Origin of the sequence: Cohnella hashimotonis (assembly GCF_030014955.1) — a bacterium.
Classification (GTDB): Bacteria; Bacillota; Bacilli; order Paenibacillales; family Paenibacillaceae; genus Cohnella; species Cohnella hashimotonis.
On record NZ_JAGRPV010000001.1, the window covers coordinates 6,741,976 to 6,799,646 of the forward strand.

48 protein-coding genes and 1 pseudogene (2 of these 49 only partly in view) are annotated in these 57,671 nt (G+C 60.0%); 12 read left to right on the forward strand and 37 right to left on the reverse strand.

What is annotated here, in order from left to right:
* The 3 genes from KB449_RS26790 to KB449_RS26800 all read left to right on the forward strand — a co-directional run.
* Positions 1-565, forward strand: partial view of an SIS domain-containing protein gene (locus KB449_RS26790; protein WP_282911291.1) — the 3' portion only. It extends 215 nt beyond the left edge of the window; only the last 565 of its 780 coding nucleotides appear in the window; its start codon lies beyond the left edge, outside the window; it ends in the stop codon at positions 563-565.
* A 91-nt stretch (positions 566-656) separates the two neighbouring features.
* Positions 657-2,504, forward strand: coding sequence for a glycoside hydrolase family 20 zincin-like fold domain-containing protein (locus KB449_RS26795; RefSeq protein ID WP_282911292.1), 1,848 nt, complete (start codon positions 657-659; stop codon positions 2,502-2,504).
* A complete protein-coding gene (locus KB449_RS26800) occupies positions 2,497-2,976 on the forward strand; it encodes a GNAT family N-acetyltransferase (protein ID WP_282911293.1) in 480 nt (159 codons plus the stop codon). Before KB449_RS26795 ends, KB449_RS26800 begins: the two co-directional genes overlap by 8 nt.
* Before the next feature lie 144 nt (positions 2,977-3,120).
* Here the strand turns inward: KB449_RS26800 and KB449_RS26805 are convergent, their stop codons facing one another.
* A complete protein-coding gene (locus KB449_RS26805; protein ID WP_282911294.1) occupies positions 3,121-3,309 on the reverse strand; it encodes a hypothetical protein in 189 nt (62 codons plus the stop codon).
* 230 nt (positions 3,310-3,539) lie between these two features.
* Here KB449_RS26805 and KB449_RS36590 point away from each other — a divergent pair.
* Both KB449_RS36590 and KB449_RS26810 read left to right on the forward strand, forming a co-directional pair.
* A pseudogene (locus KB449_RS36590) lies at positions 3,540-3,710 on the forward strand (transposase); the annotation flags it as partial.
* Between the two features lie 57 nt (positions 3,711-3,767).
* Positions 3,768-4,484, forward strand: a complete 717-nt coding sequence (locus tag KB449_RS26810) for a hypothetical protein (RefSeq protein ID WP_282911295.1) — start codon at positions 3,768-3,770, stop codon at positions 4,482-4,484.
* Positions 4,485-4,801: 317 nt separating this feature from the next.
* On the opposite strand, the gene KB449_RS26815 is transcribed toward KB449_RS26810, so the two are convergent.
* The 5 genes from KB449_RS26815 to KB449_RS26835 all read right to left on the reverse strand — a co-directional run bounded on the left by KB449_RS26815 (position 4,802) and on the right by KB449_RS26835 (position 11,797).
* Positions 4,802-6,403: a helix-turn-helix domain-containing protein gene (locus tag KB449_RS26815; protein ID WP_282911296.1), complete on the reverse strand. Its 1,602-nt coding sequence runs from the start codon at positions 6,401-6,403 to the stop codon at positions 4,802-4,804.
* Positions 6,404-6,490: 87 nt separating this feature from the next.
* Positions 6,491-8,347, reverse strand: a complete 1,857-nt coding sequence (locus KB449_RS36595) for a sensor histidine kinase (RefSeq protein ID WP_282911297.1) — start codon at positions 8,345-8,347, stop codon at positions 6,491-6,493.
* A gap of 138 nt (positions 8,348-8,485) precedes the next feature.
* On the reverse strand, positions 8,486-9,856 hold the full coding sequence (locus KB449_RS26825) for an ABC transporter substrate-binding protein (protein ID WP_282911298.1): 1,371 nt from the start codon (positions 9,854-9,856) through the stop codon (positions 8,486-8,488).
* Positions 9,857-10,010: 154 nt separating this feature from the next.
* A complete protein-coding gene (locus KB449_RS26830) occupies positions 10,011-10,862 on the reverse strand; it encodes a carbohydrate ABC transporter permease (RefSeq protein ID WP_282911299.1) in 852 nt (283 codons plus the stop codon).
* Positions 10,859-11,797 carry a carbohydrate ABC transporter permease gene (locus KB449_RS26835; protein ID WP_282911300.1) on the reverse strand — a complete coding sequence of 313 codons (939 nt, stop codon included), beginning with the start codon at positions 11,795-11,797 and terminating at the stop codon, positions 10,859-10,861. Before KB449_RS26835 ends, KB449_RS26830 begins: the two co-directional genes overlap by 4 nt.
* A 253-nt stretch (positions 11,798-12,050) precedes the next feature.
* On the opposite strand from KB449_RS26835, the gene KB449_RS26840 reads away from it, so the two are divergent.
* Complete coding sequence (locus KB449_RS26840; protein WP_282911301.1) at positions 12,051-12,575, forward strand: general stress protein; 525 nt, start codon at positions 12,051-12,053, stop codon at positions 12,573-12,575.
* A 550-nt stretch (positions 12,576-13,125) separates the two neighbouring features.
* Here KB449_RS26840 and KB449_RS26845 read toward each other — a convergent pair.
* The 18 genes from KB449_RS26845 to KB449_RS26930 all read right to left on the reverse strand — a co-directional run bounded on the left by KB449_RS26845 (position 13,126) and on the right by KB449_RS26930 (position 34,373).
* Complete coding sequence (locus KB449_RS26845) at positions 13,126-13,503, reverse strand: GNAT family N-acetyltransferase (RefSeq protein ID WP_282911302.1); 378 nt, start codon at positions 13,501-13,503, stop codon at positions 13,126-13,128.
* Between the two features lie 121 nt (positions 13,504-13,624).
* Positions 13,625-14,344, reverse strand: a complete 720-nt coding sequence (locus tag KB449_RS26850; protein ID WP_282911303.1) for a PIG-L family deacetylase — start codon at positions 14,342-14,344, stop codon at positions 13,625-13,627.
* A gap of 80 nt (positions 14,345-14,424) precedes the next feature.
* Entirely contained in the window at positions 14,425-15,468 is a 1,044-nt protein-coding gene (locus KB449_RS26855; RefSeq protein WP_282911304.1) for an LCP family glycopolymer transferase, read from the reverse strand.
* A complete protein-coding gene (locus KB449_RS26860; protein WP_282911305.1) occupies positions 15,441-16,814 on the reverse strand; it encodes a sugar phosphate nucleotidyltransferase in 1,374 nt (457 codons plus the stop codon). The genes KB449_RS26855 and KB449_RS26860 overlap by 28 nt, the downstream gene beginning before the upstream one ends.
* Positions 16,815-16,944: 130 nt before the next feature.
* Positions 16,945-17,850, reverse strand: coding sequence for a UTP--glucose-1-phosphate uridylyltransferase GalU (gene galU / locus KB449_RS26865; RefSeq protein WP_282911306.1), 906 nt, complete (start codon positions 17,848-17,850; stop codon positions 16,945-16,947).
* A gap of 117 nt (positions 17,851-17,967) precedes the next feature.
* Positions 17,968-19,440: an MOP flippase family protein gene (locus tag KB449_RS26870; RefSeq protein WP_282911307.1), complete on the reverse strand. Its 1,473-nt coding sequence runs from the start codon at positions 19,438-19,440 to the stop codon at positions 17,968-17,970.
* The gene (locus KB449_RS26875; protein ID WP_282911308.1) at positions 19,437-20,609 is read right to left on the reverse strand and encodes a glycosyltransferase; all 1,173 of its coding nucleotides are present in this window, start codon (positions 20,607-20,609) and stop codon (positions 19,437-19,439) included. Before KB449_RS26875 ends, KB449_RS26870 begins: the two co-directional genes overlap by 4 nt.
* Positions 20,606-21,742: a glycosyltransferase family 4 protein gene (locus KB449_RS26880; RefSeq protein WP_282911309.1), complete on the reverse strand. Its 1,137-nt coding sequence runs from the start codon at positions 21,740-21,742 to the stop codon at positions 20,606-20,608. Before KB449_RS26880 ends, KB449_RS26875 begins: the two co-directional genes overlap by 4 nt.
* Positions 21,739-23,037, reverse strand: coding sequence for an O-antigen polymerase (locus KB449_RS26885; protein WP_282911310.1), 1,299 nt, complete (start codon positions 23,035-23,037; stop codon positions 21,739-21,741). Before KB449_RS26885 ends, KB449_RS26880 begins: the two co-directional genes overlap by 4 nt.
* A 43-nt stretch (positions 23,038-23,080) precedes the next feature.
* Positions 23,081-24,430: a UDP-glucose dehydrogenase family protein gene (locus KB449_RS26890; protein WP_282911311.1), complete on the reverse strand. Its 1,350-nt coding sequence runs from the start codon at positions 24,428-24,430 to the stop codon at positions 23,081-23,083.
* A 15-nt stretch (positions 24,431-24,445) separates the two neighbouring features.
* Positions 24,446-25,603: a glycosyltransferase family 4 protein gene (locus tag KB449_RS26895; RefSeq protein ID WP_282911312.1), complete on the reverse strand. Its 1,158-nt coding sequence runs from the start codon at positions 25,601-25,603 to the stop codon at positions 24,446-24,448.
* A 45-nt stretch (positions 25,604-25,648) separates the two neighbouring features.
* The gene (locus KB449_RS26900; RefSeq protein ID WP_282911313.1) at positions 25,649-26,365 is read right to left on the reverse strand and encodes a sugar transferase; all 717 of its coding nucleotides are present in this window, start codon (positions 26,363-26,365) and stop codon (positions 25,649-25,651) included.
* 3 nt (positions 26,366-26,368) lie between these two features.
* Positions 26,369-27,061, reverse strand: coding sequence for a CpsD/CapB family tyrosine-protein kinase (locus KB449_RS26905; RefSeq protein ID WP_282911314.1), 693 nt, complete (start codon positions 27,059-27,061; stop codon positions 26,369-26,371).
* Positions 27,062-27,114: 53 nt separating this feature from the next.
* Positions 27,115-28,305 (reverse strand): glycosyltransferase, encoded by a 1,191-nt coding sequence (locus KB449_RS26910; protein ID WP_282911315.1) that lies wholly within the window; start codon positions 28,303-28,305, stop codon positions 27,115-27,117.
* A 38-nt stretch (positions 28,306-28,343) separates the two neighbouring features.
* Positions 28,344-29,120 carry a YveK family protein gene (locus KB449_RS26915; protein ID WP_282911316.1) on the reverse strand — a complete coding sequence of 259 codons (777 nt, stop codon included), beginning with the start codon at positions 29,118-29,120 and terminating at the stop codon, positions 28,344-28,346.
* Between the two features lie 294 nt (positions 29,121-29,414).
* Complete coding sequence (locus KB449_RS26920) at positions 29,415-30,617, reverse strand: right-handed parallel beta-helix repeat-containing protein (RefSeq protein ID WP_282911317.1); 1,203 nt, start codon at positions 30,615-30,617, stop codon at positions 29,415-29,417.
* Positions 30,618-30,829: 212 nt separating this feature from the next.
* Positions 30,830-32,539: a right-handed parallel beta-helix repeat-containing protein gene (locus KB449_RS26925; protein WP_282911318.1), complete on the reverse strand. Its 1,710-nt coding sequence runs from the start codon at positions 32,537-32,539 to the stop codon at positions 30,830-30,832.
* A gap of 745 nt (positions 32,540-33,284) precedes the next feature.
* Positions 33,285-34,373 carry a hypothetical protein gene (locus tag KB449_RS26930; protein ID WP_282911319.1) on the reverse strand — a complete coding sequence of 363 codons (1,089 nt, stop codon included), beginning with the start codon at positions 34,371-34,373 and terminating at the stop codon, positions 33,285-33,287.
* 379 nt (positions 34,374-34,752) lie between these two features.
* Here KB449_RS26930 and KB449_RS26935 point away from each other — a divergent pair, with 379 nt between their 5' ends.
* Both KB449_RS26935 and KB449_RS26940 read left to right on the forward strand, forming a co-directional pair.
* A complete protein-coding gene (locus KB449_RS26935) occupies positions 34,753-36,366 on the forward strand; it encodes an SWIM zinc finger family protein (RefSeq protein ID WP_282911320.1) in 1,614 nt (537 codons plus the stop codon).
* Positions 36,363-39,425: a DEAD/DEAH box helicase gene (locus KB449_RS26940; RefSeq protein ID WP_282911321.1), complete on the forward strand. Its 3,063-nt coding sequence runs from the start codon at positions 36,363-36,365 to the stop codon at positions 39,423-39,425. Before KB449_RS26935 ends, KB449_RS26940 begins: the two co-directional genes overlap by 4 nt.
* A gap of 110 nt (positions 39,426-39,535) precedes the next feature.
* Here the strand turns inward: KB449_RS26940 and KB449_RS26945 are convergent, their stop codons facing one another.
* A complete protein-coding gene (locus tag KB449_RS26945) occupies positions 39,536-39,709 on the reverse strand; it encodes a hypothetical protein (protein ID WP_282911322.1) in 174 nt (57 codons plus the stop codon).
* Between the two features lie 220 nt (positions 39,710-39,929).
* On the opposite strand from KB449_RS26945, the gene KB449_RS26950 reads away from it, so the two are divergent.
* Both KB449_RS26950 and KB449_RS26955 read left to right on the forward strand, forming a co-directional pair.
* Positions 39,930-40,349, forward strand: coding sequence for a GNAT family N-acetyltransferase (locus tag KB449_RS26950; protein ID WP_350356243.1), 420 nt, complete (start codon positions 39,930-39,932; stop codon positions 40,347-40,349).
* Positions 40,350-40,500: 151 nt separating this feature from the next.
* Positions 40,501-41,484: an SDR family oxidoreductase gene (locus KB449_RS26955; RefSeq protein ID WP_282911323.1), complete on the forward strand. Its 984-nt coding sequence runs from the start codon at positions 40,501-40,503 to the stop codon at positions 41,482-41,484.
* A 24-nt stretch (positions 41,485-41,508) separates the two neighbouring features.
* Here KB449_RS26955 and KB449_RS26960 read toward each other — a convergent pair whose 3' ends face one another.
* The 4 genes from KB449_RS26960 to KB449_RS26980 all read right to left on the reverse strand — a co-directional run bounded on the left by KB449_RS26960 (position 41,509) and on the right by KB449_RS26980 (position 47,641).
* Positions 41,509-41,871, reverse strand: coding sequence for a hypothetical protein (locus KB449_RS26960; protein ID WP_282911324.1), 363 nt, complete (start codon positions 41,869-41,871; stop codon positions 41,509-41,511).
* Positions 41,872-42,503: 632 nt separating this feature from the next.
* Entirely contained in the window at positions 42,504-45,167 is a 2,664-nt protein-coding gene (gene clpB / locus KB449_RS26965) for an ATP-dependent chaperone ClpB (RefSeq protein WP_282911325.1), read from the reverse strand.
* 81 nt (positions 45,168-45,248) lie between these two features.
* Complete coding sequence (locus tag KB449_RS36600; protein ID WP_350356244.1) at positions 45,249-46,310, reverse strand: DnaJ domain-containing protein; 1,062 nt, start codon at positions 46,308-46,310, stop codon at positions 45,249-45,251.
* 398 nt (positions 46,311-46,708) lie between these two features.
* Entirely contained in the window at positions 46,709-47,641 is a 933-nt protein-coding gene (locus KB449_RS26980) for a nucleoside hydrolase (RefSeq protein ID WP_282911326.1), read from the reverse strand.
* 155 nt (positions 47,642-47,796) lie between these two features.
* Here KB449_RS26980 and KB449_RS26985 point away from each other — a divergent pair, with 155 nt between their 5' ends.
* Positions 47,797-48,564, forward strand: coding sequence for an AraC family transcriptional regulator (locus tag KB449_RS26985; protein WP_282911327.1), 768 nt, complete (start codon positions 47,797-47,799; stop codon positions 48,562-48,564).
* Between the two features lie 48 nt (positions 48,565-48,612).
* Here KB449_RS26985 and KB449_RS26990 read toward each other — a convergent pair whose 3' ends face one another.
* The gene (locus tag KB449_RS26990; protein WP_282911328.1) at positions 48,613-49,056 is read right to left on the reverse strand and encodes a GNAT family N-acetyltransferase; all 444 of its coding nucleotides are present in this window, start codon (positions 49,054-49,056) and stop codon (positions 48,613-48,615) included.
* A 245-nt stretch (positions 49,057-49,301) separates the two neighbouring features.
* Between KB449_RS26990 and KB449_RS26995 the strand changes: the two genes are divergently transcribed.
* Positions 49,302-50,450 (forward strand): cation diffusion facilitator family transporter, encoded by a 1,149-nt coding sequence (locus tag KB449_RS26995; RefSeq protein ID WP_282911329.1) that lies wholly within the window; start codon positions 49,302-49,304, stop codon positions 50,448-50,450.
* A 53-nt stretch (positions 50,451-50,503) separates the two neighbouring features.
* Here KB449_RS26995 and KB449_RS27000 read toward each other — a convergent pair whose 3' ends face one another.
* The 7 genes from KB449_RS27000 to KB449_RS27030 form a co-directional block, all read right to left on the reverse strand.
* The gene (locus KB449_RS27000) at positions 50,504-50,806 is read right to left on the reverse strand and encodes a hypothetical protein (RefSeq protein WP_282911330.1); all 303 of its coding nucleotides are present in this window, start codon (positions 50,804-50,806) and stop codon (positions 50,504-50,506) included.
* Positions 50,807-50,974: 168 nt separating this feature from the next.
* On the reverse strand, positions 50,975-51,838 hold the full coding sequence (locus KB449_RS27005; protein WP_282911331.1) for a DUF72 domain-containing protein: 864 nt from the start codon (positions 51,836-51,838) through the stop codon (positions 50,975-50,977).
* A 390-nt stretch (positions 51,839-52,228) separates the two neighbouring features.
* Entirely contained in the window at positions 52,229-52,738 is a 510-nt protein-coding gene (locus KB449_RS27010) for an SRPBCC family protein (protein ID WP_282911332.1), read from the reverse strand.
* Between the two features lie 101 nt (positions 52,739-52,839).
* On the reverse strand, positions 52,840-53,934 hold the full coding sequence (locus tag KB449_RS27015; RefSeq protein ID WP_282911333.1) for a Ger(x)C family spore germination protein: 1,095 nt from the start codon (positions 53,932-53,934) through the stop codon (positions 52,840-52,842).
* A gap of 11 nt (positions 53,935-53,945) precedes the next feature.
* Complete coding sequence (locus KB449_RS27020) at positions 53,946-55,085, reverse strand: GerAB/ArcD/ProY family transporter (protein WP_282911334.1); 1,140 nt, start codon at positions 55,083-55,085, stop codon at positions 53,946-53,948.
* Positions 55,043-56,464: a spore germination protein gene (locus KB449_RS27025; RefSeq protein ID WP_282911335.1), complete on the reverse strand. Its 1,422-nt coding sequence runs from the start codon at positions 56,462-56,464 to the stop codon at positions 55,043-55,045. The genes KB449_RS27020 and KB449_RS27025 overlap by 43 nt, the downstream gene beginning before the upstream one ends.
* A 119-nt stretch (positions 56,465-56,583) precedes the next feature.
* A protein-coding gene (locus tag KB449_RS27030) for a sensor histidine kinase (RefSeq protein WP_282911336.1) crosses the window boundary here: on the reverse strand, positions 56,584-57,671 show its 3' portion. 805 nt of this gene lie beyond the right edge of the window; only the last 1,088 of its 1,893 coding nucleotides appear in the window; the start codon falls outside the window, past its right edge; it ends in the stop codon at positions 56,584-56,586.

Here is a 57,671-nt window from a genome sequence, read left to right on the forward strand (position 1 = left end):
CGGCGGCTTGATGCATATCAGCGCAATCCTCGACGAAGGCACGATGATCTCCAACGGCGCCCTCCGCTCGATGGCCGTCGAACGCACGCCGGGTTACGGCAAGCTCGTCATTGAGGACAATCGACTCGGAGCAGGCGATATTTTGATTCTGGCCAACGCCTACGGCATCAATACCGCTTGTATCGACGCTGCGTTGGAGGCGAAGCGCAGAGGCGTCGTCACCATTGCCGTCACCTCGGTCGGACACGCCGCTGCGACCCCGAAGGACCACCCGGCGAGGCATCCGTCCCGGCTTAATCTGTACGAAGCTTGCGATTACTACCTGGACAGCAAGGTGAAGCCCGGGGACTCTGCCCTGCAGATCCAAGGTCTGGAACCGCAGATGGGATCGACGTCCACGTTCGCCAACGCCTTCCTATTGAATTCTCTCATGATGACGGTAGCAGCTCTTCTTGCGGAAAAAGGGATCGAGGTCCCTGTCTGGCGAAGCGCCAATGCGCCCGGCGGTGACGAATGGAACAACCGCTTCATCGACCGGTTCAAGGGGCGCGTAAGGTGGCTCTAGCCAGCGTGGAGACAGGAATTCCGTTACAAATCATCACCTATTCGGAAAAATGCTTCTTCGCTATCTATCCCTGAGGCCAGGAGGAATCGTCATGAAACTCGACCTGATCCCGCAGCCGCAATACGCGCGATTGTTGCCTGAAGACGGTGACGATGTTTCATCGCCGCTGCCCGCTCATCTGGCAGGCATGCGCGTCAAGCTGCTAATGCCCCGGTCGGACGACAGGCTGCTGCGTTTGGCGCGCGAGCTGTTCGGCGATGCCCATGTCGCCCTGGGAACGTCGCCCGAGGCGTACGCGCTCTTATCCGAGGACCTGCCCGTTCGCCGCCAAGCGGCCGAACGACTCGCCGGGCGCCATGACGGCTACGTGCTGCGCATCGGAGACGGCGGCTTGTCGCTACACGCCCAAGAAGCGTCCGGTCTTTATTACGGTTTGAAGACGCTGCTCCAGCTGATGCGCAGGTACGACCCGCTGCCCGCGGTGGAAATTGCCGATTGGGCCGACCTGCCGCTTCGCAGCGACTATTTGGACCTTCGCACCGTTTATCCTGCGTTCCCCAATCTGTTGTCGTATATCGCCGAGATGTCCGATTACAAGATCAATACGCTCGTCGTCGAATACGAGGACAAGCTGCCGTTTCGTCAGCATGCCTTCCTGCGCCATCCGGACCTGTCCATGACGGAGGCGGAGCATGCCCTGCTGCTCCGGACGTGCAGCGACCACTTCATCGAAGTTATACCGAAGCAGCAGTCGTTTGGTCATCTGGAGTTCATTCTCAAACACCCTGCATATATCCCGCTCCGCGAAACGCCTGACAGCGTCGGCGAGCTGTGCCCGCACCGGCAGGGCGCGTTCGAGATGATGGCGGGCATTCTCGAAGACGTGGCCGCGCTGCATCCCGACAGCCGTTATCTTCATATGGGCTGCGACGAGGTGTGGAGTCTCGGCGAGTGCGCGGATTGCCGCGCCTCCGGCTTGACGCGCGAGGCATCCTTCATCGCATTCGTCAACCGGCTCTCCGCCCGCGTCCGCGAGCTCGGCAAGCGGCCGATGATCTGGCACGACATGCTGATGCACGCTTCGCATGAAGAGTTGTCCGCGCTCGATCCCGAAGTGACCGTCGTCGTCTGGATCTACGGCGGCCACCGTTTGAAGCGGGACGCGCTCGACATGATCGGCAAGCTCAGACGCGCGGGCCTGTCCGTCATAGGCGCTTCCTCCGTGCGGTGCTGGGATGACGAAGGGGACCAGAACTACCCGGTTATCCGCAACCGGGTCGCCAACATTTTGCGCTGGACCGAGCTCGCCGAGTCCGAGCAGCTGCCTGGCGTCATTGCCACCAACTGGTCGGCGCCCTTTGCGCTCGGCAGTCCGTACGGCCTGTTCGAGACATCTCGCTACCCGGCCTTTTTCTCGGCCGACCAAAGCTGGAACCGGCGTGCAGACCCGGAAACCTATCTCGCGCGTTTCCTCTCTCAATATCATGGCATGGACGATGCGTCCGCGGCTGCCGACGGCTACGAGATCGCGGATTATTACCAGCTCGTGCCGGAGCTGCTGCCCGATATCGCCCTCAACCGCCCGGTCGCCGAGTTAATCGCGGCAATGATCCAGTTCGAAATTCCTGCCAAGCGCAGGCTGCCTCTCTATACGTTTCTTTTCAGAGGCGAGCTGTACCCCGGCGAAGAGGTGATGACAAGTCTCAGAGACAAGCATCGTACCGGCTACGCGGCGCTGGAAGCAGCCAAGACCGCCATGCGAGTCGCGATAGAGCCACTGCTGCCGCCTGATATGGCGGAGCTGTTCATCGCTTCGAGGTTTTACCGGTTCGGCCTATACGAGGCCAAGCTGCAGGCGATTGCGTCCGCAGCGGCAGCCAGAGCGGCTGCAGGCGAAAAACGAAGCACCGATGAAGAGGAGGAAGGGCGACATGCCTGATATGCTGGTCAAATTGTACGACCTGCCCGATGGCCGGGCAGAGCTCGCCGCGCTAGAGGAAAAAGGCGTTCGCATCGTACGCGCCATGACCGCGGACAAAGGGCGCCTAGCGGAATTCGTCGGCAAGCATTTCACTGAAAACTGGCGCAGCGAGTGCGAATGCGCCTTCGGGAGACTGCCCTCCTATGCCTTCATCGCCGTGCGGAACAAAGAGATCGTCGGCTTTGCGCTTTATGACGCCATCGTCCGCAACTTCTTCGGTCCTACCGGCGTGGCGCCGGAATGCCGCGGCCTGGGGATTGGCAAAGCGCTGCTGCTCGAAACGCTGCGAGCCATGCACGAAGAAGGCTATGCCTACGCCATAATCGGCTGGGTAGAAGAAGCGCTCGGCTTCTACGCCAAAACGGTCGGCGCAACCGTCATTCCCGACTCGTTCCCGGGCGCTTATCGGAACCTGGTCGCTTTAAACTAATGAAATGAAATCGCCTCTCTACCAAACGAGAGACCCAAGAGGGAGGGACGCTTGGCATAGGCGCACACCTTTTTGGGTCCATTTTTTTCCATCTACGCAGCTGCTTTATACATGTTTTTCCCGTTTTAACGGTATCCCCTTCGTTCAGGACCGGTTCGGTCTGTTCAGGTCCGGTCTGTTCAGGTCCGGTCTGTTCAGGTCCGGTCTGTTCAGGTCCGGTCTGTTCAGGTTCGGTCTGTTCAGGTTCGGTCTGTTCAGGTCCAATCTGTTCAGGTTCGGTCTGCTTATGTCCGGTCTGCTCATGTCCGTCTTGTCCGCTACGCTATAGTACACACAGTATCTGCTATACATCCACAACCGCTATGCTGCTGCCACGAGAGCTCGGCCCCCTCCTCCATGACGCCATCGCGAAGCACCTATATCCCAACTTATCTCCCTCCGCTTCACGCCACTATCCCCTTCATCAAGGCTGTAGCTCCGCCCATTCTTTTTCCATCTGAAGCTTGACATCGTACCCATCATTTACTAAAATGAGAACATACGTTCCGTCCGGAGGGATTAACATGCCAAGCCGCTTCTCGATTCAGGATTATGTCCCGGCCTATAGCGAAGAAGACTGCGCTGGCGCCCTGTTCGCCGCCAAATGGCCAGACGGGTTCCGTTGTCCCCGCTGCGTTCATCCGCATTATTACAGGGTGTCGTCCCGCGGACGGCATTTGTTTGAATGCCAATCCTGTGCTCACCAGACTTCGCTTACGGCAGGTACTGTGCTCGAGGGGACGCGCACGCCCTTGGCGAAGTGGTTTCAGGCGATGTTCTTGATGCAAATCGGTATCAGCGCCAAGCTGTTGGCGGAGCTGATCCACGTGACCTATAAGACTGCCTGGTTGATCAATCACAAGCTGCGCCATGCCATCGGCGAGTGGGATCGCGCCCAACCGCTTGCGGGCGACCTGCAGCTGCTGGGCGAGTATTACGGCTATGAGTATCACCGCTATTTCAGCAGCGTGTTCGTGCAGGGCGAGCTGCGACCGCAGCCTGTCGTGGTCGGCGTCTCTCTCGATGAAGCAGGGGATGTCGCACATGTAAAAATGAAAGCCGTCGACGGTCCCGAAGGCGACCATCCGGCTGTTCGCGGGGGGATGGGCGGCGAGGAGTCAGTGGAACGTTTTGTGCAAAACCATGTCGCCGGCGCCCAAGCCTCCGGACATGCAGAACTTCTCCAACGCGGCCACCATGGGCGATCCGCAGCCCATCATGCGTGGCAGGAGGCCGTGCGTTGGCTAGCCCGCACCTTTGGAGGCATCGGCCCCAAGCACCTGCAGGCCTATCTTAACGAGTTTTGCTTTCGTCGTCTATGCCGCAACGAGGTATTGACCGAGCTGATCGCCAGCTGCGGCCTCACCAAGACAATCACCTATCGGGAACTAGTGGGCGCCCGCTCAGGCGTTCGACCGATAAAGTGGGTTTTCCGGCGTCCTGCACGCAGCCAACGGCATACAGGCTAGCGTAGCGATGCGTGATTAGGGCAATTAATTCATCCGCACAAGTTCCACGCAGCAAAACGTATATCGCACGCTTTGAACATCCTCGTCTTGTCATGTCGTTTTACTGACTCAAGGGGATATTGTTCAAATTAGCAAAAGGCGCGAAGCAATCCTCCCTGACTGAAGGGGATATCGTTTAAATTAGCAAAAGGCGCGAAGCATTCCTCCCTGACTGAAGGGGATATCGTTTAAATTAGCAAAAGGTGCGGAGCATTCTTCCCTGACTGAAGGGGATATCGTTCAAACGGCGCAGACTGGGGTAATGCAGCGCCATGAGCTCAGTCCCCTCTATATTCGCCCGGCGTGCCGCCGATATGCTTTTTGAAGAGTTTGGCGAAGTAGCTTTTGTTCTCGTATCCGAGGCGCGCCGCGACTTCTTCGACGCTCATATTGCTGCGGGCGAGCAGTTCCTTGGCACGTTCCATCTTCGCAGTCGTGACATATTGAATGAAATTGTAACCCGTCTCGCGCTTGAACAACCGGCTGAAGTAGCTGGAGTTGATGTGCAGCATGTCTGCGACTTCTTCCAGCGTGATTTTAGAGCCGATATTATGGCTGACGTATTGTTGAGCGCGTAAAATTTCAGAACGTCGCGACTGCTTGTAGATGAGCCCCAGCAACGGCATTCTTTCTTTGAAAAACTGCAGCATCCAATCTCCTAGTTCCTGAATCGTGGCGAGCTCGCCCAACGTTCGGTGCAGCACTTCCATTGAGAATACGCTCTGATAGTGCTGCAGCGCCAAAAAGCGCGTTTGATTGTCATACAAAATCTTGAGCGTCCATTCTTTGACCAACTCGGGATGGCAGCGTCTCTCCCGCGCTTGGTCCAGCCAGTTGTCGACGGAGGATTCGAGCTGAACCGTGTCTTCTTCGAGAAAGGCGTCGCGGATGCGCTGGAGTGCTTCGGGATAAACGTCGTGCAGATCCCCCTCTCCCAGCAGAGGAAGCTCCGCTAGCGTGAAGATGCCTTCGTCGGGAAGATAGAATCGTCCGCCGCCGGAGGACAGGAGCTGTTCGGCCGCCCGTCCGAGCGCCGCCGGCGCCGCTGCCGACGTGCCGATCAAGAACGTCGCCGCGATGCCGTTCTCCAGGGACAGCCGTTCGCCAAGCGCTCGCAGCGAGGGCCGGACCGATTCGACCTTCATCTCGGTAAGGCTGCGCCGAAACGGAAACAGCAGCACCGCCTCCCGCCGTCCATGCGGCAGCAGCACGGTGCCAGGCAGCTCGCTACTCAGCCCGGCTGCCGCTTGACCGACGGCTAACTGAACGGCCCGCTCGTCCGGCAAGCGCCGCGACAGCTCGGACAACCGGTTCAAGGCGACCAATACGGGTAGCCACACCTTGCCCTCAAAGTCGATGCCTGCTTCCGCTGCGCCGTCCGCCCAGGAGAGATCGCGTCCGCCGTCCGCGGTCATCCTGTCCAGCAGCCCTTGACGCAGAAGGAGCGCATTTTCTTCCTTTTTGGATTGCATGCGTGCTAGCTCTCGGGATTGCTCCTTCTCCGCCGCAAGCTGCGCCGATAACTTGCGCAGCAGCGCCGCGATCTGCTCTGGTCGCATCGTCTCTTTGAGCACGTAATCGTCCACTTGCAGACGTACGGCTTGCTGCGCGTAGGAGAAGTCGCCCATGCACGACAGGATAATGGAGCGAATGTCGGGCTTCAGCCGTTTCAGCTCCCCAATGAGTTCGATACCATCCATTTGGGGCATGCCGATATCGGTGATGACGATGTCAGGCGGATTAGCCCGTGCTTGCTCGAGCGCGATCGCTCCGTTTTTGCAGACCGAATGAATCTCCAGACGCAGCTCCTTCCAAGGGATGGATGCGCTTAAATATTCAAGCACCGGATAATCGTCGTCTACGAGCATGACGGAGTACATACGCTTCCCTCCCGCAATTCGCATCTCGGCGTTTGCCGCAGTTTCCATAACCCACGAATCCTTTAACTTGCAACTAGCGATCCCGCGTTATGCAGATGGCGGCGGTTCCGCCGGAATCTCGATGACGACCGTCGTGCCCTCGCCCTCCTCGCTTTCCAGCGTCAAGGAGCACCGTTCGCCATATATCAGCTGCAGACGCTCGTACACGTTAGCGATACCGATGCCCGACAGTCTTCCGGCCGTGCCATCGGACGACGATACGCCACGCTGCGACCGAAGCTCCGTGCGCAGACGCTCCAGCGTCGTTCGCGACATGCCTGCTCCGTCGTCGCGAACGACGATTCGCATGTCCGCTTCTGCCGCCGCAACCGCGCCTGCGCGAGCTTCACCTATTTCGCGGCGGACGACTTCAACGACGATGGTGCCCGCTTCCTGGCGAAGGCCGTGAATATAGGCATTCTCGATGACGGGCTGAAGCAGGAAGCGCGGCAGCCGAAGCCCCAGCGTATCCGAAGCTGCTTCGATGATCAATACAGCCTTCTCCTGCTGTCGGAAGTTCAGCAGCTCCATATACCGCCGCAGCACCTCCAATTCCTCATGAAGCGAGGTGAATTCTCCGTCCCTCCGAATCGTTTGCCGCAGCAAGCCGGACAGGGAAGCCAGCAGCTCGCCGTTCTCTTCGTCTCCTTTGAGCAATATCCGCAGCCTGATGGAATTCAGGATGTTGAACAGAAAATGAGGATTGATCTGAGCCTGCAGCATGGCCAGCTCCGCCTTGCGCTTCTGCATCTGCTCGGCCCGAATCTCTCCGACCATGTCTTCGATGCGCCCTAGCATCTGGTCAAATTGCTTGCCCAGCCTGCCGATCTCGTCGCTGCCCCGCACGCCCGAGCGAACAGTGAGCTCACCATGTTCGACCGCCCCTGCGGCTTTGCCGAGCGCCACGATCGGCTTGGTAAACTGGCGAAGCATATAAATAAACAGCGCCAGGAACACAAGCGTCGCCGCGATTTGTACGGCAAAGCTGAGACGCGACACGGAATGAAGCTGGCCGACCGCTTCCTTGTACGGTCTCAGACTGACGACACGGTAGCCGCCATAATCGAGGTCGTGCCGGCTAAGCAGAAACTGTTCGCCCTCGTACCGGACGGTCAACGGCACATCCGCCCGGCGCACTTCTTCGGGAAACGGAAACGTCTGTCCGACCCGCTGCCGGTTGCGACTTGCCAGTATGCGTCCGTCCGGATCCAGCAGCATCGTTTCCTGCCGGCCGAGGTCGTGCTTAAAAATTTCCCCGAGCTTGGCCTCGCTAATGCTAATGACAATATAGGCATAGGGATCCGTCGCATAAGCCAATCGCAGATTGCGCGCCATCGTGAGCAGATACGGCTCGGTCCCCTTGCCGTCCATCGTATATTGATTGACGAGACCGATCCAGCCGATCTCATAAACCGGCAGCATCTCTACGGTTTTGATCCAGGGCATCCGCAAAAAGTTGGCCGGCGTAAAGCCGCCGTACAGATCGAATTGGTAGTTGGTAAAATAATGCCCGTCTACAGTCAATACCGTGACATACACGTTGTCCATCGTCGAGGCGATACTGCTTAGAAAGTGCCCGATGTCCTTCGCATCCAAAGCGTCCTGGGCGGGATCGGGTTGACCCAGCTTGTATCGCTGCCAGTTCTCCTTCAACGCCAGATTAATGTTGTTGTCGAACATGATGCCGTTGGAGACCCGGATCATATTGTCGAAGAGGGTCGACAAATATACCTCCGTCAGCTCGAGCGACTTGTTCTCGTTGTCGACGACCTGCGCCCTGACGATCCGCTGCGTAAGATAGTCCCCCGCGATCAACGTGAAGCTCGCCGGCAGCAGGAGACACACCAGCGCGGTCATGATCAGCTTGCCGCGGAGGCTGTGCATGAATCTGCGCCCGATAAACACCTTATCGCCCTCCCGCCGCGAGGCCTTTTCTGCATTCTATCATTGTCCGCGCCATGTCCGCGACGTCCCTCTGCAAGACCAAGAACGCTCCGCAGGGAACGATCCCTGCGAAGCGCCGTTTTTGCCCGGTGAAGGCGATTATTTGTTGGCGTCGACGATCTTCTGAAGCGCCGCGGATGCCTTCGAGACGGTCGTCTCCATGTCCTGCTGGCCGAGCACGTACTTCTCGGCTTCCTTGACGTACGCTTCTTCAAGCTCCGACTGGTAAGCCGGCGGCAAATTGAGCGGCGTCGTCGGGCTGTTTTTCATGACGTAGGTCAGCGAATCGGTATCGATCATGTCGGGGCTCTTGAGCTTCGTTTTCAAGCCGGAGATGAACTGATCGATGTCCTGCTTTTTCCACGCCGAGTAAACATTGCTCCACTGCTCGCCCTTCGTCGTATACCAGCGGATGAAGTCGTAGGCGGCTTGCTGGTTCTCCGACTTCTTCAGCACGCCGATAAAGTTGCCGTTAGCCGGGCTCACGCCGGACGGCTCGCCTTGACTGTTGGACGGCATCGGAGCGAACGCGCTGATGAATGTGGCCGGGAACTCGTCCGAGCCGCCCGCCTCGGTAATCATCCAGTTGCCCGTAACGATCATCGCCGCCTTCTTGGAGAAGTAGACCGAGCGGTAGGCCAGCTTTTGCGAGATGGTGTCGCTGTAAGGGATGGCGCTCTTGTCCACGTTCTCTGTCTGATTGCGGATTTCCAGCGACTTGCGGATCTCGGGCCCGTCCACCTTAAGAACGCCGTTGTTCACCAGGTTGTTGTCCTTGCTCTGGTTCAGCAGCCCCAGCTCCATGTACATCGGCCAGGAGTGGAAATAAGTGCCGTAAATCTTGTTCGCGCCTTCCCCGCTTGTCAGCTTGCGCGAATAGTCATAGAAGTCGTCCCACGTCCAGTTCGTCGGAACCTGAAGCCCCGCTTTGTCCAGCATCTCCTTGTTCAGCAGCACGAAGTAGTTCTCATAGGTGTCGGGCAGCGCGTACACCTTGCCGTTGAGCGAAGGATCGACCGTATACTCGTCCGTCACCTTGATGCCTTCGGCGCCCAGCAGGTCGTCCAGCGGAGCCAGCAGGTCGAGCCCGACGCGCTTGGAGTACTCGGCGGCACTCGGGAACATAACGACGTCCAGATCGGAGCCGGACGCGATCAGCAGATCCAGCTTCTTGAGACCTTCGACCGAATCGTTGTTCTCGACCAGCTCTTCGTATTCGACGGTTACGTTCGGCTTCTCTTTTTTATATTCTGCGAGCATGCCGTCCATCTGCGTCTTCGGAATCCAGGAAGCAAGCTTGATCGTAGCAGGTGCGTCCGACGACGACGCGGGCGAGCTCGAGGCGGACCCTGAAGCGGACGGTGCGGCGGACGAAGCGGCGTTGTCGTTGTTGTTGCTGCCGCAGCCGGCGAGCAGCGAGATCGAGAGCGCGGATGCCATGGCAGCGGACAGCACCTTTTTGTTTAACATAATGAACCTCCCCGGAAAATGGTCGCACCGCTTGATGACGAACGGTTCGTAACACAATCGTAACATTGGGCTTTTCCCGTCGATAAGATACCAAAATTGACTAAAACGGAAAATAATTGACCGTTTTCCGTTTAATCAGGAGGCCTTTGCTCCCTCATCCTTTAACGCCGCCGAGGCTGATGCCCTCGATGACCTGCTTCTGTCCGACGATAAAAACGACGAGCAGCGGCACGATCGCCGAGACGGAAGCGGCCATGACGAGCGAGTAAAACTGGCCGTTGCGGTCCGCGAACGCGTTCATGCCAAGCTGAATCGTGTACAGCGCCTTGTCGCTCAGGAAAATGAACGGCGACTGGTAGTCGTTCCACGTCCAGATAAAGCGCAATATCGCGTAGGTGGCGATCGCCGGCTTCACGAGCGGCAGCAGGATGCGGCCGAATATGGAAAAGTGACCCGCTCCGTCGATCTGCGCCGACTCGATATATTCATCGGAAATGCCGGCGAAAAACTGGCGGAGCAAAAAGGTGCCGAGCACGCTGAAGCCGCCGAGCAGCACAAGCCCCGTATGCGTATCGTAGAGACCGATGGAGCGGTAAATGACGAACAGCGGAACGAGCGTCGCCTCTACCGGAATCATATAAGTCGCCAGCACGACCAGAAAGAGCGCGTTGCGGCCCGGAAACCGCACCTTGGTGAAGCCGTAGGCGGCCATCGCCGACACGACGACGGACAGCAGCGTCGTCAGTACGGATACTTTGATCGAGTTCCAATAATACAAAGGGAAATTGGCTTTGCCGTTCCATACCTTTTTATAATTCTCGATGACCTGCCAGTGCTTCGGAATCCACTCGACCGGATAGTTGAACACGTCGACCTCCGGCTTGAGCGAGGCGGACAGCATCCAGACGAAAGGGAGCAGGAATACGATGCCGAACAGCACCAGCGCCAGTGTGGCGAGGAGGCGTGAAAAAGGGAGCGCCCGTCGACCGGCGGCTTGCGTCTTCATCCTTGATGCACCCACTTTCTTTGGCCGGCCCACTGCAAAATCGTGATCGCCAGGATGATGACGAACAGCACGACCGACATGGCCGACGCGTAGCCCGTTTTCAAGTTCACGAAGCCCTGCTGATAAATGTCGTACACGATGACCGACGTGGAATGCGCGGGTCCGCCGTCCGTAAGTACCTTGATGATGGCGAACGACTTAAAATTGGCGATCAGGCCGGTAATCAGCAGAAAAAAGCTCGTTGGCGTCAACAGCGGAAAAGTGATCCGGAAAAACTTCACGCGCGCGGACGCCCCGTCGATGTCGGCGGCCTCGTAAAGGTCGCGCGGAATGTTTTTCATGCCCGCGATATAAATGATCAGCGACACGCCAAGGTCGATCCAGATCATCAGCAGCATGACCGACGGCAGCGCATATTGCGGATCGGCCAGCCACTTGGGCGGCTCGTGAACGCCGACGGCGGAGAGGAAACCGTTAACCGGACCGTACGACGGGTGAAACAGCACCTGCCAGACAAACGCGACAGCGGCGATGCTGGAGATCTGCGGCATGAAAAAGATGACTTTGAAAAAGGAGGACCCGTACGCCCGCTCGGAGATCAGCACCGCGAGCAGCAGCGCGGCCGCCATGCCGATCGGCACCGCCAGCAGCATGATCAGATTATGGAGCAGCGACTCGCCGAACTCCGGGTCCCGCAGCAGCCGTGCAAAGTTGCCGAAGCCCGATAGATGCAGCTTGTCGTACCCCGTCAGGAAAGACCAATCGGTCAGACTGAAGACGAACAACATGATCAACGGAACGAGCGTAAATACGATAACGCCAAGCAGCATCGGCCCGATAAAAACATAGCCTGCCGCGATCTCGCGCAAACGTCGGGATTTGCGGGTCGCCTGCGGGTTCGGCGTCCGGGCCTGTCCGGTCTGTGGAGTAGCCATCTGGATCCAAGCCTCCTTGCATAGGCGGTTTTCTACAGTATAGAAAACGCTTTAAGCAGCCATAAGGCCTTAAAATGACTCATTTCAAATTTTTTTGACCGTATCGCGCAAATGCGGTAAAATGCCTGGTCCTTGCATGAGAGCGGCATGTTTGGGGGATAAAGTTTGGGGTATTAGATAGTGAACGAACACGTTAAGTAAGGATCTGCTATAACGAAAGAAGCCACCAATCATCCATTAGGAGGGATTCGACATGGCACAGGAACGCGGCACCCAAGAACGTAGAATCGTCGGCGTATTCGATACCGAGCAAGGCGCGGTAAGAGCAATCGAGGATTTGAAACGTCAGGGCTATACCTCGGACGACATCTCGGTCATCAGCAAAAACCGGGACGATCTGGATTACGTCACCGACGAGACGGGCACCAAAGCGCCCGAAGGCGCGGCGGCCGGCGCGGCGACGGGCGGCGTGGTCGGCGGCTTGACCGGCTTGCTCGCCGGACTCGGCCTGCTGGTCGTACCCGGCATCGGGCCGATCCTTGCGGCAGGGCCGATCGCGGCGACGTTGACCGGCCTCGCAGTCGGCGCCGGCACGGGCGGCATCGTTGGCGGCCTCATCGGCCTCGGCATTCCGGAGGACGAAGCCCACCGCTACGACGAGGATCTGAGCGCAGGCCGCATCCTGGTGCTCGTCGACACGGATCCCGACCGCCGGGCGCCCGTTTACGACACGTTCCGGACGAACAATACGCTGAACTCGGATACGTATATCGTCTAAAGCGGCTGCGGAGATAGCGAATAAAGGGATACAGTAAGTACGGCGAGTCCTCTTCCCCCTGCGGGAGGAGGGCTCGCTCGGTTTTTCCGGCTATCTCAGCCTCACCAACTCGCACGTCGCTCCGTTAGCCGGTTTTTCCGGCTATCTCTGCCTCAAACATTTGGCATGTCTCTTCGTTAGCCGTTTTTTCCGGCTATCTTGGTTTAATCGTCGGGCTTTTGACCAGCCAAGAACGCAATGGTAGCGGCGTTAGCGCCTTTGGGCGCTTATCGGCTCAGTCTTGAGCGCTTCGAGGGCGGCGTTAGCGCCTTTGGGCGCTTATCGGCTCAGCCTTGAGCGCTTCGGGGCGGCGTTAGCGCCTTTTGGCGCTTATCGGCTCAGCCTTGAGCGCTTCGGGGGCGGCGTTAGCGCCTTTTGGCGCTTATCGGCTCAGCCTTGGGCGCTCCAACTATCTTGACGGCTACGGCACCATGAAACAGCAAATACCCCCGCGCAGTCCAGAAGGACCGAACGGGGGTGCGGGGATTGGTCAAAACACAATAAGTCCGAATCAGCGCGATTCGACGCCGTTGCTGCTGTAGGAGTCGGAGTAGCGGCTGGCGTCTCCTTCGGCCCATACGTCGGAGAGCGACGGGTCGGCCTGGAATTGCTGGAGCGCGTAGGAGCAGGAGGGGATGATCTTGCGCCCCTTCTCTCTCGCGTCCTCGACGACGAAGTTCAACAGCTGGCGCGCCAGGCCGCGTCCGCGGTATTCGCCGTCCACCGAGGTGTGATCGATGATCCAGGTGTCCGCGTCCGCCATCGTATAGGAGATCTGGCCGATCCTGCCCTTAACGCCGCGCAGGATGTAGCCGTTGCCTTCCCGTTCCGCGACGATCTCTTCTTCCGGCCGTACCTCGGGCGTTCCGTTATTGTACAATGCGCTCATGTCCATGCACCTCCATCGTCATTCTCGTTTCTCGTGTTCTCTATCCCTTACCCCGATCGGCGACTTTCGATCGCTCCCCCGCCGAACCGGCTAAACAATCAAGCCCGCCATGCTTCCCCATCTAGGGCTTATGATAATAGGAAACCGGCTTCGCGATCGCCTGGTCGAAGCAGCGCTTCACGGAGTGATAGCCGATCGCGAGCTGCCCGCGCGCCGGGTCCCAGCGCTTGTACTCCTGCAGGGATGCGACGACCTTGTGCGAGTGGTCGCGCGACCGCTCGACGAGCAGCTCCAGTCGCCTGACCTCCCGCTTCGCGTTGCGAAGATTGTACGGCTCGACGTACAGGCGCAGGTCCGCGATCTCGCCTGTACGCGCCAGCCGGCGCGCGGCCCGGCCCATGTTGGCGTGATCGGCATGATTGCCCCCGAGATCCGTGAAGGCTTTGACCCGGGCTTCCGGGTACCTGCGCAAGTATTCCCGAAGCACGTCCTCGCAGCCTTCCGCCGTCGTCGAGCCGTCCCGCATCTGTCCGTCCGCAAAGTGGATATGCGTCTCGGGAACCCCGAGCGCCAGGCAGGAACGGCGGAATTCGTCGTTGCGCAGCCGGACCATATCCTCTTCCTCGAGACGACCGTAGCCCTCGGCCGCCGGATCGTAATAACGCCTCGCGAGCGCGCTCCTGGTCTCGCCGTTCAGCTGCCTTCGCACGCCAGACGAGCGCCCGTCCGTATATAAGATGACGTGGCATTCGTCGCCTACGTCGAGATGGTTGCGGATGCCCGCGCCGAAGGTAAGCGCCTCGTCGTCCTGATGAGGCACGAAAAACAAATTGATCGCCATGACGCGTACGCCCTCCCGAATGTAAATTAAAAAGCCCGCCCCGCGCCGGCACGACGGCCATGCGCTTAGCGAGCTTCCAGTCAGATTCCGTCGTTCGCAAGCTGCGAAGCGAGCTTGTCGTGCATGCGCGTCCGCTCCTGCTCGCTGACCATATAATAGTAGATGCCGCCGATGCGCTCGCCGCCGCCGTTCACCTGGTCCTTGCTGACCGTGTTGATTTCTTTGCGGTAATTGTTGAACAGCGCCTTCATATCGTCCAGCGTCAGATTCGTCTTGGCGTTCGCCCGAATCTCGTCGAGAATCTCCGGCACCTTGGTTACGGTCTTAATCCGCTTCGCCTTATTGATCAGCTCGCCCATTACCGTCTGCTGCCGCTCGATGCGTCCGATATCTCCCTTGGGATCGTCGTAGCGCATGCGGGAATAGAGCAGCGCATTCTCGCCGTCGAGATCAAGCTGTCCCTGCGGATAATTGACGCCGTCGATCGTGAAGCCGAACGGATTGTTCACCGTTACTCCGCCGAGAATGTCGATGATCCGCTCGAAGCCTTCCATATTGACTTTGACATAGTAATCGATAGGAACGTTCATGAAGCGTTCGACCGTACGGATCGACATGTCGACGCCGCCAAAGGCGTATGCGTGGTTGATCTTGTCCGTCGTGCCTTTGCCGACGATCTCGGTGCGGGTGTCGCGAGGGATGTTGTAAAGCAACACGGAATGCTTGGCCGGATTGACCCCGACGACCATGATCGTATCGGACCGGCCGACATCGCCGGACCGCTCGTCGACGCCAAGCAGCAGCACCGTGAACGGGTCCTTGGCATTCAGATCGACGATACGGCGTGCCGTATCGGATGGATTGGCATCGCCGGTTGCCGCCAGCTGCACGGCGCCCGTCGCCGTGCCCTCCGAACTCGTGCCGCCCGCTCCGCCGGCAACGGCCTGCGTGCCGTCCCCCGCAGGGGGGACGGTACCGATGGGCTGGTAAATGTCGCTGATCGTATCCGTGGCGTCATGGTACAGGTACCAGGCGTACCCGCCCGCGCCCAGGACGAGCAGCAGCACTGCCGCGGACGCGATGATGAGTACTCTTTTTACGAGGGGATTCCTCTTGACAGACAATGGAACTCCATCTCCTCCCAAGTACCGTAGAGATCGATCTCGTCGTCTTCCTTCACCGATTCTCCCTGCTGAATCTCGATGAATTCCATATCTGTCGCCGCGCGCAGCGCGTGGTAGGAACCGGCTGGGATTCGGAATACGTCTCCCGGCTTCAGGATATATAGTTCTTCGCCGAGTACCAGTTCTCCTTCACCCGATATGACCGTCATCGTATCCGTCCGCTCCGCATGATAGTGATAATTCAGGTGCTTGCCCGACTTGAGACAGATACGCTTGGTCAGCACCTCCGCATCGCGGCTCTTGGAATAGTCGAGCACGCGATACCAGCCCCAGGTCCGCTCCTCGTACATCGGGCGCTGGTTCGGCACGACCATGTCCTTGATGCGCGGGCTTGCGTTCTTCTCGGACACGAGGATGCCGTCCGGACTGACCGCGACGATCGCATTCTGGATGCCGATGATCGTGACCGGAATGTCCAGTTCGTTGACCAAATGCGTATTGGCGCTGTCGTCGCTCAAAATGCCGTTGCCGATCACGCACGCGCCCATGTTGTCCGTCAAGGTGTTCCAGGTGCCAAGGTCCTTCCAGTAGCCGTCGTAAGGGATGACGACGATGTCGGATTCCTTCTCGACCACCTCATAGTCGAAGCTGATCTTGGCGAGCTTGTCGTAGCTCTTCTGAAGTTCCTCATATTGGATCGGCACCCCGCGCTCCAGCAGCAGGCCGATCAGATAGCCAAGCTTGAACGCGAATACGCCGCAGTTCCACAGCGCGCCGTCCGCGATCAGCGACTTGGCCTTTTCTTCGGACGGTTTCTCCGTGAACCGCGCCACGCGGCTGTACGAATCGTCTCCGCCATCCTGCTCCGGCACGATGTAGCCGTACTTGGAGGAAGGCAGCGTCGGCGTCACGCCCATGAGCGCGATCTTCGCATCGGTGCGGTTCAGCACGTCCTCGAGATCCTGGATCCGCTCAAAGAACCGGTCTTCGACGTACGGGTCGACGGGCAGGATGCACACCGTCTCGTTCAGGTCGACCTGCCTGAGCGAATACAGGTAGGCCGCAGCCAGCGCGATCGCCGGGAACGTGTCCCGCCGCTCGGGCTCGACGATGATCGGCACCTGGCCCAGCTGGCTCTGCAGGATATCGAGCTGCTGCTTGCCCGTCGCGATCACGGTCGATTGATCGAGGCCGACGGCGCAGATCTGTCCCCATACCCGCTGGACCATCGACTCCATCTCTTTATTTTCGTTCTCGAGCACCTTGAGGAATTGCTTGCTCCTCGCGTCGTTGGACAACGGCCACAGTCGTTTGCCGGAACCCCCGGACAGCAATACCAATTTCATTATGTTTTCCCCTCCAGATGTTCTTTGGTCCTTCTCTCTTGCCGGCCGGCTTAGGCTTGCAACCTATGCTCGCAACTAAAACTAGCACTGCCAAGTTGCACGTCTAAGCTCGCCGGCTAAACTTGCCCGCTTAGCCGATTCTGCGTTCCTCCTGCAGATCTGCGCCATCCGATGAGCCGGTCAATTCGTACAGGTGCTCCCACAAACCCATGCCGAGCTCCTCGCGCTTCAGCGCAAAGTCGATGTTCGCCTTCAGGAAGCCCAGCTTGCTACCGACGTCGTACAGCTTGCCGTCGTAGCGGTAGCTGTACATGCTCTGGCGCGACGCGAGCTGCTTCATCGCGTCCGTCAGCTGAATCTCTCCGCCCACGCCGGGCTGCTGATGCTCCAGAATATCCATAATGGCCGGGTCCAGAATGTAGCGTCCTATCATCGCCAGGTTGGACGGCGGATTGACCTTCGGCTTTTCGACCAGATTCGTGATCCGGTTCAGCCGCTTGTTGATCATGTCGCCCTGGATGACGCCGTAGCTGGACACGCTCTCCCACGGCACTTCTTCTACAGCTATAATACTGCCGGCCCGCTCGTCGTAGACGTCGATCATCTGCTTCAGGCAAGGAACCTCGCTCTCGATGATCATGTCGCCGAGCAGCACCGCGAACGGCTCGCCGGCCACGAATTTGCGCGCGCACCAAATGGCATGTCCGAGTCCCAGCGGCTCCTTCTGCCGGACGCAGTGAATCTCGACGAGATTCGTGACGCCCCGTACGATTTCCAGCAGCTCGTTTTTCTGCTTGCATTCGAGATCCGCCTCGAGCTCGTGGTTTTTGTCGAAGTGATCCTCGATCGCGCGTTTGCTGCGGCCTGTGACGATGATGATATCCTCGATGCCCGAGCAGATCGCTTCTTCGACGATGTATTGGATCGTCGGCTTGTCGACGATGGGGAGCATTTCTTTGGGCATCGCCTTCGTTGCGGGAAGGAATCTCGTTCCGAGGCCGGCGGCGGGGATGATCGCTTTTTTGACTTTAGACATTCGTGTAGTACCCTCCTATCTACTGTGGAAAATGCGGCGTTGAACGTTCGCGGGACAAAGCGACGGGGATAAGCGGGGACGACGGCGGTATGTTATCAAGGGGCGGCCGCGTGGGCTTCACCCCGGCTTCACGGACTTATGTCTCCTATATACCTTATCGCGTACCACATGAATCAGATTCCGGTTGAAATAGAATATGACCGCGAAGTAGAGCAGCGCACCGCAAATGACCTGCAGGATAAAGCCCGTATTGAGCTCGAACAGCGCCTGAGAGAGCCAATCGAAGGCCAAAACGCCGATAACCATAACCAGTCCGCATAGCAGTCCGGGCGCGATGCTGCGCAGGAGCGGAGCCAGGCACGGCCCCAGCACGCGCCTTACGGCATAGCTGTACTGGATGCAGAAGATGACGACCTGCACGACGACGAACGCGTAGCACAGCCCGATCATGCCGCCCAGATACGCGCCGATGAACAGGCCGGGCACCTGCACTGCCATGCAGAGCAGCGTATAGCGGAAATACATGTCCATCCGCCCTTTGGATTGCAGCAGCGGTTGGACGGTGACGACAAGCGAGCGGATCAGGAACATGACGCACAGAATCTGAATGAGCGGCACGCTGGGCAGCCATTTCTCGCTGAAGGCGAACGTGACGAGCATCGGCGCCGTGACCAGCAGGCCCAGGTAGATCGGCGCGTTCAGGTAGCTGACGCCTTCGGCGATCTTGATATAGCCCTTGCGCAGCTGCGTCAGGTCGTCCTGGATCTTGGCGAAAATAGGCAGCGTGACCGAATTGATGAGCGGCGTCAGCTTCTGTACCGGCATGATGCACAGCTGGTAGGCCCACGAATAGTAGCCGAGCGTCTGCGCGCCGTACATGCGGCCCAGGATCAGATAATCCAGGTTCGAGATAAAGGATTGGAGCAGATTCGAGGACATCTGATAGACGCCGAAACTGAGATAGCCCTTAAGGTCGCCGCGCGTGAAATGCATGGCGGGCGTCCATCTGCGCCAGCCCATGATCATAAGGCCGGCGGAGCGGACGAGCGCGTTGCCCAGGTAAGAGCCGACCAGCGCGTAGACGCCGTAGCCGTAGTAAGCGCCCGCAATCGCGATGAGGAAGCCCGCGAAGTAGGCGGCGATCTGGATCTTGGAGATCGCGTCGAACTTGAGCTCCTTGCGCGACAGCACCTCGAACTGTTGGCCGAAAGCCGGGATCAGGCACAGCAGCGACATCCACCGGACCGGGTTGACGAGGTCGGGCTCGTGATAGAAGGCCGCCACGAGCGGCGCGGACAGGAAGATCGCCAGACTGATGACGAAGCTCGTCGCCAGGTTCAGTATGTAGAGGCTGGAGAGGTGGTCCCTGGTGACGTCCTGCCGGTGAATGATCGCGTTGGAGATGCCCATGTCGGTCAGGTTGACGGCAGCCGCGACGATGACCATGACCATCCCCATGAGACCGTAATCCTTGGGGGTCAGCAGATGGGAGACGGTGAGGAGCTGCAGCACCTGCACGACGATCGAGATGACGGTCGCGAGCGTGGACCATTTGGCCGCCGCGATCCCTTTTTTCTTGAGCGAACTCATGATTGTCGTGTCACTTCCTTGGATGAGGCTGTCCGCCGCAAACCGTCGGCGAATTCAAGCAGCGTCCTGGCCTTGGCGTCCCAGGCATGGCGCTCGGCGAGCGCCCGGATGCGGTCCCGCCCATGCCTCGCGGCAATGGCTTCGCCGACCTTGGCCGGGAATTCGTCCGCGTCCCGGTAGAAATACAGGAACGGCTCCTCCCGCCGCAGCAGCTCGGGCGTCTCGGTAACGACAACCGGCAGTCCTGCGGCCGCGTATTCGTACAGCTTCATCGGGCTGCGCCCTTTGTTGGCCGCATGGCCGCTCAGCGGCAGCAGCGCGACGTCGGCGTGATGCAAGTATCTCGGCACGTCCCTATACTTCTTCGGACCGAGCAGATGCACGTTGGGACGGCCGGCGAACACGGCGGCCGTCGCATCGTCGCAGGGTCCGATGACGACGAGGGCGAGCTCCGGCTTGGCGTCCGCCAGCTTGCGCAGCGCGCCCAGGTCGAGCCGCTCGTCGAGCGCGCCGACGTAGACGGCCCGGGGGCCGGGGATCGTCCGCATATCCTCGGGCTCCTCGCCGCCCCGCGCGAAGTGCTCGTACTCGACGCCGTTTTCGAGCAAGAGGCACGGCAGCGCGGGATTGTACGGCAGCAGCTCCTCGAGCACCGGCTCCGACGTGGAGACGAGGCCGTGCGCGCGCGCCATGATCGCGGCCTCGGCGGCCTGGATCGAACGGTCGCCCGTCATCTGGGCGTACAGGTCGGTCGGCCTGTAGACGGTGACGTCGGGCTTGATGACGGCATCAAGTCCGGCGAACCGCGGCTGGTCGATGAGCAGCAGGTCCACGCGCTCCATGCCCTGCTCCTGAAGCAGCCGTTTCATGCGAGGCAGCGTCCAGTTTTTGCCCGTGCGGGCATAGATCGGACCGGCCACCTCCCACGGCAGCAGCGCCATCGGCACGCTGTTCACCGCCTGATCCGGCTCGGCCTCGGGCTGTCCCCGGTAGATCTTGATCCGCGCGCGGATATCCCGGTCCTTGTACTTGAGCAGATGCATCGGGCTGAGCGGCGTGCTCATGTGGAGGACGCGGTGGCCGAGCCGCTTCATCTCGCGGGCGAGATGGTGGGAGCCGACGACGAACGGCCCGCCCATGTACGTGTGGCTCGCAAATACGATATTCACCGGCTCCACCCCCTCTCGCGTTCCGGCACGTATGCCGCTGCTGCCGCGGCCAGATGCGGCCGGACCGCGTCCAGCGTTTCCCGCGCGCATTTATCCCAGGAAAAGTTGCCGGCCCGCGCGAGTCCGCGTTCGCGCAGCTGCGTCCGCAGCCCGTCGTCCTCCATGATGCGCCTGATCTTGGCCGCGATGTCCGCCGGATCGCGCGGATCGCAGTAGAGCACGGCATCCCTGCACACCTCGGGGATCGAAGCGGCGTCGGAAGCGACCACGGGGCAGCCGCAGGACATCGCCTCGAGCGCCGGAAAGCCGAAGCCTTCGTAGAAGGAAGGGAAGACGAAGCAGGAAGCCCGGTCGTACAGGGCTCGCAGCTCTTCGTCCGTCACGTAGCCGAGCGTTTTGACCTCGCCGCCGATCCGTCCGCCGGCGGGCTTGAAGATCTTGCTGCTGCCGCCGGCGATGACGATGTCGAAGCCGACGTCGCCCATCAGCTCGATCGCCTTCGCGACGGAAGCGAAGTTTTTGTTCGGGCTCATGCTGCTGACCGCCAGCACGTAAGGCCGCGCCAGCCCGTGACGCTCGAACACCGTCTCGTCGGCCTTGATCCGCAGGATATGTTCGCGGCCGTGGTAGATCGTCTTGATCTTGCGCTCGGCGATGCCGAAGTGCTGTGTCAGCTGCGCGCGGGAAAACGCGGAGCAGGTCAGCACGCCCTTCGCGTTCATGCCGAGCACACGCTGCAGCACCTTGTACCAGGCGCGGAAGGCGAAGGAGTACGTGTCCGGCGCCGCGTAAACGGCCGCGTCGTGCATCGTGACGGCCTGGCGGCGCTTGGTCATCGGCCCCGTGTTGCACAGGCTGAGCAGAAATCCGTCCGCGCAAAGCGCCGGCAGGCTGAGCTGCTCCCAGGCATGGCCGGCGCCGCGCCCCGATTGCTTGATCGGGATATGGCGCAGGCCGATGTCCCGAATGTCTCCCTTCGGCGCCAGCACGACGAATTCGCAGCCTGCGACCGCCGCGTCGCGTTCCCCGACCATGGCGTCGAGCGAGCGAAGCACCTCGATCGCGTACCGTTGTACGCCCGTGACGGGATGGGTCAGGAAGCGCCCGTTGATATAGATCTTCTGAAGCTTCATGTCCGATTCACCCCCGAGAGCCGCCAGCTCTTGATTTTGCGCTTATTGTAATGAAGAACGAGCGTGAACAGGAGCAGCACGACCCAGCACGGGAAAAACCGGCCGCTCGTGAAGTACAGATACCGCGGAAATTCCAGGATGCCCACGATCCAGATCGGGTACATCAGCATGCCGAACGTGTGATTGTTGCGGAAATGCGTGTACAGCACGCCGCTGATATAACCGAGGAGCGCCATATAAACCAGTGCCCCGCCGAAGCCGTAATCGTGATAAGGGAGCATGAGCCCGGACGGATTGTTGAACTCCGGATTGCCCATCGTTTCGAGTATGTTGTCCAGCAGGCCCATGGGCCGTACGCCGTATACGTTGGCATACGCCTCGCCGCCCGGCGGTATTTTCCACAGCCACTCCCAGGTATAGTAGGGGAACGGAATCGACGGGAAGCCCAGCTCTCTTATGTACAGCGTGCCGGTGTTGAGAGCCGTGACGTAGTAGCCGAAAAAGCGGGTGACGACGAACTCCCAGAACGAAGGATAGATGTGGACGTAGTAGCTCAGCCACGAACGGAAGTACTCGCTGATCCCGAAAAATCCGATGACGAACACGATCCCGATGAGCGGATACAGCTTCACGAACGGCACCCGCTTGCCCTGCTTCAACCGCATCGAGATCCATATAATGATCGCCGGCACCATGATCTCCATCAGGGCGAGCCGCTCGGAGAAGAAGATCGAGCGCATGAGCGTCAGCAGGAAGACGACCGTGAACGCGGGCATGAACGTCTTGCTTCCCTTGAGGCATTGGTAGTAGGTCGCGAGAATCGTGAAGGCGATGCCGAAGTTCGTAAACGAGGTGACGCCCGTGATCTTGTCGAAGTTCTGCTTGATCGAGTAGATGGCGCCCGGCTCTCCCTTGATGACGGACAAGAACAGCGACACCGTGAAGCCGCTGCGGACCATGATCAGCAAGTAAACCGCGTAGCCGAACAGCGTCATGGCGAACAGGGCGTAGACGACGAACTTGATAAAGGTGTCGCGCTTCAGCACCGCATCGGGAAACACGGATACGGGCTTTACCTTTTTGTACAGCATCGACGACAGCAAGCCGCCCAGGACGAAGGCGGCTGCCGGATAGACGGCGAGCCAGATGTTGCCGCTGTCGATGAACTTCTCGACGCGGTAGAACATCAGGTAGTTCTGGGCGGGGATCATATAGGCGCCCGCGATGACGACCCCCATCACGATGGCGAACAGGATGGTCGGGTTCATCCACCAGACCGAAGCATTCTTTCTCATCACACGGGCACTCCCTCGTCTTGATTGCGCCGGCGCGGCGCGTTCACCTGCCATAAAAAGCTGCCGGCTCCGCCTCGAACTGCGACAGGCTGCCCACATGCGGCCGCCCGACCGAGTAGTAACGCAGGTCCGCCTCGTTCACCTGCTCGCTCGAATACACATTGCGTCCGTCGATCAGGATGTTCTGGCGCATGACGCCCTGTACCTCGGGCAGCGACAACGACTTGAATTCCTGCCAGTCGGTCAGGAGACATAACGCGTCGCAGTCCCGGGCCGCCTCGATCGGATCTTCCTTCCAGACCACCTCGTCCGCCTGCCCGAAGATCGCCTTGAAGTTGGCCGTCGCCACCGGGTCGTAGGCCTGCACCTCCGCGCCCTCCGCCAGCAGCGCGCCGATGATGTCCAGCGCCGGCGACTCGCGAACGTCGTCGGTGTCCGGCTTGAACGCAAGCCCCCAGACGCCGATCCGCTTGCCGCCGAGCTCGCCGAGCGAGCGCCGCAGCTTGGTCATGACGTTGAAGCGCTGGCCCTGGTTCACCTCGACGACCGACTTCAGCAGCTTGAACTCGTAGTCGACGTTGCCCGCGATCTGGATGAGTGCGTTCGTATCCTTCGGGAAGCAGGAGCCGCCGTAGCCGATTCCAGCCTGGAGGAACGACGGGCCGATCCGCCGGTCGTGACCCATTCCCTTCGCCACGTCCGTGACGTCCGCGCCGACCTTCTCGCAGATGTTGGCGATCTCGTTGATGAAGGAGATCTTGGTGGCGAGGAAGGCGTTGGACGCGTACTTGATCATCTCCGCGCTGCGCACGTCGGTCACCATGATCCGGTCGGTCAGCGGACGGTGCAGCTCGGCGATCTTAGCCGCCGCCTCGGGGCTGTCCGTGCCGATGATGATGCGGTCCGGATGCAGCGTGTCCGCGATGGCCGAGCCTTCCCGCAGGAACTCGGGAATCGAGACGACGTCGAACGGATGCGGCGTGAGCCGCGAGACGATGTCCCGAATGCGGTCGTTCGTGCCGACCGGCACCGTGCTCTTGGTCGCGATGATCTTGTAGCCGTTCATCGCGAGCGCGATCTCTTGCGCGGCCTGCTCGATGAACGCCAGGTTGGCTTCCCCGTTAGGCAGCGGCGGCGTGCCGACGCAGAGGAAGATCGCCTCTGCGCCCTCGACGGCCGGCGTCAGGTCGCCGGTGAAGCGAAGGCGCCCAAGCTCGCGGTTTTTGGCGATCAGCTCCTGGAGGCCCGGCTCGTAGATCGGCACTTCGCCGCGGTTCAGGCGCTCGATCTTGCCCAGATCCTTGTCCAGGCAAGTGACGTCGTTGCCGATCTCCGAGAAGCAGACGCCGGATACGAGCCCGACGTACCCGGTGCCGATGAAGGTCAGTTTCATAGTTGTCTTTTCCCCCTATAGAACGGCCTGGACGCTTCCCGCCTGGCGCGTATTCTGATGCAGTTTGTTGTCGACGTGCTGCTGCAGCTTCTTGCGGAACGAATCCGGCGAGAAGCGCACCGCGTTCTTGCGGCAGTTGGCCGCCTGAATGGCGCCGCCCTCGTTCTCGAACCGGCTTACGGCCGCCATCACCTGCGCCGGCGTCTGCTCTTCGAAGAAGACGCCGGTCGGCTGCGCGACGCCGAGGCCGCGGACGGTCTCGAGCGATCCGCCCCTGCCGTAGGCGATGACCGGCGTGCCGCAAGCCTGCGCCTCGACAGGCGTGATGCCGAAGTCCTCTTCGGCGGCGAACACGAACGCCTTGGCCCGCTGCATATGATCGATCAGCACGGCGTCCGGCTGGTAGCCGAGCACCTGAATGTTCGGCGCTTTGGCCGCCTGGGCCTTGACCTTCTCCATGTCGGGTCCGTCGCCGATAATGACCAGCTTCTTGTCCGGCATGCCGGCGAAGGCTTCGGCGATCATGTCCATCTTCTTGTAAGGAACCATGCGGGAGGCCGTCAGGTAGAAATCTTCCTTGTCCTCGCGGTACGAGAAGGCGTTCACGTTGACCGGCGGATAGATGACGCTGGACTCCCTGCGGTATACCTTCCAGATGCGGCTGGCGATGAATTCGGAGTTGGCGATAAAATAGTCCACCCCGTTGGCTGTCCGGTAATCCCACATCCGCATCCGGCTCAGCATCCACTTGGCGAAGGCGCCCTTCAGGCCGCGCTGCAGGCCCGACTCCCTGAGATATTGATGCTGCATGTCCCAGGCATAGCGGATCGGCGAATGCACGTAGGAAATGTGGAGCTGGTTCGGCCCCGTGATGACGCCTTTGGCGACCGCGTGGGAGCTGGATAAAATGAGATCGTAGGCGGACAGATCGAACTGTTCGATGGCGAGGGGCATGAGCGGCAGGTATTGCCTGTACTTCTTTTTGGCGAACGGCATGTTTTGCAGAAAGGAGGTTCGGACCTTCCGGTCTTTGAGGAAGCCCCGATCCTTCTCCGGCAGGAAATCGACCATGGCGAACACGTCCGCTTCGGGATACACCTCGAGCATTTGTTCGACCACTTTCTCCGATCCCGCATACGTCGTCAACCATTCGTGAACGATCGCGACCTTCATTTGGCTGTCGTCCTCCTGTTCGTACCCGGTGGCATTTCGTTAGATTTAATAAGCGCCCTTCTTGAGCAGCACGCTGCGTACGGTCGCGAACAAAATCTTCGTATCGAGCGCTAGCGATTTGTTGTAGACGTAGTAGAGTTCGAGATCGACGCGCTCCGGATAGCCGACGTCGCTGCGCCCGCTGACCTGCCAATAGCCGGTAATGCCGGGCTTGACCGACAGGAATTCGCGTTTTTTGTCGCGATATTCCTTGAGCTCCTGAGCGACGACCGGACGCGGGCCGACAAGGCTCATCTCGCCCTTGAGCACGTTGTACAGCTGAGGCAGCTCGTCGAGGCTGGTCTTGCGGAGGAAGCGGCCGATGCGCGTGATGCGCGGGTCTTCGTGCGCTTCGAGCTTGTAGTTGCTTGCGACGTACTTGGCGTACAGTTCCTTGTCTTCGCGCAGCAGCTGCTCGGAGTTGGTGTTCATAGAGCGGAACTTGTAAATATTGAACATGCTCGCGCCCTTGCCGATCCGGTGCTGCTTGAAAAATACGGGACCCTTCGGATCCTGGATTTTGATGATAATTGCAATGACGGCAAATACCGGGGAAAGGAGAATCAATCCGATGCCCGATCCGAGCAGGTCGATCACACGCTTGGCGCTTGCGAACAGGTAGTTGGTTCCGCTTGACTGGGCATTAGGCTGGACGATAGGCTGGGCGGACGTCGTGGCTGGGGCGCGGCTGGCGATCTCGAGCTCATTGCCGACTAAACTCATTTTTTAATCTCCTCCGTATCCGTAGTAATTAGCGTAGCTGGATTCAATGCGGCTGCGGTTCGTATTGTTCAAGACGGCGCCGAGAATGTGCGCGCCGACGTGTTCCAGTCCAAGGCGGGTGCGGCGTACGGCCTCCTTGGTGACCTTGCCGGAGCGGGCGACGAGGACGACGCCGTCGGACATGGCGCCGACGATCTGCGCATCCGCGAACGACGAGGCCGGCGGCGAGTCGACGACGATGACGTCGAACTGCGTCTTCAGCTCTTCAAGCAGGCTTCGCATGGCATCGGAGCCGAGCAGCTCCGAAGGATTCGGCGGCACCGTGCCGGCCGGGAGCACGTACAGGCCGGCGATATCCGTCTGCTGGATCGCGTCCTCCGGCTTGCCGCGCCGGATCAGGATGTCGCTCAGACCCGTGCGGGTCGTGCGGAAGAAAGCTTGTCCCACGGACGGCCGTCTAAGATCGGCGTCGAGCAGCAGCACGTTTTTGTTTTCTTGCGCATAGCTGATCGCCAGATTGATCGCGGTGGTCGTACGGCCTTCGCCCGATACCGCGGACGCCACGAGAATCAGCTTGACAGCTTGCCCCATCGAGGAGAACCGGATATTGGTGCGCAGCTTTTTGTAGGACTCGGACACCGAGGAACCCGGGCCCGCTTTGGCAATCTGGCGATGCTTGTTGTTTTCTCTGGTCATCTGTATCCCTGCCTGTCTCTCGAATATGATTGCGGCGATCTGTGTCGCGCGATTCATGCGTCGATGCGGCTCGGCCTCAGTTGGTAGCCCGTTGCCTGGCTCGTATCGCCTGCCAATACGGAATGATAGATTTCTTCCAGCTTCTTGGTCTGCTCTGTCAAGTCGAACGATTCGCGAACTCGTTCTCTGCTTCTGGCGCTCAATCGCCGCCATAGTGCTTCGTCGCTCAGCAGACGGGAGATGCAGGCAGCGAGCCCCTGCCAGTCGCGCGGCTCGGCGAGCAGTCCGGTCTCGCCGTCGCTCACCGCCTCGGGGATGCCTCCAGTACGGAAGCTCGCTACCGGGAGCCGCATCGAGGCCGCCTCCAGGAAGGAGATGCCGAATGCCTCTTCCGCTCCGGTCTCCGTCGGCACGCTCGGCACGGAGAATACCTTTGCGCGGTTCATCCAGCGCTTCACGACCTCCGGCGGCTGCGTGCCCAAAAAACGATATTTCTTGAGCGTTCGAGCTGCGAGCTCCTCCAGCTCCGCCCGGAGCGGACCGTCACCGATCAGCACCAGCTCGGCATCCGGGTTCTCCCTTTGCACCTGGCTCATCGCCTGGATGAGATAGGCTGCGCCCTTCACCTCGACCAGACGGCCGACGAACAGCACCACGTTTTCTCTCGGCGACGCATGCTCGGGCTCGGGTTTGAACCGCACCGTATCGACGCCGATATAGTGACGAACGATCTTGTCCGCGGGGTAACCTTGTTCGATCAGCTTGCCGCGGATGAAATCCGATACGGCGATAAACAAGGCTGCGGACCGCTGGAGCTGCTCCCGCTTGCGAATGTAGTTGCGGTGCGTGTAGTAGGACTTGCGGGCATATTCGTCCTTGATCGTCGCATCGTAGCCGTGGAACGTGACGACGAGCGGGATGTGAAGGCGTCTTGCGATCGGCAAGGCCAAGGCGGCGTCGGGACCGAAATGCGCGTGAAGCAGGCGGAAGTGCATTTGCCTGAACTTGCGCTCGATCGGGAAGCCGAGGCCCGTGGATTTGAAGAGCAGCTCGCGCATTCGGCCGCCCGCGCCGCCCGAATTCAACACGGTGACGCGTTCGGGATCGAGAGAGATCCCCGGATTTCGATTGGAGCCCGCATAGTGGGCCCGGTAGATGCGCATGCCCTCGGCCTGGGAGCGGATAAACGTCTCAGAGGGCGCCAACAGACAATCGCGATAGATCAGAATATTTCGTAACGTCATGACCGGCGAGTCCCGCCTCCTTCGGTCGCCTTGGCATGTCAGCGCTGCTCTTCGGCGGGTCTAAGTTCCTGCTTGCCGCGTACCGCGTTCTCTCTGGCGAACGGAATCGCGGTGCGTAATTTGCCTTGCGCCAGATCCTTTTGCTTAATCTTGCCGATGGTGGCGAGCATCGTGATGCCGAGCTCGCTCTCGAGGTCGTCCTCAGTCCGGATCTTATCGTCCAGGTAATCGACAAGGAACGCGATGCCGAGACCAAGCAAAGCTGCAAGCAGGAAGCTGAATATATACAGGACCGTATGACTGCTGTTGATCGGGCCCGGCGCGGCCAGCGGATCCGGCTCGGTGAGCACCGTGATGTTGTTAAGCTTCATGAGCTCGGTGACGCTGCCGCGGAAGGCGTTGGATACGCCGCCTACGATTTGCACGGCCGTTTCGTAGCTGTCGGCCTTGGCGACCAGCGTGATAATCTGCGCATCCTTCATCGTATTGACTGCGACCTTCTCGCTGATCTGCGATGCCGTCATACCCAGCTCGGGGTGTTTGTCCGCGACGGTCTTCATGACCGAAGGAGACTTGATGATCTGCTTGTAGGTGTTGATGAGCATGAGGTTCGTATTGATAGAGTTCTGGTCGATGACCTGCTGTCCCGCGACCGTCGATTCGGTTTTGTTGACGATCAAGTCCGTCGACGCCTGATAAACGGGCTTCACGTACTTGTTGGTGTAAACGTAGGCGGCCGTGCAGATGACGACGATCAGCAAGGCAGGGATCCACCAGTATCTCTTGACGACCTTGAGGTAATGCTGCAGCTCCATTCTAGATAGCCTCCGCTTCGTTTTGTATGATTTCCTGCGTTTTGCCGGATTGGGAGATTCGGACGATCCCGACGAGCCGGGACCCTGGGAGGAAAGTGATGTTATGTAGGTTCGGGTCGCCCCTTTCGCCTGTTCGCCCGTCTCTCTCATTCTTGACCCCAACTTAAACCTCTGACTCCGTATCTGAAACAAACATGCATATATTGGTAACGGTTTCAAGTGGGTTTTCTCATTTTTAAAAAACGCGAAAAAGCGCGCCGTTATCGCATCGGCGCGCTTTGTCAATTAGAATTATTAAAATCCCGTATTTCCTTCCAGATGGATATTGCCGCCCTTGAAATTGGTTGGCGCTTTGCTAGAATCGCTGAGAACGTTATTCGAGAAATAAATGTTGCCCAAGTCCCCGTCTCCCCACACTCCGATGCCGTCGTTCACGGCGTTTTTGATCGTATTCGCTTCGAAGGTGATATCGTCCAGCTTGCCCTGGGACGCGTAGACCAAAATGTTCGGGTGATCGCTGTCCTTGCGCATGCCCGTATGCTCGATCGTATTTTTTTGCACGGTGACGTTTTTCGTGTCGGCCGTCTCCCATTCCTTCTCGACGGAGATATAAATGCCGGCCATCTCCGTGCGCTGGATCGTATTGCCCTCGATCGTGACGTCCTCGCCGCCAACGACGGATATGCCTCTCGCCTTCGAGTCGTAGCCGACGTCATTGTCCACGATTGTCACGTCGTTCGTTACCGCCCGGTCCTTCAGGTAGCTGACGACCGCGATGGCGTCGTCTCCCGTGCCGGATACTTTGTTGTTCTCGATTCGGATGCGGGAGCTTCCGTCCGTGATGTGAATACCGTCGGCCCCCGTATTCTCGATCAGGTTGTTCGCAATGACGCCGTCCTCGGAAGACTCCTGCACGAGAATGCCCGCCGTGCTCGCCTTGTCGACATGTACGTTTTCGATGCGAAAGCCGCTCGCATCCCTGACCGTGATGCTATTTTTGGCATTCTCGCCGTTGCCCCGCTTAACCGTCTTCTCATAGACGTGACTCAAGTCGCTCAGCGAAGGACCGCTGCCCTCCAGGTCGATCGAGCCGCGCTTCGGATCGGTGGATACGATGACCGTCTTGTCGGCGCCGGCTCCCTGCACCTGGACGCCGTCGATGACCCAGAGGTCGTCGATGCGGTATTCCCCTTCGGACAGGCGAAGCTGAAGTCCGTCCTCCCTGGCTTTTTGCGTGCAAGCCTTGAGCGTCTCCAGATCGTCGTCGCGATCGTCCGCGCCCGCCAGGCAGAGCAGCGCGCCGTCCTCGATCGTCCAGCGCGTTTCTTCCGACGGTTCCGGGGAGGACGAAGCCTCTTGCGAAGAGGAGGGCGCAGGGGTGTCGTCCGGCTCCGCTCCCTTCTCGCCGCCGCGCGGCCACAACAAGACAATGGCCAGCACCAGCAGCAATGCGATTCCAGATCCTAGCGCATAGCGTTTTTTCCGGATTCTCTCCATCCCGACCTCCAGTTGGCTCTTTGTATAGATTTATCGGACTTACCAGAGTTTCACCCCTTATGCACCTGGGTAAAACAATCTCGCACATTAAAAATCGTTAAGATGACGCGAAAACGGAAGCAAAATATTGCGAAAACAGAAGCAAAAACAATAAAAAAACCAACCCGGATATCCGGATTGGCGTCGTTTTATTTATCAGCCTATCAGCGCTATTAAAATCCCGTATTGTTGCTCAGATGAATGGTGCCCGCCTTGAACGTCGTATTCGCTCCTACCGCGTTAATCAACGTATTTTTCGTAAAGTAGATATCCTTGATCTGTCCGTCGCCCCATACGCCGATTCCGCGATGGGCCGCGTTCTTGATCGTGTTGCCCGCGAACGTCACATTGTCGATAACACCCTGCGAGGCGTAGATCAGCACATTGGGATGATTTTCTGGCTCGTGAATGCCCGCATGGTCGATTGTATTGTTCTTCACCGTAATCCGGTCGACGTTAACCGTGTTGTAATTGGCTTCGACAGCAATATAGATGCCCGCCATATGCGTGTCCTTTACCGAGTTGTCTTCGATCAATACGTCCGTGCCTCCGACGACCGCGATGCCGCGCGCCTTGGAGAGGTATCCGACGTCGTTGCCGCGGATCGTGACGTCATGCACCGCAGGACCGTCCTGCGCGTAGCTGACGACTGCGATCGTATCGTCCCCCGTCGCTTTGACCGTATTTTTCTCAATCAAGATGTCGCTGCTGCCGTCCGTAATATGGATGCCGTCCGCACCGGTCGAATCGACGGTGTTGTTCGTGATGGTGCCGCCCTTGGCCGCGCCCTGGACAAGAATGCCTGCCGTGCTCGACTTGTACACGTAGACGCCGTCGATCGTGAAGTTCGTCGCTCCGCGTACGGTAATGCTGTTCTTCTCATTGGAGCCGTCGCCCCGCGCGACCGTCGTCTGATAGACATGCTTGACGCCGCTCAGTTTGGCATTGTTCCCCTTCAGATCGATCGAGCCGTTCTGCGGGTCCGTCGATATCAGCGTCGTCTTCGTCATGCCCGCGCCGATCAGCTTGACGCCATTGAGGGTCAAGATCTTGCTCAGCTGATATTCGCCGGCCGGCACGGAGACGTATTTGCCCTGTGCCTTCGCCTTGTCCAGGCAGGCTGCGAATGCGCCGTAGTCGTCTTTGCCGTCGTTCGCCACAGCCCCGCAGCTCGTTACGGACAGCGCGTAAGAATTGGCATTGGCCGCCACGGCAACCGTTGGCTTCGCTACGGAAGAAGCAGCGGGCTTCGCAACCTGCGTCGCTGCCGGCTTGACCGCGTTCGACGTCGCCGCGGCCTTCACCGTCGACGAAGCGTTGACCGCCGTGAACGTAATTTCCGGATCCCACAATGTATGGTCGTTGTTCATCGATGCCCTGCTGTTGACTTCAAAGTAAATCGCCGTTCCCTTCTCAACCGCGACCGGTTTCACCTCTGGCGAATTGCCGTCTGTCGTGCTCACGACGGCGCTCCACAGCGTCGTCTTGTCCTTTTTAATCGTGGCGAGGATGCCGTCGCCTTTGTCGTCGCCTTTTTTGACGGTACCGCCGATCGTGACCGTACCCTTGCCGGGCGACACCCACTTGCGTACGGCGTCGAAGTCCTTGCTCGGGTGCATCGCGTCCTTGCTCACCCAAGGATATCCGCTGTCCGCCGCCGCTTGCCAGCGGGTGTCGTCCGCATTATATGCGAGATTGCTATAAACCGAGCCTGCGCTTTTCTGATAGAACCACTGGTTCCGCCCCTGCGTGACCGAAAAGTCTTGCGGAGCGGCATATAAACTGCTAACGCTGACGGCTTGCGCGTCCTTTACGGACACAATCGAATTCGAAAGCCCAAGACCCAGGGCGAGCGCCATTGCCGTCAAACCGATTTTTTTCAAAATAAATAACCTCCGTATGTTTGGATATGATTGATGCAGGGTAAAGACGGAGTAATAGCAAGAAGTGTATACTAAACGACAGCTATATTTGATATATCGGTTATACATAGGTTTGCATGAATACAATGGCAGCAATCCGACATGCCATTTGTTTCCTGCGACCTATTTTAGCATGCTTTTTCAGATTTTAAAGCAAAGAAATTATAATCTATTTTTAATAGAAGAAACACGATTCTGAGAACACCGATCAAGGAGGAAAATGGAAGACTCGCGGGAGGATGGCATGCAGGCGTTTTAAACAAACGTTCAATACAACGAACATTAATATACCATGTATTCCAAATTCATGTACATATTAAATCTGCTTTATGATAAAAAGTTAATAATTGGCGTTTGATGCAAAAAAAGAATGCTGCGTGCTGTTAGGCGCGCGCATTCTTTTTATGCGTTGTTGCGGAGCCCGCACTCAGGAACGGGCATTAGCGCATGGACAGCCTCGCCCGCCGCTCGCGCGATGCTCATATTAGCGCAGACTTGCGCTCAGCTTCCCCCCTCTCCCCACTTACAAGAGGCGCAGGTTTGGCAGGCCGATAGCAGGAAAAGCAAGCGCAAGCCCCGTATCTCGGAGCAAGCCCCTCCGGGACAGCCCCGAGACACTCGCTCCCGCGCGATTGGACGCCTCCCTCTCGGCATGCGATAGCGTTCGCTCCCACGCGATTGGGACGTGCCCCTGCTCTTTTCAAACTTATGTAAGTCTTCTTCGTTCATCCGCCGTACGCCCGACCGACGGCTCCGCCGTCGCGAGCGAACGGCACATCGCCAGATAAGACTCGCGCGCTTCGGGCGTCCAGCCGTTCCGATACCTTTTCTCCCAGGCTCGTTCGTCCTGTTGGAGGAATGCCTCGATGGCCGCAATCGGCTTCCTATGCGCCGAATCCGGGCGCATGCGCTGCGCATGACGCAAATAGTCGCCGATGACGGGCATGGCCTGCTCGTAGTCGTCGATGTCCTCGGCCGGACCGCCGGCGATCAGCGCGGACAAAATGCCGCCCGCACCCTCCAAAAGCGCCGGGTCGATCGCATCCTCGCCGAGCGCCTCCTCCAAATCTCCCTTAAGCGCGCAAGTATAAGCGAGCAGACCGTCGCCGATTCGATTGCGAAAACCTTCGCGTAGCAGCCAATCCCGAATCTCCTGCGTCTCCGGGTCGAGGCGCTCGACCAAGTAAATGCGTCCCCAGCCGTCCACGCACCGCGCGAGCTCGCAGAGCAATTTGCTGGACTGCTCCATGCTCAAGAGCGCCGAAGCCGCATACAGCGTGAATTCCTCGTGCTTGCCCAGCGTGAACGCCAGCTCCCTGTGCCGATCGCTGCCGTATTGGCTCAGGAGGGCAAGTCCGAACTTCACGACATTGCGGTGCACGCCGTGCCGCGCCATCCACAATGCCTCTTCGTACAAATTGCCGGCATTCAGTCCCGGCAGCTTATGTAAAGCCTGGAGCGCCGGACTGATCGCATCCAGCGATTCCTCGCGCATAAGCGCGAGATAGGCGGCTCTTCGGTTGCGGACGTTGCGGTCGCGGCTGAGTCGGATGAGCAGGCGTGCCAATTCCTTGGCGGCGCCTTCATCCTCGATGGAGCCGATCGGCCCGATTCCCTCCAGGCTTTGCTGGCGCAGCGCTTCCTTGCGTTCGGGCTTGTCCGCGTATTCGTCGTCGTCGGGCAGCGTCTGGGACTTCAGCTTGCCGTCTTGGTCTGTTCGAAGGACGATCGTGTCGAAGACGGACGGCTTGCCTGCCCAGGGATACAACGAAGCGACGGCAGTATTGCGAAGCATACGGATATCTTCCTTCCGACCGGCAATCGGTCTGGCCGTATCAAGCCGGATTGCCGTTACGTATGTATTACCCGCCTGGGAGATATTGCATCGGGAAAAACCGGCCGGCATACGTCGAAGCATGCAAAAACGAGACGCACGGATCCGCCCGTCTCGCAGGAGATAAGCACGCAAACTTCGTCTGCTTAAGCCATGCGCACGTCGATCGTGATTTCCTCCCCCGCCTTGACCGCGTCCGGCGTCACGGTCGCCGACGCGGCGAACGCTTCGGCCGCGGCAAAAATATGCCTTTCGAAAATGCGCTCGTTTTGCGAACATGTGTACGAGAAATGGTATAATGGAAGCTCGAAGTCAATCGGAAACCAAGCGAGGTCCAACGATGTTCACAGAAGTCACGCCACCGGAACAAGATCCGCGGTGGATCGATCTACTGCGCCGCGTTGCGGAAGCGTTCGACGATCTGACGCTCAAGCGCGGCTATCAATATTACAAGCAAGGACGCATCGAGTTATCCGACCCCGAGGAAATGCGGCATCTGGCTGCCGAAGTGGCGGGCACGGAGACCTATCGGACGCACGTCGACACCGAAGCCTTGGCGGACAGCAGATGCAGCTGCCCTGTCGGCCGGCCATGCAAACATATGGCCGCCGTGCTCATGGAATGGTCCGGCTACCACGGCTACCCCGTCCCCGCGCTGGCCAACGCCAAGACGCTTGCGTCGCGTCCGCAAGCCGCCACCTCGGGCCGGCAGCAGAATGCCGACATCGAGCGGCTCGCGAGCGACGCGGCCCGCATTCCCGATTTAAGCGTCCAAGCGTGGCTGGACTTGTTCGACAGGTGTCTTGCGCCCATCGCCGGCCAGGTCCGCAATACCCAGTACGTCAAGCAAGCACTGGGCCTTTTTTATAAAATAAAGCCCGCGCTCCCGCCCGTCGCGGAGCGGCTGTTCGAGCTGAACGCGCTGCTGTTTCTCATGCGCCATGCGGCCGAGACGCAGAGCAACCCGGCGCTCGGTCCCAATTCGTACCTCGGCTACTTCACGCATCTGGCCGTGACGGATCTCCACGAAGCGGCGATGGGCTGCCTGGATCGTCCGCTTCCCGCAGAGGACGAGCCGCTCGCGCGCGACCGCCTGCTTCAGACGGTCGACATCCTGCGAACGGCGATGCTGGCGCCCGGCCCGACGCAGGATTACGATCTGAAGCATTACGGCCGCCTGTGGGAAACGTGGCTCGCGCCCCCGTATGGAGGCGATGCCTGGTACGAGGAGGAGCTCCGCAAGCTCGAGGCGGCCAAGAGCGGATTGCCCGCCCAGAGCGGGAGCGCCTGGAACGCGGCCGTGCTGCGGATGCGGTTCGCCCTGGCCGACGACGACCGGGCATTGGCCCTGCTTCGCGACCAAGCGGGCCGCCTAGGCTCCGCCCAGGTCGCCATGCTCGCGGAGATGCTCGGCGAGCTCGCCCGTATGCAAGAGTGGCAGCGTCTGCTCCGATGGCTGACCGAGCTTGGCCCCTTGATGAGCGGTAGGCGATTGCAGGAGCTCGAGACGTACGCCGGGCTGTGGGATGCCGTCGTCGCCAAGCTGCCCGAAGCTGAGCCCCGGATGTGGGAGACGTTCGAGGCGATGCTGCCGTCCTCTCAGGCGATCTACGAGGACCGGCTGCTTGGCGCCGGAAGGTACGAAGAGTGGATCGACATTCAGCTTTCTTTCGGACGCGATCCGCTCGATTACCGCGCGACAGAGCTGGCGCCCCTGGAGAAGGCAGCGCCGCATGCGCTGCTCCCCTTTTACCATCAGGCGGTCGAACGTTATGTGACGATGAAAAACAGAGCCAGCTACAAATCGGCGGTCAAGCTGCTCAAGCGGCTGGCCAAGCTGTACAAGAAGATGAAGCGCGAAGAGCGCTGGATCGAATTTTACGAGCTGTTCGAGCTGCGCCACAGCAGGCTGCGCGCGCTGCAGGAAGAGCTGCGGAAAGGAAAGCTGTCATGAGCGCGTACCGGGATACGATCGACGTCGACGTGCGGCTGAGCGAGCATGGCGACGCACTCATATACGGCGTTCTGGACGGGTATGGCTACGTGCCGGGCATGCTGCTCAAGCACAGGCTGTTCGCCTGGCACGACGCTTCGTTTTACGGGACGAACCTGGACGTGAGACAGGTGACGATGCCGACGGCCGACGATCCGCGGCAGAGCAAGGCGGAGATTGTCATTCTCCCGGCCGAGCACGTGCTGGCCTTCTTCGCGGAGCCGCGGCTGCTAAAGCATGTGGATTGGCAGATCGCCGGAGAAGGCGGCCGGCTTGCCGCGTGGGCTCCGGTCTTGGCCGCATGGGTAGAGGAGCGCCGCTTTGTTCCTCATCTGGACGCCTATCGTAGCGGCCTTCTGCAGTGGACCTGGGAAGGCGAGCTGCCGCCTGCCGACGGAGAAGCTGTTGACGACGAATTTATCGAAGGCCTGCGCGCCGCCTTTTCGGCGGCCGTGCGGGAGCGCCACTACGGCACGGACGAGGATTATGCCGAGCTGCGGCGGGAGTTTCCGCTGCTGTTCGACAAAAGTGCCGCATCAGCGGCCGGCATGGACGCGCGCGGCTGGCTCGAGGCGATCGGCTGGCGGCAGGACATGGCGCCGTTCCGGCCGATCCTGCGGCTGGTTGAGCCCTACGCGGGAGGCAACGCGCCGGACGATTGGCGGCTGCAGCTCGCGCTGCAGAGCAAGCGCGACGAGACGATCGTGCATCCCGCGAAGCTGGGCGCGGACGGCTCGGTCTCCGGGCGCTGGCCTGCCGCCTGGAACGAAGAGGCCGGCGCGAAGGCCCCCGGCTGGCTGGAGCGGCTGCGCGCGGTGCTGCCGCCGGAGCGCCTCGCCGGCGGGCCGAAGGACGTGCTCGCCGCGCCGCTCGACGACGAGGCGGCCTGGCGTTTTCTTTCGGCAGACAGCAATCGTCTGCTTGAGGCCGGCTGGCGGGTGCTGCTGCCCGCCTGGTGGGAGGCGGCGACCCGCAAGAAGCCGCGGCTGCGCGCCAAGATCGCGCCCGAGTCCGGCGGCAAGGGCAGCTCGCTGTTCGGGCTGGACGCGATCATCGACTTCGACTGGCGCGTCGCCATCGGAGACTTGGACCTTAGCGAAGAAGAGTTTGCCGCGCTCGTCGCGCGCAATCAGCGGCTCGTCCGCCACCGCGGCCAATGGATCGCGCTCGACCCGGCGCTGCTGACGCAGATCCGGCGCATGATGACGGGCATGGACAAGACGGCCGGCCTCTCGTTCCAGGACGTGCTGCAGCTTCATCTGCTCGGCGAAGGCGAGGACGCGGACGACGCCGGGACCGAGGAGTCGGCGGAGGCTTCCGCTGCGCGCGTGCGGCTGGAGGTCGAGCTGAACGAGCATCTTGCCTCGTTCTTCGCGCAGCTCGGACGCCCCTCGGAGTGGCCGCTGCCCGAGCCCCCGGCCGATCTGCAGGCGACGCTTCGGACGTACCAGCGCGAAGGCTTCGGCTGGCTCACGTCGCTGCGGCGCTTCGGCCTTGGCGCGGTGCTCGCGGACGACATGGGCCTCGGCAAGACGGTGCAGCTCATCGCCTACCTGCTTCAGCTGCGGCACGATACGCCGCCGGAGCGGCGGCGCGCGGCGCTGATCGTCTGCCCGACCTCGGTGCTGGGCAACTGGCAGAAGGAAATCGCGCGCTTCGCGCCAAGCCTTTCGGTCAGCCTGCATTACGGCAGCGGCCGGATTACGGACGCGGAGGCCTTCGCCGCGCAAGCGGCGATCTCGGATGTCGTGCTCACCTCGTTCGCCACGGCATCGCTCGATCAGGAGCTGCTGCAGACCTATGTATGGGCGGCGATATGTCTCGACGAGGCGCAAAATATTAAAAATGCGCAGACCAAACAGTCCGTCGCCGTACGCAGCTTGTCCGCAGGGCAGCGCATCGCGCTTACCGGCACGCCGATCGAGAATCGGCTGGCCGAACTATGGTCGATCTACGACTTCATCGCGCCGGGCTACCTCGGAACGCAGCGCGCCTTCCAGGAACGGTTCGCCACGCCGATCGAGCGCAACCGCGACGAGCGAAGGACGGCGGAGCTCAAGCGCCTCGTCGGACCGTTTATGCTGCGCCGCAAGAAAAAGGATCCCAACATCCAGCTCGACCTGCCGGACAAAAACGAGATGAAAACGTACGTCCCGCTAACGCCCGAGCAGAGCGCGCTCTACGAGCAGACCGTTAACGAGCTGCTGGAGCGGATGAAAACGCTCGAAGGCATCGAGCGCAAGGGTGCGATCCTCGCAGCGCTGACCCGCCTCAAGCAGGTATGCGACCATCCGGCGCTGTTGAACAAGGAGCAGGCGACGGCGTCCGCCGCTTCGGAGGACAAAAAGGGGCTCGCAGGCGGAGCGGAGCCCGAACCCCCAGTCAAGCCGCCAGGCAAGCCCAAGTCCAACCCGGCCGGCGATCCATCGGCACCGTCCGAGGCGGAGCTGGCCGAGATGGTCTCCCGTTCGGCCAAGCTCGAGCGGCTGCTCGCCATGGTCAAGGAGCTCCGGGACGAGGACGATCGCTGCCTCATTTTCACCCAGTATGTCGGCATGGGAGAGATGCTCCGTCTCGTCCTGTCGCAGGAGCTCGGCGAGCCCGTGCTCTACCTGAACGGCAGCACGTCCAAAAATGCGCGCGACCGGATGATCGAGCGGTTCCAGTCGCGGACGCTGCCGCAGGACGAGCAGCCTAATGTATTCATTCTCTCGCTCAAGGCTGGAGGCGTCGGCCTGAACCTGACCGCCGCCAACCATGTGTTCCACTTCGACCGCTGGTGGAATCCCGCCGTCGAGAACCAGGCGACCGACCGCGCCTACCGGATGGGCCAGACCAAGGACGTGCAGGTGCACAAGTTCATCTCCCTCGGCACCCTCGAGGAGCGAATCGACGAGATGCTGGAGAGCAAGCAGCAGCTCAGCGACAACGTCATCTCCTCCTCCGAGGGCTGGATCACCGAGCTGTCGACCGACGATCTGCGCGACCTGATCACGCTTCGGCGCGGCATGAACGGCTAACGCAAAAACGCCTCGACAATGAGGCGTTTTTTGGCATTCGTAGACCGACCTCGCGTGTTCGCCCGCCGCTAGGGCATGCACCTCGCCGGACCTTCTCTTCGGGCGGGCGATCAGATCAGCGGATAATGCCCCTCATAGCGCGGATGCGCATAATACGGCGGTCGCGGACCGATGAGCGGCAGATTGAGCGTAATAAAGTCGCCGTAGGCGACCCGCACCATGCCATTCGACTCATTGATCAGGAGCGCATTCGCCTTTTTGCTGAACGAGTATGGCACCTTCATATCGATCATCCTCCATCGGGCTGTTCGCCATCACAGCCTATGTCGGCTTCGCTTCTGGAGAGCAGGTCCCTTTGAAATTAGAATGGGCTGCCCATGCTTCTTTCACTGCGGATTGCAGACAAGCGTTGGCGTACATATGGCGGTCGATGATAGACTGAGGACAAAGCGGCGATTGCCGCGTATTAACGAGCGGGAAGCTCGCGGACAAGGAGCACTGAACGTGATCAAAGAATTGGTCCACGAACAACAATGGCTCGAAGCGTATCCCGTCATGAACGAGCTGCGGACGCAATTGGACCAAGAGGCTTATCTCGGCCTTTTGCGCGAGATGAATGCCGAGGGCTACAAAATGCTCGCCCTATACGAAGGCGACCGGATCGTCGCCTTGGCCGGCATCATCATGCTGACAAACTTTTATTTCGGCAAGCATGTATTCGTCTACGATCTGGTTACCAAAGCCTCCGAGCGCTCCAAGGGACACGGCGAGACCCTGCTGGAGCACGTTCATCAGTACGCAAAGGATAACGGATGCAAAACGGTTGCCCTGGAGTCCGGGTTAGCGCGCGTGGATGCCCACCGGTTTTACGAGACGAAGATGGGCTATAACAAACCGGGCTTCTCTTTTTTTAAAACGCTGTAGTCTCGGTAAAAAGGCACTCCCTATCGACCCGCGCCGATGCGGCTAGGCACCCGTCTAGCCGCTTTGGCATACGGTGAGAAATAACGAAATCGAGGAGGACTCGCCGCTTCCAAAGTCCAGAGCGCGGGTCGCCGATTCACGGGAGGCCGACATGACCGACAAGCGCGATATCGAAAATGAGTTGGAACAAATACGCAGCCTGCAGCAAAAATTCGAAGAGGCGAAGATAGACAGCCCCTACCCTCTCTATCCCGCATACGGTACGGTCACGCGGTACGAGGACATCGCGATCAGCGTACCCGAGCAGCGCCAGTATCGTCAGCCCGGCATCGAAAACCTGATGGTCCCGAAGCCCATCGTCGACAATCCGCATTATAAAGGCAGCGCCAAGCTCGCGGGCCGCGCCGCGCTGATCACCGGCGGCGACAGCGGCATCGGCGCAGCTGCCGCTATCGCCTTCGCCAAAGAAGGCGCCGACGTGGCCATCTCCTATCTCGACGAGCACGAAGACGCGGAGCGCACCAAGGCCTGCATCGAGGCGTACGGCCGAACCTGCCTGCTGCTGCCTGGCGATGTGCGCGACAAAGCCGTAAGCGAATCGATCGTCCACGATACCGCCAAAGCATTCGGACGCCTGGACGTCCTCGTCAACAACGTCGGCATCCAGTTCCAGCAGAACGAGCTGGAGGACATCACCGACGAGCAGTTCGAGAACACGTTTAAGGTGAATTTTTTCTCTCACTTCCATACGACCCGCGCGGCCCTTCCTTACCTCAAGCCTGGCGCGTCGATCATCGGCACGGCCTCGGTCGTAGCCTATGTCGGCGAAAAAACGCTCCTCGACTACACCGCCACCAAGGGTGCGATCGTCGGCTGGACGCGCGCCCTTGCGCGCAACCTGGCGCCCAAGGGCATTCGCGTCAACGCGGTCGCCCCCGGTCCGATTTGGACGCCGCTTATTCCGAGCAGCTTCTCTCCCGATCAGGTCGCCGTCTTCGGCACGGAGACGATGCTGGGCCGTCCCGGTCAGCCGTTCGAGCTCGCGCCGACCTACGTCTATCTCGCGTCGGACGACTCCCGCTACGTTACCGCGCAGGTCCTCCACGTCGACGGGGGCCAATCGACGAACAGCTGAGCCGAATATCGCCTGCCAAACCGACTATCGGCTATCGTTCGTTTTGAGATCGCCCGTGTCGTTGATGGGGTCGGCAAGCGTCTTTTCAGCATCGACATTCCCTTGCTCGTCCAGTGCCTGGACCGTATAGGGCACGCCTGGATATTTGTTGGGCATGGTCATATAATTCAGCAGCGTACGAACGCCCGTCTCCCCCGGTTCGCCGTAGCCGATGCTGCACCCTCCCCCCATGCCCCATTTCCAGCCCAGCCACGTTCGGCGCACGAATTCCACTTGGAGCTCCGTGCCGTTATATTGCCTATTTCGTTTAAAGAACAGCAACGCGCCGCCGTCCACGAGTATTTTAACGATATCCCCTTTAGTCAGGAAACTCCGCGCCCCGCCCATTTAATGCGTTTTCGCCCATTTGAACGATATCCCCTTCAGTCAGGGACACTTCGCACTTCCGTTAATTTGAACGATATCCCCTTCAGTCAGGGACACTTCGCGCTTCCGTTAATTTGAACGATATCCCCTTCGATCAGGGACACTCCGCGGTTCCGATATTTTGAACGATATCCCCACTAATCAGTAACCGGCAATGAAAAGGATCCGGCTGGAGACGCAAGTTCAGCGCCACCTGACGGATAGGGGATATCGTGCAGATAGCAACCACACGTTTACGCTTCCGCCGTCCTTCCTGATTCAAGGGGATACCGTTCAAATATGACGATGAGGACTAAACGATATGTTACCTGAGCCAAGGGGATACCTTTAAAATGTGACTGCGAGAACTGAACGGCATGTTTCCTGAGCCAAGGGGATGACATTTAAAATGTGACTGCGAGTCCTGATCTGCCGACCTTCCTGAACGAGAGGGATACTGTTCAAACGCACCAAAGGGGAAAATCAGCCACCTTCCTGACCGAAGGGGATATCGTTCAAACGGAAAAACGGAGCTCCCCGCGTCAAAAAGCCATCCCTCGTCCCGGCTCAAACCAGGATAAAGGATGGCTCTAACTTAAAACTTAAGCATAGTCTCACACGGTCTGCAAATGCTCCGAGGCAAGTTCGCCCGTTTCGGGTTCGACTTCGCCTGCCGGCCGGATCTCCACCGATAAGCCGCCGTCCGCAGCTTCGACCGTCATGATCGAACCTTCAGGCGCCGAGCCTGCGATCAGCGCTCTCGCTACCCGCGTCTCGAGATGACGCTGGATGAACCGTTTTAGCGGACGCGCGCCGTACACGGGATCGAAGCCCTCCTTCGCGATGAATTGGACGGTTTCGTCCGTCAGCCGCAAGGCGATGCCGCGCTCGGACAGGCGATCGGCCAAGCCGCGCGCCAGCTTACGCACGATCGATTCGATCTCGCCAAGCGACAGCGGCTTGAACAGGACGATGTCGTCTACGCGGTTCAGGAACTCCGGCCGGAAGTGCCCGGACAGCTCCTTCATGACGCGGTCGCGCACGGCCGGCGCGATGTCGCCGTTGTCGTCCACGCCCTGCAGCAGGTGCGGCGAGCCGATGTTAGACGTCATGATGACGATCGTGTTTTTAAAGTCGACGACGCGCCCTTGAGAATCGGTCAGACGGCCGTCGTCGAGCAGCTGCAGCAGGACGTTAAATACGTCCGGATGCGCCTTCTCGACTTCGTCGAGCAGCACGACGGTGTACGGCTGCCGGCGAACGGCCTCGGTCAGCTGTCCGCCTTCCTCGTATCCCACGTATCCCGGAGGCGCGCCGACGAGACGGGACACGCTGTGCTTTTCCATATACTCCGACATATCGATCCGGATCATGCCGTCTTCGCGGTCGAACAGCGTCGCCGCGAGCGCCTTGGCCAGCTCCGTCTTGCCGACGCCCGTCGGCCCCAGGAACAGGAAGGAGCCGATCGGCCGGTTCGGATCCTGGATGCCCGCGCGCGCGCGCAGCACGGCGTCGGAGACGAGACCGACGGCCTCTTCCTGGCCGACGACGCGCTCGTGCAGCGTTTCTTCCAGCCGCAGGAGCTTTTCGCGCTCGCCTTCGACGAGACGCTTGACCGGGATTCCCGTCCAGCGCGAGACGATGTCGGCAATCTCTTCCTCGGTCACGGACTCCCGCAGCAGGCGCGTTTCTCCCTCCTGCTCGGCCGCCTCCTCCGCCGCCTTGAGCTGACGCTCCAGATCGGGAATGATGCCGTAGCTCAGCTCCGCCGAGCGGTTCAGATCGTATTCCTCCTGAGCGTCAGCCAAGTCCTTGCGCGCCTGCTCAAGCCGCTTTTGCAGGTCGCGCACGCCTTGGATCGCGGCTTTTTCCTTTTCCCAACGCGCCATCATGCCCAGATGCTTTTCCTTCAGATCGGCGAGTTCCCGCTGAAGCGACTCCAGCCGGCGCTTGCTCGCGTCGTCGGACTCCTTCTTGAGCGCGGCTTCTTCGATCTCCATCTGCATCATGCGGCGCATGACCTCGTCCATCTCGCCGGGCATCGAGTCGATCTCCGTACGGATCATCGCGCACGCTTCGTCGACCAGGTCGATCGCTTTGTCCGGCAGGAAGCGGTCCGCAATATAACGGTTGGAAAGGGTGCCGGCCGCCACGAGGGCGCTGTCGTGAATTTTAACCCCGTGATGGAGCTCGAAGCGTTCCTTCAAGCCGCGCAAAATGGAGATCGTATCCTCGACGTTCGGCTCGCTGACGAGCACCTGCTGGAATCTGCGTTCGAGCGCCGGATCTTTTTCGATATATGTCCGGTATTCGTCGAGCGTGGTCGCGCCGATGCAGTGAAGCTCGCCCCGCGCCAGCATCGGCTTCAGCATGTTGCCCGCGTCCATTGCGCCCTCGGTCTTGCCGGCGCCTACGATCGTATGCAGCTCGTCGATGAACAGGATGATCCGGCCGTCGCTCTCCTTCACTTCTTTCAAAACTGCCTGGAGCCGCTCCTCGAACTCTCCACGGTACTTTGCCCCGGCCACGAGCGCGCTCATGTCCAGCGAAAATACCGTCTTGTCCTTCAGCCCCTCCGGCACGTCCTTGCGTACGATCCGCTGGGCCAAGCCTTCGACAATCGCCGTCTTGCCGACGCCCGGTTCGCCGATCAGTACCGGGTTGTTCTTCGTCTTGCGGGAAAGAATGCGGATAACCCGCCGGATCTCGCCGTCCCGGCCGATGACCGGATCGACCTTGCCTGCCCGCACCTCGGCGACGAGGTCGCGTCCGTACTTTTCCAACACCTCGTACGTCGCTTCCGGCTCCCGGCTCGTCACGCGCTGATGGCCGCGAATCTCCTTAAGGACGGCGAGCAGCCGATCCCGGGTCAGGCCGAAGGCATCGAACAGTTCGCGCACGTCGCGGTTGCCGTCCCTAGGCGCGGAAGCCATCGCGAGCGCCGCATGCTCGACCGCGACGTATTCGTCCGTCATCGACGCCGCTTCCCGCTCCGCCTGCTCCAGCACGGCTACGAGCGCGGGCGATGCGTACCGCTTGACCGAATCCGATCCGCCGACGCGCGGGCGCTTCATTAAGCGTCCCATCGCTTGCCGGTCCATCTCGGCCGGCTGAATGTCGGCTCGCTGCAGCAATCTGGGCAGCAGTCCGTCCTGCTGCTTCAGCAGCGCCGCGAGCAAGTGCAGCGAGTCGATCTCCGGATGCCCGCTCGCGCCGGCCAGCGATTGCGCGCCTGCGACAGCTTCCTGCAGTTTTTGCGTATATTTGTTGAAGTCCATAAGCGTGTCTCCCCTTATCGGTTAAAATGGTGTCCCGTTTGTTGCGGATTCATGCCGATTCGCGTGCGGTTTGGCCGAGCTTCAGCTTCTCGCGCGCGGCTTGATGCCTGCCTTGAAGCTGCAACGTTCCGCAAGCTTCCTGTACAGCTCCCGCTCCTCCTGGCTCGGATTAGGCGGCACGGCAATCGCGACATCGAACAGGATGTCGCCATATCCGCCGTCATTGCGGCGCAGCCCCTTGCCCGGAATGCGCAGCTGCTTGCCCGCGGGAAAATCCGGCGGAATCCGCAGCTTGACCTGGCCGCCGTCCGGCAGCCGGACGATCGCTTCTCCGCCCAGCACGGCCTGCCACGGCGCAGCCTCCACCGTCGCCCGCAAATCCCCGTCCTCGCCGAGCGCGTACGCTTCATTCGGCTCGACGGACAGCTCGATCAGCAGCTCGTCGCCTTCCTGCAAGCCGTTGACGCCGTCTCCCTTGAGCCGGATGACAGTGCCGTCGGCCATCCGTTCGGGCACGCGCAGCGCGATGTCCTTGGTCCCGACCCTCACGTTGACCTTGGCCCCCCGCCAAGACTGCTCCAAGCTGACGTTCAGCCGGGCATGCTGCGTTCGGGCGCCTGGGCCGAAGGGGTCGAACCCTGACGCGCCCCAAGCGGAACCGGCCCCGAACCCGGCCGGACCGTCGGCGTGCGCGCCGTAACCGCTTCTTCCGCCGGCCATGCCGTCGTAGGCGCCGAAGCCTTCTCTACCGCCGAATCCGCCCGCTCCTCCGATTCCGCCTTTGCCGAAGAGCATCTCGTACAGTTCCTCCTCGGACAAACCAGCCGCACCTTGACCGCCGCCGCTCCAGCTCCATGCCCCGCCGCTTTGTGCGCCGCCTGATCCGCCGCTGCTTCCTGCCCGTCCCGCATACTCGCGCCGCATCGACGCATAACGCTGCTCTTCCTCGTATGCTTGCCTTTTATCGTCATGACTCAGAATGTCGTAAGCCTCCGCGATTTCCTTAAACTTCGACTCCGCCTCGGGGGCTTTATTCACGTCGGGATGCCATTGCTTGGCCAGCTTCTGATAAGCCTTCTTGATCTCCTGCTTCGAAGCGTCCTTGCCGACGCCAAGCACTTCATACGGGTTGCCGATCGTCATGGCGCATCTCCTCCCCCGGGCAGTCTCGTCTGACCTTTTTTGACCTTAATGTCATTATAGACCCGCCATACGATTATGCCAATGTGGATATGAGGTGATTTTAGGAGATTTTCTTGCATAAATCCATTCATAGCTCGCTCGCATAGCTATTATTGACCATTACTGACCTTTGCAGGCGAATCCGCTTTCTCCCACATTCCTACCACCAGCAATCCTGCCGAATGATCGCCGATAACGGATCTGCAGTTCGCCCGAAGCTTGTCAGACTTTACGTTCGCTCCAAACGCCAGTATCCCCTTCGCCTGCGCGAAGGGGATACCGTTAAAACGTGCGAAATGTGCGTGTTTCACGTGTGGCACGCCCGAAAGTCTGTTTCCGCGACGATAAGCTGACGCCTCTTATTCTACGCCGCTCGCTTGGCCCAGCTTGGCGAACAAGTCCTGGAAGATCTCGTCCCGATCGACATGCGTCACGTAGCGGATCGGATGGCGTCCCTCCGCTTCGGCCCAACGGCAATCGTCGGTCACAAGCGGGCTTGGCGTCAGCTCGCTCGGGCACCAATCGGGCCGCACCAGCCAAGCGACCGCGGACAAGTCCCAAATGACGCGCGAGCGACCGGTGTGATCGTCCATGCAGCCGAGGAACGTCTCGTACAGGTATTGCCCGAGCGGACCTTTATCTCGGACGTGCTCCCGCAGCTCGGATAGCGTCGTCGTCAGATGCGACACGACGCCCATGCAGGGCAGCAGCACCAGCGGGACGCCCGAGTCCAGCACGACCCGCGATGCGTGCACATCCTGCTCGAGATTAAACTCCCTCGTATTCTGCCAATGGAAAGCGTGGCCGCCGAGCCAGACGAGCACGATCCGGTCCGCCAGCGCGGGCTCGAGCAGCAGCGCCGAGGCGACGTTGGTGATCGCGCCGATGGCGACGACGTAGAGCGGATCGTTCTCCTCTCGCGCCATCGCCCGGTTGATCAGGTCCCGGGCGGCCTCGCTCTCGACAGGCACATCCGGACCCGGCAAGTAAGTCCTCGATCCCTTGAATACCGGCAGCGTCTCCCGGCCGGCGAGCGACCGGATTTTTAAAATTTCCCGGTAGCTCTTCTCCATCCCGTCCTCGGGCCCGTCGGACATCGTGTTGTGAAACGGAGCGGCGTGAACGGCCTCGACCTCCACCGCCTCCGGCGAGTTCAGCGCATAGATCAGCGCGAACTGGTCGTCAATTTCATTGTAAGTATCGGTATCCATTACAATAGAAACCTTTCTCCCGGGATGCGACAGCCGGCTGACGCGACGATCCTCTGCGATTGATACAAATGGCTTCACCATAGTTGCGTAGCTCCTCCTTATTCTTTTTGGCTGAATAGGCTGCAGTAAGCATGATAAAATGATAGTTAAATTATATATACGACGCCATTTGAATCGTATCCGCTTCCGGTCAATCTCTATCACAATTTGGCTGATCTCTGAAAGGAGCGCTTTTTATGCATGCACGGCTGGACTTCCTGTTCCCCGTGACTCACGTGCCCGGTAACGACGTGACTTTGCATCGTCACGGCTGCCACGAGCTGGTTTATTATTTGAAAGGAAACGGAAGGACGCGCATCGGCGATCGCGATTACGAATTCCGCGAGGACGATTATGCGCTTATCCGGCCGGGAACGCTTCACGACGAGCGTCACGCCGCGCCGACCGAGGTACTCTGTTTGGGCTTTGCGCCGCTGCGGGAATCTGCGCTTCCCGAGGGCGTCTTTTCAGATCATCGGTCTAAGGACTGCGAAGACGATCACGCCCCTGTCCTGCCTCTGCTGCTCGGGATGGCCAAGGAAATGAGAAATAAAGACGAGGACTACGCCGGCATGCTCGACCTGCTCGCCTCCCAGCTTGTCCTGCTGCTGCGGCGGAGACTGACCGGCGGTTCGCCGACATATGCCGAAGATAAGTTCCGTTACGCGATTAATTATATGAACGAAAATTTTCATCAGCGCATCGACTTCGCATCGCTCGCCGCCATGGCCGGCTACAGCCCCGACCGCTATCGTCATCTCTTCAAAGCGCACACCGGCGCGTCGCCCGGACGCTACGTGCTCGGCAGGCGAATCGATCACGCCCGGACGCTGCTTCGCGAGACGGAGCGCAGCATCTCCGGGATCGCCTCGGACTGCGGCTTCGCGAGCGATTCGCAGTTCTGCAGCCTGTTCAAGCGCGAGACAGGCTGGAGCCCCGGCGCCTATCGCAAGGCCAACGCTTGATCGATCGCAAAAAGAGCGCAGGGTCCGAGACCCATGCGCTCCTGTTGCTTAAAGCGATTCGTTTTTGTGCCACACGTCCCCATACTCTGCGTTTCGCTTGAACTGTACGAGCGCATATGAGCATACCGGCACGATTTTCTTGCCCTCCGCGCGGGCCTCCTCGACGACTCTGTCGAGCATCCGCCGCGCGATGTCTCCGCCCCGGTAAGCCGGAGAAACATACGTATGGTTAAGCACCCAGGTGTTCTCCCCGTCCGGCAAGAACGTGATCTCCCCGATTTGCTCGCCATTCTCGCGAACGACGAAGGCATTGCCTTCTTTATGAACGACGCCGACTTCGTCTTTTTTCTTCCAGCCTTTAAACGTATCCTTCGCCTCGGTCACGGTTTCCTTCACGCTGCCGATCGTGTCTTGAACGTCGGACTTGATGCTATCGATATGCCCTTTCATGCTGTCCATTTCTTTTTTGATGCCCTCGATCGGACTGCTCATGGCATTCGCCTCCTCTAATCGGCCGCTATGGCATATACTACTATATACCCGCTTCGCCACCGGTTATTCAGCGTATATACCCGCTTCGCCACCGGTTATTCAGCGGCGGACCCGTTGCGATCGCATTCTGGCGAGAGCGAACGGTATGTCGCCGTTTCGTCATTGTGCAATTCGGATAAAGAACATATAATATGAGCAAGTATTCATATGTTATAGCACTCGCTAGGACGGAAGGGCTGACGGCAATGGACAAACGAAACGATAAGGGGACGGACGACAAGGTCGGGGGCGCGACGCACCAAAAGGATCCGGGCAGCGCGCACATACACCCGGACGCCTGTACGCACGCCCACGGTCACGGCGGCCACGACGAAGGCCACGCGCATGGACATCCGAGCGATCATTCACACGCTAACGCGCACGAACATTCGAACGATCGTTTTCATGGACACTCACATGGTCATGGACATAGCCACGGCCACCACGGCCATCATCACGGGATCGGCGGGCACCATCATCACGGGCGCGAAGGCGACCGCCGAGGCCTGACGATCGCCCTCGCGATCACGGCGGGCATCATGGTGCTCGAGTTCGTCGGCGGACTGCTTACCGACAGTCTCGCGCTGCTGTCGGACTCGGGCCATATGCTGAGCGATACGAGCGCGCTGGCGCTGAGCCTGGCCGCCCTCTGGTTTGCCTCGCGGCCGGCCTCGGCCAAGCGAACCTACGGCTTCCACCGGTTCGAGATTCTCGCCGCGCTGTTCAACGGCGTCGCGCTGTTCGTCATCGCAGGCTTCATCGTTTACGAAGCCATCGGCCGGATGGCCTCGCCGCCGGAGGTCGCCGGCGGCCCGATGATGGCGATCGCAGCCGTCGGCCTCCTCGCCAATCTGGCCAGCGCCTGGGCGCTCACGCGTCAAGGCGACGTGGAGAACAACGTCAACATGCGCAGCGCGTACCTGCACGTGCTGGGCGACGCGCTCGGCTCCGTCGGCGCCATCGCGGCCGGCATCCTCATGATGGCCTTCGGCTGGTACATCGCCGACCCGATCATCTCGATCGTCGTATCGGTCCTGATCCTGCGGAGCGCATGGCTCGTCATTACGCAGACGGTGCACGTACTTATGGAAGGCACGCCGGCCGGCATCGATCAAGCCGAGGTGAAGGCCGCGCTGCTCACGCTCGATGGCGTGCGCGACGTGCACGACCTGCATATTTGGACGATCACCTCGGGCCTGGATTCCTTCAGCTGTCACATCCTCGTCCAGGACGGCGTCCAATGCCAGGACGTGCTGCAGCGCGCGATCACCCTGATCGAGGGCCGCTTCGGCATCAGCCACTCGACCATTCAAGTCGAGAGCGGCGCCATCCGGCACGGAGAAATTCCCGTGTAGCGGATAAAATCAAAAAAAACGGGAAGCCGCCTGTTCGACGCGGCTTCCCGTTTTTATTTGCGCTTGTTCAAAAAGCTGTTCTCCCTGCGCTTGCGCTCCTGCATCAGACGCTCCTGCTCGTACACATGCGCGACCTCGCTCTTGATGCGCAGCGAGCAGTCCGGGCACAGCTTGCCTTTGCGAATCGGCGCCTGGCACAAGTCGCACGCGTCGGCCAGGTTCGGATAATCGTATACCTTCAGTTTGCCCTTGCGAATCCAAGCGCGAATCAGCTCGGGACGCTCGCCTACCCGCTCTGCCAGCTCCTCCGTGGTCAGCTTGCGGTTCGCGCGAAGCTCCTTCTCCATACGGTTCATAAGCGTATCCTCGGCGGCGGCGCAAGCGGCGCACATCTGCCTTAGATTGATCTGATAGATTCTGCCGCAACCGGGGCAATGGTCCACACGCAATTCGGAAGTGATAAGTCATCCCTCGCCCGTCTCCCTGTAGTTACATTTATCATACCACAGGGACGTCGAACTTCACTAGATTGCCGGTACGGGATACTGCTCGTCCGCCCGCGCGGCGGCCGCATCGGGCGACATCCCCGCCAGCATGTCCATCAGCGCTTTGGCGTTGGGCGTGGCGTCCCCCGCCGAATTGTTGTTGAACACGACATACACCGTGTCCGTCTCCCGCTCCAGCGCCAGCAGCCGGTCCCGCCACTCTGCGAGCTCCTCCGCGTCATAGTGGTAAAGGTACCGGAGCTTGCGCCAATCCGGACGTCCGCTCGCATGCCAGCCGCCCTCGTTGCGCCCGTGCAGCCGCACGTAGGTCATGTCGCTTGTCGTGGCGACCGGCACGATCGGGATCGAACCCGCTCCGGCCTGCGGCTCGTCGACGATCGTATGGATCCAGCCCTCTTTTTTCATAAAAGCGATCGTCTTGTCCTTGAACTCGGGAGCGTACCAGCTCCGGTTGCGCAGTTCCAGCGTGCACGGTACATCGCTCATGTATGCTTTCGTCCGACGCAGCAGGTCTACGTTCTCGCGGGTGCAATCGAACCAGGGCGGATACTGGAACAGCGCGGCCGCCAGCTTCCCGGCCTCCCGCATCGGCGCGATCGCCTCGTGAAATGCCTTGTACATCGTTTCTTCGTCGTCGAAGTAGTTTTTTTTGCCGCGAAGATGTCCCGTCATTCCCTGATAGGCCTTCACGACGAACTTGAATCCTTCCGGCGTATCTGCCGTCCACTTGGCGGTGTTTTTCACGGACGGCACGGCATAAAACGAGCTGTCGATCTCTACGACGTCGAAATGCCTGCTGTATTCGCGGAGCCGTTCTCCCGCCTTCAGCTTGCCGTACAGCTCCTCATGATCGCCGAAGCCCGTCAGTCCGATTCGTATCATCACTGCCGCCTCCCTTGCGCCAAATTTATCCTACGTCTATTTTACACGCCGGAACGCTGATTGAACGAACGACTTTGACTGGCGCTGAGCGTCCGCAAAAATAGACCGGCTCGCAAGGCATCCTGTGGATGCCCGAAGCAGTCTCATTTATTTTTTCTGATTATTCTAAATAGACTATCTTTTTAGTGCTGAGCTGTGATAGAATGCTGTTACAGGAAAGGAGGTGCGTCAACATTAGTTCCCATATGTTGAACGTATCCCTTACCCGGTCCAGTCTCTAATCCGGCTGGAGGCGCGGGATACGGTTCAATCAAGCAGCGCCGCTCGGGTACGAGAGACCGTCTTCGGACGGTCTCTTTGTTTTGTTGTTGCGAATCAGCGCACGAGCCTTTATCCCCTTGCGGGCCGCCGATACGGCGCATGGACGCTGCCGGGCACGATATCGGCTTCCAGATAGGCGGCCAGGCCTGCGATGCCCGCCTCGATCATCCGCCGGTGGCTGCGGACGAAGACAGGACGCAGAAGCGGCGCGAGCGAGGTCATCCACCTGCGTCTTGTCGCAAGCGCCATCAGGACATGCACCTCCGTCGCGCGGCCGGCGCCGTGCAGACGTACGACGGCGCGCCCTTCCAGATCGCCCGTGACGCGCAGTGCGACAGCGGTCGGCGGCCGGCTCTCTATGACGGACACGCCAAGCTTAAGCGTGTAAAACAGCCCCGAACGGAATTCGCCCGCGTAGCCGTTTCCCACGCCGTCGCCCGATGCGCCGGTCGCGATCCGCTCGATCTTGACGTTCGGCCACCAGCCGTCGTACCGGAAATCGCCGATCAACGCCCACAGCCGTTCTTTTTCCCGATCCACGCGCCATACATGTTCGAACCGATAGATCGAATCGTCCATATGCACCTCCGGCTCGCGGTTTATATCACTGATATTTAACCACTTTAACCGAAGGTGACAGCCGCTTGCGGAAATCGGTCTGCGCTCTGGCGCTGGCGCGCTTATTCCTGAAGCAGCTTAAGGCCTACGTTGCGCATGTTGGATTCGACCTTCAAGGCGATCGATGCCTGCTTATACAAAGCCGCCCATTCCCGGTATCGTCCCGGAGGCAGCGACGAGCGGTAGCGGTTGCCGAAGCCGAAGACGTCCGAGCCTTTGGCTTGCGTCTTGGCGAACACGCCGACCGACCGCGCCTCGAGCAGCTTGTTCACTTCTTCTTCTATCTTCCGGCTCGATAGGGGCGAAGCGTGAGACGTGTCCATAAGCTTCATCGTAACGCGAATACGAATATGGATATCCGGCTTGCCCCCTGCCCATCCCGTTCGAACCTGAGCCTTCGACGTCTCGACCTTGACGTTGGCGCCTCCTGCCGTCTCGATCTCGAACGGCGTCATCCGGTTTGTGACGAGCTCGTAAATCAGCGTCTCCTCCGGCGTGAGCCAGCCGACCATCTTGTCGTTGACGAAATAGGCGTTGCCTTTCAGATTGAACTGGAAAGACTCGTCCCTGACGAGCAGCGGCACCAGGCTCTCCTGAAGCGGATTGTAATGCCGGCTGAACACTTCCCATAGCGCGACCTTGTTTTTTTGCGGCGTGCCGCCGGCATACCTCTCGAAAAATAGCCGCGTATACACGCCCGACAGCTCTCCGGACGGGTTGGGCCGCTGGAAGAGCGGCTCCATGTCGCCTTCGATCAAGGTAAATATCGCGTTGATCGGAAGCATCCGGTCGCGCACGACAAAGTCCAGGCAGCCGTAAATCCCCTTGGCTTCTGCCAGCCTTCTTTCGACGAAGACAGCTCTCGTTTGCGACAAATCCAAATATTTAGGCATCCGCGCGCGCAGCCGGTCCAAAGCGTCGGTGGCGGTCTCACCCCGCTCGCTGGCGGACAAAAAGTCCTTGTTGCCGCTCCCGATGCCCAACTGAGAATGAGGAAGCGGGAATCTCACCCATATTTTTACGCCCTTCTCGTCAACCATCGAGATGCCCAGCGCGGCGACCAGCATGCGGTTGTCGATATCCCGGATATCCCAGCAGCCCTGGAGCAGCGCCAACGGTAACAGCATGCCGAGCACGGCCAGCCAACGCCTCCGCATTTTTCGCCCCCTCATGCGCTTTGCCGCCTTCCGCTCGCCAGACGGCGCCACAGCCATACGACGGGAGGAAACAGCACGAGGTAAATCCGAACGGGCGTATCGGCCCAGATCCCTTTCTCGATCCATCCCCACGAAGGAATGAGCTGTGCTGAAATATAAGTGCTTGCGCCGACGGCGGCATATGCGAAGCGGGCTGACAGAAACGGCATCAGCGCCCGAAGCGCGGCGACCAGGCTATGCATCATCAGGCTGAGCGTCAGGATGACGAGCAGGATGACCGCCGAGAGGAACACGGCCGTCAGGTTCTCGACCACCAGCCAGTAATGGCTGACGGAGTCCATCTTGGAGAGGAAAGGAAAGGTCAACGCCTTGGCGAATCCGACGCCGAACGTCAGGACTGGGAAATAGATCGCGGCGGCGATCACCGGCAAAAAGCAAAAGGCTGCCGCCGCGTAAGGGCGCCAGAGCCTGCCCGGGATTCGCGCATATTGGCCGCAAGAGCACAAGTACAGGAAGCCGACCCAAACGAACGAAGATTTAAAAAACGATTGGCTGCCCAGGTACGACAGGTCGGTCGGCCGCCAAGGCTCGTGCAGCGCTAAGTCGAGGTCGCTGAACCCGAGCAGCGTGATTCCAATCGTCACGGGAATGCCGACCGTGACGAATACGGCTGCTGCCCGCACGATGGAGGCCACCCCTCCCGCGGCTAGCAGCATTGCGATCGGTACGGTGCAATGCAGGATCCAGAGCGGCGTCGTATGCAGAATCGTCATCGACACGATCTCGGCATGCGCGCGGGCGATCATCGTCATGGCCCGCCAGATGTACCAGCCGTACGGAATCGCGAAAAGCAGCAGCCCCGGCCAGCCTAGCACGCGTTTTACGGCGGCAAATGCGTCGAGTCCGGGATATTGCGCCATAAGGCCGGAGAACAGCCTGGCACCGAGGATGCCCGCCAGCAGTCCAGTCACGATCGGCATCCAGTAGCTGCCCCCGTCGGTATGCAGAATCAGATACGGATACAGAAAATAGGACGTCGCGCCAAATACCGCCAGCTGCATGATGAAGTATTGGGTGTCGGACAACCGCACCGCCGAATTCGTATCGTTCATCCCCGCCGTTCCCTCGACCGTACCGGACTTTTGAACCACGAGAGCCACGTTCTCGTATACACGCGGGCACGAGGCCCGGCCGGGGAAAGGTAGGAAACGCCGAACGACTCCAGGCGGGACAGAAAAACGACCAGAATCGCGAAGCAGAGAACGAGACCCAGGATACCGAGCACGCCGGCGCCGAGCAGCACGAAATACTTCAGCACGCGGAGGACCAGGCCCATCTGGTAGTCTACGACGATGAAGTTCGTCAGCGCCGTCGTTGCCGCGACGATCACGAGCAAATTGCTGACGATGTTGGCCTGAATGATCGCCTGTCCGAGCACGACGCCGCCGACCATCGTGACGGTGGCGCCGATCGTTCGCGGCAGACGGACGCCGGCCTCTACGATGCAATCCAGCAGGAAGAGGATGAGCAGCGTCTCCACAAGCACCGGATACGGCACGCCTTCCCGGCTTCCCGCGGCAGCCAGACTGATCTCCAGCCGATTCACGTCGATGTTGACGGACGTGATCGCCACGTAGAAGCCCGGCAAAAACAGATTGGTCATTAACGCCATAAAACGGAGCATCCGTAAAAACAAGGCGATAAACGGCATTAAATACCGGTCCTCCGCCGCCGCCCAAAAATCGGTGAAGGCCCCGGGCGCTACGATGGCCAGCGGCGTGCCGTCGAGCACGATCGCGATCTTTCCGTCAATCAGCGCGCCGGCCACCCGGTCCGGTCGCTCCGTCGTCACGGCGAGCGGGAACAGCAGGGACTTGCCGCCGAGCAGGCGCAGCAGCTGGCCCGTATCCTGAATGCCGTCGGCATCGATCCGGGCGAATCGGTCTATGACGCGGTCCACGAGACCCGGGTCAGCCAGGCCCTGCATGTAAAAAACGCCCGCCCGCGTAGATGTCTCGCGTCCGATCGTCGTTTCCCACAGCTTGAGCTTCGGCGATCGCATGCGCTGACGCAGCAGGGCGACGTTGGTGCGGTACGATTCGTTGAACGCGTACATCGGACCCTGGATCACGTTTTCGGTCAGCGGCTGGCCGACGTTGCGCTGCTGCCAGTCCGCGGTCTCCAATAGAATGCCGGACGCCGACGCCGTCGTGCACAGGACGGTGCCTCCGCGGCATAGCGCCTCCACGCAGGCAGCCAGGTCGCCCTCCGCGAACTTGGTGCCAACATACCGCTCCACGAGAGACGCGTCCGCCTGATCGAATGACGGGTCCAGCGAGAACAAGAGATGCTCCGATCCGACCAGCGTAGACAAATAGCACAAATAAAGCTCGCCCGACGCCGCTTCTCCCAGGCGTACCGCCTCGAAGTCCGCCATGCCGTCGAACGAGCCGCGCAAGCCCGCGAGCAGCTTCGCCCCGGTAACGGGCTGCAGCGCGTGCCATATCGTCCGTTTTCGGTGACCGCCCATAATCAGCCCTCCCTTGCGGTCCTGAAACCGCAAGTTTTCCTTCATTATTCCGGAAGGAGGGCCTTATTATTCCGCTTATTTAAGCGTTTCGACGATCCGCCGCGCGCGGCGAGCCTTTTTTAGGCATCCGGCCCTTTGAACGAAGCCGCCTCCAGCGGCAGCTCGAAGACGAAGCGCGTTCCCTCTCCCACGACCGACGTCACGGAGATCGTCCCGTCCATCATTTCCACGAGATCCTTGCAGATCGCGAGCCCCAGGCCCGTCCCCTCATGTCGCTTGGCGAGGCCGTTCTTCGCCTGGTAGAAAGGCTGGAACAGATGCTCAAGCTCGTCTTCCGGAATGCCGATACCCGTATCCCGAACCTCGAAGCGCACGCGTCGAGCAGCCTCCGCTCCCCCGCACCCTGATGGATGAACGGCCACCTCGATCGCGCCCTTGTTCGTGAACTTCACCGCATTGCCGACCAGGTTGATCAGCACCTGGCAGATGCGTTGCTCGTCTCCGAGCACCGCGTCGGTCAGATCGTCCGCGACCGCGCAAGAGAGCTGGAGCCCCTTTTGCTTGCACTGGGTCTGAAAAAGCATCGCCGTATCCCGCACGAGCCCCTTCAAGCTGAACGGCGCGATCGACAGCTGCATCTTGCCGGCCTCGAGCTTGGAGTAATCCAGCACGTCATTGATCGTCGACAGCAGCAGCGCGCCGCTGCCATGGATCACCTGCACGAACTCGTGCTGCTCCTCGCTGAGCTCGGTCTCGAGCAGAATCGCGCTCATGCCGATCACGCCGTTAAGCGGCGTGCGGATCTCGTGGCTCATCACGGCGAGAAAGTCGCTCTTGACCCGCAGCGCCTCCTCCGCATCACGCTTGGCGCCGAGCAGCGCGCGCTCCGTCATGACGCTGCTCGTAATATCCTTGGATATCGTATAGACGTCCTGCACGCGCCCGTTCTCCACCCATGGCACCATCGTGCAGCTCAGATAAAGCAGATGCCCCTCCTTATGGCGAACCGTCACTTCGACCGTGCCCGATTCGCCGCGAAGCGCGGCCATGAAGCAAGTCTCGAGCTGCGCTAACTCGTCGGGATTGACCATATCGTTGTGGAATCTGCTTGGCAGCTCCGACGCGGAATACCCCATGATCCGCTCCGCGGCGGGATTCGCCCTGAGGATGCGCCCGCTCGGATCGTACAAGCAGACCATATCGGGAT

Excerpts from the sequence above, each read along its gene's own strand:
- KB449_RS26795 (WP_282911292.1), top strand. The coding sequence starts at position 657 with ATGAAACTCGACCTGATCCCGCAGCCGCAATACGCGCGATTGTTGCCT.
- KB449_RS26800 (WP_282911293.1), top strand. The coding sequence starts at position 2,497 with ATGCCTGATATGCTGGTCAAATTGTACGACCTGCCCGATGGCCGGGCA.
- KB449_RS26815 (WP_282911296.1), bottom strand. The coding sequence starts at position 6,403 with ATGTACTCCGTCATGCTCGTAGACGACGATTATCCGGTGCTTGAATAT.
- KB449_RS26825 (WP_282911298.1), bottom strand. The coding sequence starts at position 9,856 with ATGTTAAACAAAAAGGTGCTGTCCGCTGCCATGGCATCCGCGCTCTCG.
- KB449_RS26830 (WP_282911299.1), bottom strand. The coding sequence starts at position 10,862 with ATGAAGACGCAAGCCGCCGGTCGACGGGCGCTCCCTTTTTCACGCCTC.
- KB449_RS26835 (WP_282911300.1), bottom strand. The coding sequence starts at position 11,797 with ATGGCTACTCCACAGACCGGACAGGCCCGGACGCCGAACCCGCAGGCG.
- KB449_RS26840 (WP_282911301.1), top strand. The coding sequence starts at position 12,051 with ATGGCACAGGAACGCGGCACCCAAGAACGTAGAATCGTCGGCGTATTC.
- KB449_RS26845 (WP_282911302.1), bottom strand. The coding sequence starts at position 13,503 with ATGAGCGCATTGTACAATAACGGAACGCCCGAGGTACGGCCGGAAGAA.
- KB449_RS26850 (WP_282911303.1), bottom strand. The coding sequence starts at position 14,344 with ATGGCGATCAATTTGTTTTTCGTGCCTCATCAGGACGACGAGGCGCTT.
- KB449_RS26860 (WP_282911305.1), bottom strand. The coding sequence starts at position 16,814 with ATGAAATTGGTATTGCTGTCCGGGGGTTCCGGCAAACGACTGTGGCCG.
- galU (WP_282911306.1), bottom strand. The coding sequence starts at position 17,850 with ATGTCTAAAGTCAAAAAAGCGATCATCCCCGCCGCCGGCCTCGGAACG.
- KB449_RS26870 (WP_282911307.1), bottom strand. The coding sequence starts at position 19,440 with ATGAGTTCGCTCAAGAAAAAAGGGATCGCGGCGGCCAAATGGTCCACG.
- KB449_RS26880 (WP_282911309.1), bottom strand. The coding sequence starts at position 21,742 with ATGAAGCTTCAGAAGATCTATATCAACGGGCGCTTCCTGACCCATCCC.
- KB449_RS26885 (WP_282911310.1), bottom strand. The coding sequence starts at position 23,037 with ATGAGAAAGAATGCTTCGGTCTGGTGGATGAACCCGACCATCCTGTTC.
- KB449_RS26890 (WP_282911311.1), bottom strand. The coding sequence starts at position 24,430 with ATGAAACTGACCTTCATCGGCACCGGGTACGTCGGGCTCGTATCCGGC.
- KB449_RS26895 (WP_282911312.1), bottom strand. The coding sequence starts at position 25,603 with ATGAAGGTCGCGATCGTTCACGAATGGTTGACGACGTATGCGGGATCG.
- KB449_RS26900 (WP_282911313.1), bottom strand. The coding sequence starts at position 26,365 with ATGAGTTTAGTCGGCAATGAGCTCGAGATCGCCAGCCGCGCCCCAGCC.
- KB449_RS26905 (WP_282911314.1), bottom strand. The coding sequence starts at position 27,061 with ATGACCAGAGAAAACAACAAGCATCGCCAGATTGCCAAAGCGGGCCCG.
- KB449_RS26910 (WP_282911315.1), bottom strand. The coding sequence starts at position 28,305 with ATGACGTTACGAAATATTCTGATCTATCGCGATTGTCTGTTGGCGCCC.
- KB449_RS26915 (WP_282911316.1), bottom strand. The coding sequence starts at position 29,120 with ATGGAGCTGCAGCATTACCTCAAGGTCGTCAAGAGATACTGGTGGATC.
- KB449_RS26920 (WP_282911317.1), bottom strand. The coding sequence starts at position 30,617 with ATGGAGAGAATCCGGAAAAAACGCTATGCGCTAGGATCTGGAATCGCA.
- KB449_RS26930 (WP_282911319.1), bottom strand. The coding sequence starts at position 34,373 with ATGCTTCGCAATACTGCCGTCGCTTCGTTGTATCCCTGGGCAGGCAAG.
- KB449_RS26935 (WP_282911320.1), top strand. The coding sequence starts at position 34,753 with ATGTTCACAGAAGTCACGCCACCGGAACAAGATCCGCGGTGGATCGAT.
- KB449_RS26940 (WP_282911321.1), top strand. The coding sequence starts at position 36,363 with ATGAGCGCGTACCGGGATACGATCGACGTCGACGTGCGGCTGAGCGAG.
- KB449_RS26945 (WP_282911322.1), bottom strand. The coding sequence starts at position 39,709 with ATGAAGGTGCCATACTCGTTCAGCAAAAAGGCGAATGCGCTCCTGATC.
- KB449_RS26955 (WP_282911323.1), top strand. The coding sequence starts at position 40,501 with ATGACCGACAAGCGCGATATCGAAAATGAGTTGGAACAAATACGCAGC.
- KB449_RS26960 (WP_282911324.1), bottom strand. The coding sequence starts at position 41,871 with ATGGGCGGGGCGCGGAGTTTCCTGACTAAAGGGGATATCGTTAAAATA.
- clpB (WP_282911325.1), bottom strand. The coding sequence starts at position 45,167 with ATGGACTTCAACAAATATACGCAAAAACTGCAGGAAGCTGTCGCAGGC.
- KB449_RS36600 (WP_350356244.1), bottom strand. The coding sequence starts at position 46,310 with ATGACGATCGGCAACCCGTATGAAGTGCTTGGCGTCGGCAAGGACGCT.
- KB449_RS26980 (WP_282911326.1), bottom strand. The coding sequence starts at position 47,641 with ATGGTGAAGCCATTTGTATCAATCGCAGAGGATCGTCGCGTCAGCCGG.
- KB449_RS26985 (WP_282911327.1), top strand. The coding sequence starts at position 47,797 with ATGCATGCACGGCTGGACTTCCTGTTCCCCGTGACTCACGTGCCCGGT.
- KB449_RS26990 (WP_282911328.1), bottom strand. The coding sequence starts at position 49,056 with ATGAGCAGTCCGATCGAGGGCATCAAAAAAGAAATGGACAGCATGAAA.
- KB449_RS26995 (WP_282911329.1), top strand. The coding sequence starts at position 49,302 with ATGGACAAACGAAACGATAAGGGGACGGACGACAAGGTCGGGGGCGCG.
- KB449_RS27000 (WP_282911330.1), bottom strand. The coding sequence starts at position 50,806 with ATGAACCGTATGGAGAAGGAGCTTCGCGCGAACCGCAAGCTGACCACG.
- KB449_RS27005 (WP_282911331.1), bottom strand. The coding sequence starts at position 51,838 with ATGATACGAATCGGACTGACGGGCTTCGGCGATCATGAGGAGCTGTAC.
- KB449_RS27010 (WP_282911332.1), bottom strand. The coding sequence starts at position 52,738 with ATGGACGATTCGATCTATCGGTTCGAACATGTATGGCGCGTGGATCGG.
- KB449_RS27015 (WP_282911333.1), bottom strand. The coding sequence starts at position 53,934 with ATGCGGAGGCGTTGGCTGGCCGTGCTCGGCATGCTGTTACCGTTGGCG.
- KB449_RS27025 (WP_282911335.1), bottom strand. The coding sequence starts at position 56,464 with ATGGGCGGTCACCGAAAACGGACGATATGGCACGCGCTGCAGCCCGTT.